General features: G+C 40.9%; 55 protein-coding genes (2 of these 55 cut by a window edge). 18 read left to right on the top strand and 37 right to left on the bottom strand.

The window, feature by feature from the left end:
- Together A7P55_RS14455 and A7P55_RS14450 are read left to right on the top strand one after the other, a co-directional pair.
- On the top strand, positions 1-159 hold the final stretch of the coding sequence (locus A7P55_RS14455) for an alpha/beta hydrolase-fold protein (protein WP_171552629.1). The gene continues 777 nt to the left of window position 1, outside the view; only the last 159 of its 936 coding nucleotides appear in the window; its start codon lies beyond the left edge, outside the window; its stop codon occupies positions 157-159.
- Positions 160-275: 116 nt separating this feature from the next.
- A complete protein-coding gene (locus tag A7P55_RS14450) occupies positions 276-899 on the top strand; it encodes a hypothetical protein (RefSeq protein WP_171552628.1) in 624 nt (207 codons plus the stop codon).
- 52 nt (positions 900-951) lie between these two features.
- Here A7P55_RS14450 and A7P55_RS14445 read toward each other — a convergent pair whose 3' ends face one another.
- Positions 952-2,097 carry an acyl-CoA dehydrogenase family protein gene (locus A7P55_RS14445; RefSeq protein WP_171552627.1) on the bottom strand — a complete coding sequence of 382 codons (1,146 nt, stop codon included), beginning with the start codon at positions 2,095-2,097 and terminating at the stop codon, positions 952-954.
- Between the two features lie 247 nt (positions 2,098-2,344).
- On the opposite strand from A7P55_RS14445, the gene A7P55_RS14440 reads away from it, so the two are divergent.
- A complete protein-coding gene (locus A7P55_RS14440) occupies positions 2,345-3,340 on the top strand; it encodes a glycosyl transferase family protein (protein ID WP_171552626.1) in 996 nt (331 codons plus the stop codon).
- Between the two features lie 39 nt (positions 3,341-3,379).
- Here A7P55_RS14440 and A7P55_RS14435 read toward each other — a convergent pair whose 3' ends face one another.
- The 3 genes from A7P55_RS14435 to A7P55_RS14425 are packed head-to-tail and all read right to left on the bottom strand — an operon-like array spanning position 3,380 to position 5,031.
- Positions 3,380-3,793: a hypothetical protein gene (locus tag A7P55_RS14435; protein ID WP_171552625.1), complete on the bottom strand. Its 414-nt coding sequence runs from the start codon at positions 3,791-3,793 to the stop codon at positions 3,380-3,382.
- 60 nt (positions 3,794-3,853) lie between these two features.
- Positions 3,854-4,126, bottom strand: coding sequence for a DUF1315 family protein (locus tag A7P55_RS14430; protein ID WP_171552624.1), 273 nt, complete (start codon positions 4,124-4,126; stop codon positions 3,854-3,856).
- Positions 4,123-5,031, bottom strand: coding sequence for an NAD(+) kinase (locus tag A7P55_RS14425; RefSeq protein WP_171552623.1), 909 nt, complete (start codon positions 5,029-5,031; stop codon positions 4,123-4,125). Before A7P55_RS14425 ends, A7P55_RS14430 begins: the two co-directional genes overlap by 4 nt.
- Positions 5,032-5,265: 234 nt before the next feature.
- On the opposite strand from A7P55_RS14425, the gene mrcB reads away from it, so the two are divergent.
- Complete coding sequence (mrcB, locus tag A7P55_RS14420; protein ID WP_171552622.1) at positions 5,266-7,677, top strand: penicillin-binding protein 1B; 2,412 nt, start codon at positions 5,266-5,268, stop codon at positions 7,675-7,677.
- Between the two features lie 20 nt (positions 7,678-7,697).
- Entirely contained in the window at positions 7,698-8,255 is a 558-nt protein-coding gene (locus A7P55_RS14415; protein ID WP_005204291.1) for a tetratricopeptide repeat protein, read from the top strand.
- A gap of 2 nt (positions 8,256-8,257) precedes the next feature.
- Here A7P55_RS14415 and A7P55_RS14410 read toward each other — a convergent pair whose 3' ends face one another.
- Positions 8,258-9,169 carry a thiamine phosphate synthase gene (locus tag A7P55_RS14410; RefSeq protein WP_171552621.1) on the bottom strand — a complete coding sequence of 304 codons (912 nt, stop codon included), beginning with the start codon at positions 9,167-9,169 and terminating at the stop codon, positions 8,258-8,260.
- Positions 9,170-9,346: 177 nt separating this feature from the next.
- Here A7P55_RS14410 and A7P55_RS14405 point away from each other — a divergent pair, with 177 nt between their 5' ends.
- Positions 9,347-9,517 carry a hemin uptake protein HemP gene (locus A7P55_RS14405; RefSeq protein WP_004653932.1) on the top strand — a complete coding sequence of 57 codons (171 nt, stop codon included), beginning with the start codon at positions 9,347-9,349 and terminating at the stop codon, positions 9,515-9,517.
- A 94-nt stretch (positions 9,518-9,611) separates the two neighbouring features.
- Here the strand turns inward: A7P55_RS14405 and A7P55_RS14400 are convergent, their stop codons facing one another.
- The 5 genes from A7P55_RS14400 to tsaA all read right to left on the bottom strand — a co-directional run bounded on the left by A7P55_RS14400 (position 9,612) and on the right by tsaA (position 14,704).
- Complete coding sequence (locus tag A7P55_RS14400; RefSeq protein WP_171552620.1) at positions 9,612-10,946, bottom strand: ATP-binding protein; 1,335 nt, start codon at positions 10,944-10,946, stop codon at positions 9,612-9,614.
- Positions 10,947-10,951: 5 nt separating this feature from the next.
- Positions 10,952-11,611 carry a response regulator transcription factor gene (locus A7P55_RS14395; RefSeq protein ID WP_171552619.1) on the bottom strand — a complete coding sequence of 220 codons (660 nt, stop codon included), beginning with the start codon at positions 11,609-11,611 and terminating at the stop codon, positions 10,952-10,954.
- A 99-nt stretch (positions 11,612-11,710) separates the two neighbouring features.
- The gene (locus A7P55_RS14390) at positions 11,711-12,076 is read right to left on the bottom strand and encodes a NirD/YgiW/YdeI family stress tolerance protein (RefSeq protein ID WP_171552618.1); all 366 of its coding nucleotides are present in this window, start codon (positions 12,074-12,076) and stop codon (positions 11,711-11,713) included.
- 87 nt (positions 12,077-12,163) lie between these two features.
- Positions 12,164-13,942, bottom strand: coding sequence for an ATPase, T2SS/T4P/T4SS family (locus A7P55_RS14385; protein WP_171553254.1), 1,779 nt, complete (start codon positions 13,940-13,942; stop codon positions 12,164-12,166).
- Between the two features lie 48 nt (positions 13,943-13,990).
- Positions 13,991-14,704 carry a tRNA (N6-threonylcarbamoyladenosine(37)-N6)-methyltransferase TrmO gene (gene tsaA / locus A7P55_RS14380; RefSeq protein ID WP_171553253.1) on the bottom strand — a complete coding sequence of 238 codons (714 nt, stop codon included), beginning with the start codon at positions 14,702-14,704 and terminating at the stop codon, positions 13,991-13,993.
- Positions 14,705-14,822: 118 nt separating this feature from the next.
- On the opposite strand from tsaA, the gene A7P55_RS14375 reads away from it, so the two are divergent.
- The gene (locus A7P55_RS14375) at positions 14,823-15,602 is read left to right on the top strand and encodes a ferredoxin--NADP reductase (RefSeq protein WP_004806522.1); all 780 of its coding nucleotides are present in this window, start codon (positions 14,823-14,825) and stop codon (positions 15,600-15,602) included.
- 65 nt (positions 15,603-15,667) lie between these two features.
- Positions 15,668-16,585: a hypothetical protein gene (locus tag A7P55_RS14370; RefSeq protein ID WP_171552617.1), complete on the top strand. Its 918-nt coding sequence runs from the start codon at positions 15,668-15,670 to the stop codon at positions 16,583-16,585.
- A 50-nt stretch (positions 16,586-16,635) separates the two neighbouring features.
- Here A7P55_RS14370 and A7P55_RS14365 read toward each other — a convergent pair whose 3' ends face one another.
- The gene (locus A7P55_RS14365; RefSeq protein WP_171552616.1) at positions 16,636-17,196 is read right to left on the bottom strand and encodes a TetR/AcrR family transcriptional regulator; all 561 of its coding nucleotides are present in this window, start codon (positions 17,194-17,196) and stop codon (positions 16,636-16,638) included.
- A gap of 448 nt (positions 17,197-17,644) precedes the next feature.
- Here A7P55_RS14365 and A7P55_RS14360 point away from each other — a divergent pair, with 448 nt between their 5' ends.
- Both A7P55_RS14360 and A7P55_RS14355 read left to right on the top strand, forming a co-directional pair.
- The gene (locus A7P55_RS14360; RefSeq protein WP_171552615.1) at positions 17,645-18,499 is read left to right on the top strand and encodes a hypothetical protein; all 855 of its coding nucleotides are present in this window, start codon (positions 17,645-17,647) and stop codon (positions 18,497-18,499) included.
- A gap of 182 nt (positions 18,500-18,681) precedes the next feature.
- The gene (locus A7P55_RS14355; protein WP_004653942.1) at positions 18,682-19,137 is read left to right on the top strand and encodes a DUF441 domain-containing protein; all 456 of its coding nucleotides are present in this window, start codon (positions 18,682-18,684) and stop codon (positions 19,135-19,137) included.
- A gap of 86 nt (positions 19,138-19,223) precedes the next feature.
- Here the strand turns inward: A7P55_RS14355 and A7P55_RS14350 are convergent, their stop codons facing one another.
- Positions 19,224-20,144 (bottom strand): LysR substrate-binding domain-containing protein, encoded by a 921-nt coding sequence (locus A7P55_RS14350; RefSeq protein ID WP_171552614.1) that lies wholly within the window; start codon positions 20,142-20,144, stop codon positions 19,224-19,226.
- A 241-nt stretch (positions 20,145-20,385) separates the two neighbouring features.
- Here A7P55_RS14350 and A7P55_RS14345 point away from each other — a divergent pair, with 241 nt between their 5' ends.
- A complete protein-coding gene (locus A7P55_RS14345; RefSeq protein ID WP_171552613.1) occupies positions 20,386-21,081 on the top strand; it encodes an epoxyqueuosine reductase QueH in 696 nt (231 codons plus the stop codon).
- A 51-nt stretch (positions 21,082-21,132) separates the two neighbouring features.
- On the opposite strand, the gene A7P55_RS14340 is transcribed toward A7P55_RS14345, so the two are convergent.
- Positions 21,133-21,924: a DUF4198 domain-containing protein gene (locus A7P55_RS14340; RefSeq protein WP_171552612.1), complete on the bottom strand. Its 792-nt coding sequence runs from the start codon at positions 21,922-21,924 to the stop codon at positions 21,133-21,135.
- 193 nt (positions 21,925-22,117) lie between these two features.
- On the opposite strand from A7P55_RS14340, the gene A7P55_RS14335 reads away from it, so the two are divergent.
- Positions 22,118-23,338 (top strand): MFS transporter, encoded by a 1,221-nt coding sequence (locus A7P55_RS14335; RefSeq protein ID WP_171552611.1) that lies wholly within the window; start codon positions 22,118-22,120, stop codon positions 23,336-23,338.
- Positions 23,339-23,364: 26 nt separating this feature from the next.
- On the opposite strand, the gene A7P55_RS14330 is transcribed toward A7P55_RS14335, so the two are convergent.
- The 6 genes from A7P55_RS14330 to A7P55_RS14305 all read right to left on the bottom strand — a co-directional run bounded on the left by A7P55_RS14330 (position 23,365) and on the right by A7P55_RS14305 (position 28,962).
- Positions 23,365-23,970, bottom strand: coding sequence for a DUF2238 domain-containing protein (locus tag A7P55_RS14330; RefSeq protein ID WP_171552610.1), 606 nt, complete (start codon positions 23,968-23,970; stop codon positions 23,365-23,367).
- Between the two features lie 95 nt (positions 23,971-24,065).
- Positions 24,066-25,019, bottom strand: a complete 954-nt coding sequence (locus tag A7P55_RS14325) for an ABC transporter substrate-binding protein (RefSeq protein WP_171552609.1) — start codon at positions 25,017-25,019, stop codon at positions 24,066-24,068.
- 9 nt (positions 25,020-25,028) lie between these two features.
- A complete protein-coding gene (locus tag A7P55_RS14320; RefSeq protein WP_171552608.1) occupies positions 25,029-25,793 on the bottom strand; it encodes an ATP-binding cassette domain-containing protein in 765 nt (254 codons plus the stop codon).
- Positions 25,784-26,740: an iron chelate uptake ABC transporter family permease subunit gene (locus A7P55_RS14315; RefSeq protein ID WP_171552607.1), complete on the bottom strand. Its 957-nt coding sequence runs from the start codon at positions 26,738-26,740 to the stop codon at positions 25,784-25,786. The genes A7P55_RS14320 and A7P55_RS14315 overlap by 10 nt, the downstream gene beginning before the upstream one ends.
- Positions 26,730-27,686, bottom strand: a complete 957-nt coding sequence (locus tag A7P55_RS14310; protein ID WP_171552606.1) for an iron chelate uptake ABC transporter family permease subunit — start codon at positions 27,684-27,686, stop codon at positions 26,730-26,732. Before A7P55_RS14310 ends, A7P55_RS14315 begins: the two co-directional genes overlap by 11 nt.
- A gap of 292 nt (positions 27,687-27,978) precedes the next feature.
- Positions 27,979-28,962 carry an ion transporter gene (locus A7P55_RS14305; RefSeq protein ID WP_171553252.1) on the bottom strand — a complete coding sequence of 328 codons (984 nt, stop codon included), beginning with the start codon at positions 28,960-28,962 and terminating at the stop codon, positions 27,979-27,981.
- Positions 28,963-29,229: 267 nt separating this feature from the next.
- Here A7P55_RS14305 and A7P55_RS14300 point away from each other — a divergent pair, with 267 nt between their 5' ends.
- Positions 29,230-30,687, top strand: a complete 1,458-nt coding sequence (locus tag A7P55_RS14300; RefSeq protein WP_171552605.1) for a DASS family sodium-coupled anion symporter — start codon at positions 29,230-29,232, stop codon at positions 30,685-30,687.
- Positions 30,688-30,796: 109 nt separating this feature from the next.
- Here the strand turns inward: A7P55_RS14300 and A7P55_RS14295 are convergent, their stop codons facing one another.
- The 7 genes from A7P55_RS14295 to A7P55_RS14265 form a co-directional block, all read right to left on the bottom strand.
- Positions 30,797-31,018, bottom strand: a complete 222-nt coding sequence (locus tag A7P55_RS14295; protein ID WP_004806481.1) for a hypothetical protein — start codon at positions 31,016-31,018, stop codon at positions 30,797-30,799.
- Between the two features lie 132 nt (positions 31,019-31,150).
- Entirely contained in the window at positions 31,151-32,578 is a 1,428-nt protein-coding gene (locus A7P55_RS14290) for a formylglycine-generating enzyme family protein (protein WP_171553251.1), read from the bottom strand.
- Between the two features lie 322 nt (positions 32,579-32,900).
- On the bottom strand, positions 32,901-35,540 hold the full coding sequence (locus tag A7P55_RS14285) for a bifunctional aconitate hydratase 2/2-methylisocitrate dehydratase (RefSeq protein ID WP_171552604.1): 2,640 nt from the start codon (positions 35,538-35,540) through the stop codon (positions 32,901-32,903).
- Between the two features lie 259 nt (positions 35,541-35,799).
- A complete protein-coding gene (locus A7P55_RS14280) occupies positions 35,800-36,159 on the bottom strand; it encodes a hypothetical protein (protein WP_005204329.1) in 360 nt (119 codons plus the stop codon).
- Between the two features lie 102 nt (positions 36,160-36,261).
- Positions 36,262-36,741, bottom strand: a complete 480-nt coding sequence (locus A7P55_RS14275; RefSeq protein WP_171552603.1) for a DUF4124 domain-containing protein — start codon at positions 36,739-36,741, stop codon at positions 36,262-36,264.
- 257 nt (positions 36,742-36,998) lie between these two features.
- Positions 36,999-41,504 carry a translocation/assembly module TamB domain-containing protein gene (locus A7P55_RS14270; RefSeq protein ID WP_171552602.1) on the bottom strand — a complete coding sequence of 1,502 codons (4,506 nt, stop codon included), beginning with the start codon at positions 41,502-41,504 and terminating at the stop codon, positions 36,999-37,001.
- A gap of 51 nt (positions 41,505-41,555) precedes the next feature.
- Complete coding sequence (locus A7P55_RS14265) at positions 41,556-44,270, bottom strand: autotransporter assembly complex family protein (RefSeq protein WP_171552601.1); 2,715 nt, start codon at positions 44,268-44,270, stop codon at positions 41,556-41,558.
- A 162-nt stretch (positions 44,271-44,432) separates the two neighbouring features.
- On the opposite strand from A7P55_RS14265, the gene A7P55_RS14260 reads away from it, so the two are divergent.
- Both A7P55_RS14260 and coq7 read left to right on the top strand, forming a co-directional pair.
- Positions 44,433-45,752 (top strand): MFS transporter, encoded by a 1,320-nt coding sequence (locus A7P55_RS14260; protein WP_171552600.1) that lies wholly within the window; start codon positions 44,433-44,435, stop codon positions 45,750-45,752.
- A gap of 3 nt (positions 45,753-45,755) precedes the next feature.
- Entirely contained in the window at positions 45,756-46,391 is a 636-nt protein-coding gene (gene coq7 / locus A7P55_RS14255) for a 2-polyprenyl-3-methyl-6-methoxy-1,4-benzoquinone monooxygenase (RefSeq protein ID WP_171552599.1), read from the top strand.
- A 59-nt stretch (positions 46,392-46,450) separates the two neighbouring features.
- Here coq7 and A7P55_RS14250 read toward each other — a convergent pair whose 3' ends face one another.
- The 9 genes from A7P55_RS14250 to A7P55_RS14210 form a co-directional block, all read right to left on the bottom strand.
- On the bottom strand, positions 46,451-46,909 hold the full coding sequence (locus tag A7P55_RS14250) for a hypothetical protein (protein ID WP_171552598.1): 459 nt from the start codon (positions 46,907-46,909) through the stop codon (positions 46,451-46,453).
- Between the two features lie 143 nt (positions 46,910-47,052).
- Positions 47,053-47,604 carry a DUF2799 domain-containing protein gene (locus tag A7P55_RS14245; protein WP_171552597.1) on the bottom strand — a complete coding sequence of 184 codons (552 nt, stop codon included), beginning with the start codon at positions 47,602-47,604 and terminating at the stop codon, positions 47,053-47,055.
- Between the two features lie 40 nt (positions 47,605-47,644).
- The gene (locus tag A7P55_RS14240; protein WP_171552596.1) at positions 47,645-48,079 is read right to left on the bottom strand and encodes a 2-amino-4-hydroxy-6-hydroxymethyldihydropteridine diphosphokinase; all 435 of its coding nucleotides are present in this window, start codon (positions 48,077-48,079) and stop codon (positions 47,645-47,647) included.
- Positions 48,036-48,416 (bottom strand): dihydroneopterin aldolase, encoded by a 381-nt coding sequence (folB, locus tag A7P55_RS14235; RefSeq protein ID WP_171552595.1) that lies wholly within the window; start codon positions 48,414-48,416, stop codon positions 48,036-48,038. The genes A7P55_RS14240 and folB overlap by 44 nt, the downstream gene beginning before the upstream one ends.
- A gap of 26 nt (positions 48,417-48,442) precedes the next feature.
- Entirely contained in the window at positions 48,443-49,741 is a 1,299-nt protein-coding gene (locus tag A7P55_RS14230) for an AarF/UbiB family protein (protein WP_171552594.1), read from the bottom strand.
- A gap of 56 nt (positions 49,742-49,797) precedes the next feature.
- Positions 49,798-50,571 carry a ThiF family adenylyltransferase gene (locus A7P55_RS14225; RefSeq protein ID WP_171552593.1) on the bottom strand — a complete coding sequence of 258 codons (774 nt, stop codon included), beginning with the start codon at positions 50,569-50,571 and terminating at the stop codon, positions 49,798-49,800.
- Positions 50,572-50,904: 333 nt separating this feature from the next.
- On the bottom strand, positions 50,905-51,348 hold the full coding sequence (locus A7P55_RS14220) for a hypothetical protein (RefSeq protein ID WP_171552592.1): 444 nt from the start codon (positions 51,346-51,348) through the stop codon (positions 50,905-50,907).
- A gap of 57 nt (positions 51,349-51,405) precedes the next feature.
- Complete coding sequence (locus tag A7P55_RS14215) at positions 51,406-52,437, bottom strand: lipase secretion chaperone (protein ID WP_171553250.1); 1,032 nt, start codon at positions 52,435-52,437, stop codon at positions 51,406-51,408.
- A gap of 83 nt (positions 52,438-52,520) precedes the next feature.
- On the bottom strand, positions 52,521-53,537 hold the full coding sequence (locus A7P55_RS14210; protein WP_171552591.1) for an alpha/beta fold hydrolase: 1,017 nt from the start codon (positions 53,535-53,537) through the stop codon (positions 52,521-52,523).
- 278 nt (positions 53,538-53,815) lie between these two features.
- Here A7P55_RS14210 and A7P55_RS14205 point away from each other — a divergent pair, with 278 nt between their 5' ends.
- Both A7P55_RS14205 and A7P55_RS14200 read left to right on the top strand, forming a co-directional pair.
- A complete protein-coding gene (locus A7P55_RS14205) occupies positions 53,816-54,835 on the top strand; it encodes an AraC family transcriptional regulator (protein WP_171552590.1) in 1,020 nt (339 codons plus the stop codon).
- Between the two features lie 56 nt (positions 54,836-54,891).
- Complete coding sequence (locus A7P55_RS14200; RefSeq protein WP_171552589.1) at positions 54,892-55,467, top strand: flavin reductase family protein; 576 nt, start codon at positions 54,892-54,894, stop codon at positions 55,465-55,467.
- Positions 55,468-55,509: 42 nt separating this feature from the next.
- Here A7P55_RS14200 and A7P55_RS14195 read toward each other — a convergent pair whose 3' ends face one another.
- Both A7P55_RS14195 and A7P55_RS14190 read right to left on the bottom strand, forming a co-directional pair.
- Complete coding sequence (locus A7P55_RS14195) at positions 55,510-56,079, bottom strand: hypothetical protein (protein ID WP_171552588.1); 570 nt, start codon at positions 56,077-56,079, stop codon at positions 55,510-55,512.
- Between the two features lie 151 nt (positions 56,080-56,230).
- On the bottom strand, positions 56,231-57,001 hold the full coding sequence (locus tag A7P55_RS14190) for an SDR family NAD(P)-dependent oxidoreductase (protein ID WP_171552587.1): 771 nt from the start codon (positions 56,999-57,001) through the stop codon (positions 56,231-56,233).
- A gap of 143 nt (positions 57,002-57,144) precedes the next feature.
- Between A7P55_RS14190 and A7P55_RS14185 the strand changes: the two genes are divergently transcribed.
- Positions 57,145-57,671, top strand: the 5' portion of a protein-coding gene (locus tag A7P55_RS14185; RefSeq protein WP_171552586.1) for an AraC family transcriptional regulator. 523 nt of this gene lie beyond the right edge of the window; 527 of the gene's 1,050 nt are visible here — the first part of the coding sequence; the start codon lies at positions 57,145-57,147; its stop codon lies beyond the right edge, outside the window.

Raw genomic sequence — 57,671 nt, 5'->3', positions numbered from 1 at the left:
TTTAATCAGCAACGTTCACCGCATTTCTTGTTCTGGAATTATCGACATCCTGCTGAGCAGCATCTTACCAATATGTATGCTAGCTTACCGAAAGCGATTATGTTGGCAGGTTGTCAGCCGCAAAGTTGTTCAAATCTCTTTGATGAACCAACACCATAAAATCCTGAATAAACACCGCTACATTTAAGCGGACGATTCGATTCGCTTAAATTTGGACCTTTCAGTAGCATAGATTGGTTATACTGTCTGAAGATGTCATAACAACAGTAAATAGAATGAATAAGATTTTCGGCTTAGCTTTATTAAGCTTGATCAGTATCGGTTTAAGCGCATGTAGCGGTTGCCCCATGATTGCGGGTTGCAATGGTACTGATCGCTCACCTTACTTTATCAGCCCAGTGAGCAGTCAAGCTCGGGGAATTCCGATCCCCCCTCAAACCAAGCTCACCTATCAATCACAACACTTTAGACAGACCCATCAGCAAACTCATACTTTAAAAGAACAAAACCTAACAGGCATCGCCCTTCCTGAAAATACCGCCATCCTTTGGGGCGGTATGCCCGTTGAGCAATTTATTCAATATATCGATCCCGCAATGAAGGGTTTTTTTGTCTATCCAGCAAGAGGCTTTAAATCAGAACAATCGAATGCATTTCTAAATTTATGGAAAAGTTGTGAAAGCGATTTAAGCATTTACTTAAAAAACACCAATGACTGGTCATTTAATCCATCTAATATGCAAATACGAGGCTGTGGCCGCTTTCAACAACGCAGTGCATATACGGAAGACAGTTTTCGGCAAGATGAAGCCGATGAGTTTCTACGCAAGATCAATCAAGCCTTGCAACAATTACCTAAACAACAGAGCTACCCTGTCATCCGGCAACCGAGTAAATAGTGAAAACAAAACAGCCTGCTCAAAAGTAGGCTGTTTTGTTAGATAATACCAATTAAGCCTTACCGATAATGCCACGTGCCACAATTTCTTTCATGATTTCGTTGGTACCGCCGTAAATACGCTGAATACGTGCATCAACAAAGAAACGTGAAATTGGATATTCAGTCATATAACCGTAGCCACCAAATAATTGCAGCAAGTTATCAGCAACTTTCATTTGCATATCACTACTAAAGCTCTTCAATGCCGCAGCAGTTTCAACATCCAATTTGCCTTCATTGTATAAAGCTACGTTTTGATTATAGAAAGCGGCTGTTGCTAATTCATCAATCTTCGCTTGTGCCAATACAAAGCGTGTATTTTGGAATTGAGAAATTGCCTGTCCAAAGGCTTGACGCTCTTTTACATATTGCGTCGTAATATCAATCGCACCACGAATCGCGCCTAAAGCGGTTGATGCAATCGCGGTACGTTCACGTGGAAGTTCTTGCATTAAATAAGCAAAACCTTGCCCTGCTTGACCCAACAATTGATCCTTAGGCACTTTGACATTATCAAAGAACAATTCTGAGGTATCTTGTGAATGTAAGCCAATTTTGTCGAGGTTGGTGCCCTTTTTAAAGCCTTCTAAGTGCGTATCCACCAACATGAGTGACACACCTTTAGCGCGTGCTTGCGGATCTGTTTTAACGGCAAGAACCACGAGATCAGCATGCTGACCATTTGAAATAAAGGTCTTTGAACCATTTAACAGATAATGGTCATCTTGCAAGATGGCACTGGTCCGCATTGCTTGTAAATCTGAACCAGCACCTGGTTCAGTCATACCAATTGCACCGACCACTTCACCCGATACCATTTTGGGTAACCAGTACTGTTTTTGTTCTTCTGTGGCAATGTGCTGGATATACGGCGCTGCGATTTCTGAGTGGCATGAAATCGCGGTGGATAATGCACAGTAGCCTGCACGTGCAGACTCTTCAACCAGCATCAAGGAATAATGGGTTGGTACACCATAACCACCATATTCTTCTGGTACATCGACACATAAGAATCCATTTTCGCCCAATGCGTTCCAGACTGAACGCGGCATGATGCCTTCACGTTCCCATTGCTCATAATGCGGTGCAATCTGCTCGCTCATAAAGCGTTTAAAGTTATCGCGGAAGAGTTCCAAATCTGAATCATAAGCTAACATCATTATTTCCTTTCGCTTTCATTGTTTTTAAAAATTTGTTCGCAGTCATGCTAATAACTTTTAGATGGGATGTCATGTCCCGTTTACATCAAATCACTAGACTGATTCGGTCAATAATTTTGTTTGCATCGCCAATATCTAAACCACAATTGCTTATTGATTAAACAGCGTGTTGGTTTTTTTATGCTACGCAGCCCAGTTTTATGTCATATTCATTTTATTCTTTGTGACAATCTTCAATACGACCATGAACACAAAACGTAATATCTATAAAACCGCAGAACATCCCTTTGCTCAGTATGTTCGTATTTTAGGTAAGGGCAAAACAGGTTCTCGTTCGCTCAGTTATGAAGAAGCCTATCAAGCTTTTAGCATGATTTTAAAAGATGAAGTACTCGATGTGCAGTTGGGTGCATTCTTGATGCTGTTACGTGTTAAAGAAGAATCTGTCGATGAACTGGCTGGATTTGTTCAAGCCACGCGTGATCAACTCAATTTTCAGCCACTTGAAGTTGATCTTGATTGGTCCTCGTATGCCGGCAAGCGTAAGCACTATCCGTGGTTCTTATTGGCAGCGCTGACTTTAGCCCATCATGGTTACAAAATTGTGATGCATGGTGCATCGGGGCATACCATTAATCGTGTCTATACCGAACAAGTTTTACAATTCTTAGGCTATTCAATTTGTCAAAATGAACAAGATGTCCGAGAGCAACTTGAACAGCACAATTTTGCCTACTTGCCACTTGAAGTAATTTCACCGATTTTAAGTGAGTTAATCTCACTACGGAATGTGATGGGGCTTCGCTCGCCAATCCACACCTTGGCACGCTTGATTAATCCGTTTAATGCCAAAGCGACCCTACAAGCAATTTTTCATCCAGCTTATCGTACTTCACATCAACAGACTGCGTTCCGTTTGGGTTATCAAAACAGTGCAGTGATTAAAGGTGAAGGTGGTGAGTTTGAACGTAATCCTGATGCCAAAACTTTGATTTGTGGGATTAAAAATGGTGAGTTGTACGAACACGAATTACCGAAGTTAACACCTGACCGTAGCCCGATTGAAGAAGAGCTTGATTTAGCCGTGTTTAAAGCAGTGTGGTTGGGTGAACAATCTCATGAATATGGAGAGTTGGCAGTCGTTGAAACCATGGGAATCGCGTTGTATACCATGGGCGTAGTCAATAGCTATGATGATGCAATGGATAAAGCCAAAACGTTGTGGAAGAGCCGTTTCTAATTATACCAATGACCAAGGTTATATCGGATAGCCTTGGTTTTAAGGTTCAATATAATAAAAATCTGGCCAAAACGGATATTCCTGACCTGAAGAATGAATATTTCTTAAGCTCAATTGATCACCTATTTTGATTGTAATCTTATTTGAATCGTAAGCACCTGAAAGATAAGCATCTCGTTTTTGACCAATAAGCGTCTTACAGTATAAATGATGTGCTTTGATCTTTTGCGAGCTTGGCATTGTTTGAGCACCCATCACCTGAATCCCAATCAATAACATAGGATAACCATCGTTCTTTATCCTTGTATATTCGGCTTGGGGAGAAGTGTATTTCTGACTCGCAACAACCTTTACCTTGAGTAAACATTCAATAGGCTGTTTAGCCAATGCAGCACCACTAAACAAAAGGTATATGAGAGATGATAGTGCGTAAACAGGTTTTAAACGTTTCATAAGATTCTTTATTATATTTTGATCAACATAAAAAGCCCAGTAATCACTGAGCTTCTTAAATTAGACAAAACGAATTGGCTTAAATTCAGGTTCGTGTTTGTGATGATCATCATCACATTCCTCGCCTTCCTCTTTGGTAGCACGATCAATATAGCCACTGCGTTGTTCTTTTGGCAAATGTTCCATTTCCCATGCATACACCGCTTGCATACAAATTTCACGCTGTTCTTTGGTTAATGCAATACCATTTGGCCATTTGCCAATTTCAACAGCAGTACGAAGACGCTCAACAATTTCAGGATTTAAAATAGCGAGCATTTGTTCAATATTCATGAGTCATCCTGTTGAAAAGATTCAAAATCTTGATTCCACCCCAATTTGGTACGACATGCCATATAGAAGTCATAACCGGGTGGATGTAATAAGCTTAGTTTAAACGGATGTTTGCGAATATGCACAGTGTCACCGACATTTAATGCAACACTATGTTGTCCATCGGCACTGACCATCGGCAAAACACGGTTTTCCCGAATGGTAATCTTTACCTCACTTTGCCCACCAACCACGATGGGTCGTGATGACAAAGTATGCGGATGCATCGGCACCAAGGCTATCGCATCCATACTCGGATGTAAGATTGGCCCGCCACCTGAAAGTGAATATGCGGTTGAACCTGTGGGGGTTGAAACAATCAAGCCATCACTGTGCTGACGATAGACATATTGCCCATCAATATTCAGTTCAAAATCGATCATATGAACCGATTTCCCAGAGTGTAAAACCACATCATTCAATGCAATTGCATCATAAATCGTTTCACCATTGGTTCTGACTTCCATTTCCAACAAGAAACGGCGATCCAGTTGAAACTGACCTTGCAAGACCTGATCAAGCTTAAAAATAGCTTCTGCTGGCTTAATATCGGTTAAGAAGCCCAGTCGACCACGGTTAATTCCAATTACAGGCGTATTATGTCGAACCAATGCACGTGCAGCATGTAAAAGTGAACCATCACCACCTACAACTACAACTAAATCAACCACTTCCCCAAGTAAATTTCGGCTCACTGTCTGCCCATAACTATAAGGCACCAGTTTGGCTGTTTCCTGATCAAAAACGGGGTTTAAACCTAAAGTGATCAAATGATCATGAATTAAACATAACGTTTCTACTACAGAATACTTGTCTGGCCGTCCAATTAGACCAATATTTCGAAAGGATTTATGTGAAATTTGCACGAATAATTTAGCTCCGTCGCGATTACTGACTATCATATCATTAACAACCAATGTTGCGTTGATGATTGATTAAAAAGTATAAAAATGTCTATCCGTTGTTTTTTTATACGTTTAATGTCAACGCATTCTTAAAGTTTTTATTGCATGTTGCTATTTATTCACAGTTTTATGATTGCAAAATGACAATAAGCTATCGCATCATTACCGACATTGTTTTGGTTTTAACGCAAATCTATGAAGTTTGAACGTGGTATTGGTTTTCTAGCACTCATTTTCTCAATGTTAGTGATAGGTGTCTTTGTTGCTTTTAGTATCTATCTGATCCGCTTGGATAATATTATTCGTGACAAGTTTGAAGGTCAGCGTTGGGACATCCCTGCCAAGGTGTTTGCTCGCCCATTAGAAATCTATTCTAGTGCACCGATTACTCAAGAGAATTTTACCCAAGAGTTAAAATTGCTGGGTTACAAAAACACAGCGAACTATGACAAGTCTGGTAGCTATGTAGTACAAGGCAACCAGATGTATGTACATACCCGCGGTTTTGACTATGGCGATAGTAATGAACCTGAGCAAGTGCTAGAACTTGCTTTTGCTGATGGTCAGGTCAGTGAAATCCGTTCAACCAAGCCTTCGAATACAGGCGTTGCTCGTTTAGAGCCTTTATTGATTGGCGGTATTTACCCGCAACATAATGAAGATCGTGTCCTCATTAAACTGAATAAAGTGCCAAAAACGCTGATTGAAGCATTGATTTCGACAGAAGATCGTAACTTCTATCATCATCATGGTATTTCGATCCGTGGTACCGCACGTGCTTTGGTTAGTAACGCCACCGGTGGTCGACGTCAAGGTGGTTCAACCCTAACGCAACAGCTGGTTAAAAACTTCTATCTCTCTCCAGAGAAAACGTTAAAACGTAAAGTCAATGAAGCCTTAATGGCTCTACTGATTGAATTGCATTACAGCAAAGATGAAATTCTGGAAGCGTATTTAAATGAAGTAAACTTGGGACAAAACGGCAGCTATTCAATCAATGGCTATGGTTTGGCATCGCAATTTTACTTTGGCCTACCTCTACGTGAACTGAATATCTCACAGCAAGCCTACTTGGTTGGTCTGGTTCAAGGCCCATCTTTATATAACCCTTGGCGTAATCCTGAATCTGCGAAAAAACGCCGTGATGTTGTTTTAAACAACATGAAAGTGATGGGCTATTTAACAGAAGCAGAATATCAAGACGAGATCGCACGTCCATTAAACGTGGTGAGTAAACCAACTTTAGGCCCTGCAAAATTCCCAGATTTCTTAGATATTGTGCGTCGTCAACTCCGCACTGAGTATCAAGAAAGTGATATTACCAATCAAGGCTTAAGAATCTTTACCACACTTGATCCAATTGCACAGACCCAAGTCCAAAATGCATTTAAGAGCACTGTCGATCGTTTAGCTAAAGCTAACCCTGCCCGTTTGAAAAACTTACAAGGTGCAGTATTGGTTGCTCATCCTGAAAATGGTGAATTGGTTGCAGCTGTGGGTTCCACTCAAGACTTTACCGGCTTTAACCGTGCCTTAGATGCTAAACGTCAAGTGGGTTCATTACTCAAACCAATTATTTATTTAAATGCAATCGAATCTGGGCGTTATACATGGGCAAGCCCGATTGAAGATAGTGCAGTCAATATTCCAATTGATGGCGACAAGAGCTGGACACCAAAAAACTACAGTGGTGGTGAACATGGTGTTGTGCCAATGCAACAAGCATTAGCGAATTCATACAACCTTTCTACTGTACGCTTAGCAAATGAATTTGGTTTATCTGCATTCAGCAATAAGCTCAAACAATTCGGGGTAAGTTCTGATATCCCTGCTTACCCTTCGATTTACCTTGGTGCTGTAAATATGTCACCAATGGAAGTATTGAGTATTTACGGTAATTTTGCGACAGGCGGCTTTAAATACCCACCACGTTCAATTCGTACCGTAGTCGATGCCAAAGGTCATTTACTGGAACGTTATGGCTTGAATGTACAACAAACCATCGACCCAGCAGCTGCATACATTATTAACTATGGTTTACAGCAAGTGATGCGTTCTGGTACGGGTCGTTCTGCATATAACAGCCTACCAGAATCACTGAATTTAGCAGGTAAATCTGGAACTACAAATGACACCAGAGACTCATGGTTTGCAGGTTATTCTGGCAATCATGTTGCAGTTGTCTGGTTAGGTCTGGATGATAATAAAGTGACAGGCTTAACCGGTTCGTCAGGTGCGTTGCCTGTGTGGACCAATGTAATGAAACAGCTCCGTCAAGAACCTGTCAATCTGTGCCAAACCGATAATGTTCAATGGCAATGGATTGATAGTGCCAGCGGTGATTTATCTGCTCAAGGCTGTGATGGTGCGATGTATATTCCTTTACTGCGTCAGACTGTACCACGTCGTGCAACCCTATGCGGTCAATCTCACTACGAAGTAGAACCAACTTATATTCCGAACAATGAAACACCTGCAGATGATCATAATGACGGTATAAGCAACTATATTCGTGAAAGTGAAACTCAAATGGATACAGATTTATCCAATCACACTCCAACACGCGTTATTTCTAGCGGCAGCTATAACGGTAACAGTGACAATTAAGTTTACAAGGATGATTGGACATGATGAATAAAACCACGGTTCTACTTGGTGTGCTACTACTCGCGGGTTGTACAACTGCACCAGAGAAAACCACCAAACCAGCAAATCAGCCACCAACGAGTAGCTCGCAAAAGAAGAAGGTCACCCAACCTTCTTCTGGTGTAAAAATTACACCTTATGAACAGAAAGAAATTAAACGTCAAAGTGTTCCCGTTGTTGTTCCGCAACAGAAGGTTCAGCAAAAGTTTAATGATGGCAGTCAGTTGCCTGCATTTAAAACCTTAATGCAAAAAACACAGGTCGCTTATAAGCAGCAACAACTGGCAGAAGCTGAACGTTATGCCCTTCAAGCACAACGGATTGCACCACAAGCCACAGAAACTTATTTGTATTTGGCAATGATCGCTGATCAGCGCAAAGAATATGCCAATGCCGAAGCATTGGCACGTCGTGGCTTAAGTTATGCGCAAAGCAACGCTATGAAGAAACAGCTCTGGTTTATCATCCTGAAAGCCAGTGAAGCACGCGGTCATACCATTAAGGCCCAAGAAGCACGTAGAACCATTCAGACACTTTAAGCTTAATCAATTGAACTAAACTGACGGATTCCAGCAAGCCCATAAGCATGATGTTTTTGGGCTTGTTCTAAATCTGCCGGTGCAACCCCACCTAAAGCAAATACAGGAATATCACTATTCTGTGCCAATTCCTGAAAACGATCCCAACCTAATACTTTCGTATCTGGATGCGTCTCAGTGGCATGTACAGGACTCAAAAACACGGCATCACAGCCAATATGCTGAGCGTGTTGTAACGACACAGCATCGTGACAGGCAGCGATAAAGCGTTTCCCCACGGCCAAGCCACCTTTACTTAAACTCATCAGCTGCGATTGCTTTAAATGAATGGTCTGTATCTTGTTTTGCAGTTCTACACTTAGTTTTTGCCACAGATCGAGATTAACAATGAGTTTTCCCAATTGATCGACCTTTAAAGCGTCCAGCTGCTGCCCAATTTGCTTAATACCATCCATTTGTGTACGCCAATACAATAGCGCCTCTTGTTGAGGCAAAGCATCAATCTGATCGCTAATTTTAATCAGATGTGGCCAACTTAAACGTTGCAGAATCGCGGCATTGGCTTTCGGGAAATTAAGATCAATCAATTGATCACGGTTATACCAAGCCCATGGTTGATGAATAAGGTCAAGTAACTCATCAGGAACATAGGCATGGAATAAGTGTAGATTGACAATGATGTCTTCATATTCATGTCGAATCACATCAAAAGCATGCCATTCTTTTAAACCAATACCAACTTCCTCATAAATTTCTCGACGACAAGCCTGTTCAGGTGTTTCACCCTCCTCAACTTTTCCGCCAGGAAATTCATGTTTATTGCCTTGATGTTGGTTTGCTTGTCGCCAACCCACTAAAACTTTAGTTTTATGTAATAAAATTGCGATCGCAACATCAACTGTAGCCTTTGTCATAACCGTTTAAAATCTCTCAGCTTTTCATATTCATTCTAAGGAATTCCACTCGGTATTCCCATGTCAAAAAATAAAATTAATAGATGATTTTGTAAATTCTTAAAATTTCCGTTGACAGGCCTATTCGATAATGATTATCATTTAAAACATTAAAAAACACACCACGGAGCATAACAAATGAACGCACCATTCAGCCTATTTACTCGTAGTACCGATGCAGCTCAATCATTGCCAATGTTGCATTCGAACAACCTTTTTGCCTTAGGTCGCGAAATCCGCATCATGCATGCTGGTGAGGAATATCGCTTACGTTTAACCCGTAATAATCGCCTGATTTTAACGAAGTAATATAATAATAATCGGACAATAACAAGAAACGTGGGAATAGCAGTATGTCAGCGCATACTGCTTTTTTAGTTTGTTTGCATAATAAAAAATAAGATCAAATTTTGAAGCTTATCGTGACTTTTAGACCACCGTACTCAGATTGGTCAAACTCCATTTTTCCATGATGCAGCTCAATAATTTTTTTACAAATGGAAAGCCCTAAACCAGAACCTTGTGTTTTGCTTCCTAAAGCACGATAGAAACGTTCGCCCAAACGTGCCAAACTTTCTGTACCCATCCCTTGCCCTTCATTTTCTACAATCAAAGCCAAATATTGCTGCTGTTGCTGTAAAGTGATATAGACTTGTCCATGTTCTGGCGTATATCGAATCGCATTATCTACAAGGTTTCGAACACAGGTAAAAATCAACTGCTGATTCGCAAGAATCTGACCCTGCACATCTGATGCAACCTGCCAATGCAATTGGATATGCTTTTCCTTGGCAAATAAGTTAAGTGCCTGTATTGCCTCTTGAACATTCTCCTGCATCGAAAAATAAGTCTTGGGCAAGTTTTCCGCGTGCTCAGGATCTAATCGAGCCAACAACAATAGATTTTCTAAAGTTTGAATTCCACGATTCACATCTTGCTGCATTTGTGAAAAATCTGCCGTACGTTCTGGATATTTACGCTGCAATAACTGCAAACGCATCTGGATTGCGGACAATGGTGAACGTAACTCATGCGATGCATCTGCAGTAAAGCGCTGCTCTGCCTGCAACGCATGATCTAGGCGCTGTAATAGCCGATTTAACTGACTCAGCATAGGCTGTAATTCTTTTAACTCCACCTCACCCGCTTGAACGGGAGTAAGATCATCCGCATTCTTGGCCGAGATTTGTTTTGATAATTGATGAATCACGCTAAATTGTCGCTTAATCAGAAAATGCAGCATGATCCATTGCATTAACCACAGCAAAATTAAGACCAGTGCATATCCCATAAAGCTATGCAGCAAATCTTGAAACCGTTCTTCTAAAGGTTGCAATATCAACACTTGCATATGCGAATTTTCATCTTCACCAGCATAACTTCGCCATAACTGACCTTTCTGCCAAATCAAACCGTAGTCGCCATGTGCTGCATCAATCAAACTGTAATGTTGTTGATCGAGTTGAAAGTCTTCTGACTGGGTGAGTACTTGCTGCTGATTGCTCAAACGATATTGAATATCAAACTGATCACTGAGTTCATCAATTTGCTGCCCAGAGGGGCTGGTTAAATCCGCGATAAGTAGCATATCTGAAATCTCATCCATGATTTCATCTTGTACTTGCATGGTTTGGTACACAGAAATGACCGCGAATAAAAGCAATGCCACACAGCCAGCGACAATTGAACTGATCAAGGATGTTTTAACCAGTTTCGTTTGTAAGGACACCTCTTTCATTGCTGTTATTCCTGATACATGCGATAACCTAAACCACGAATGGTTTTGATATATTGCCCACCAATTTTTTTACGAATTTGATAGATAAATACTTCAATGGCATTACTTTCAATTTCATCGCCCCATGCATATAAAGATTCTTCTAGTTGTTCCCGTGTCAAAATATGATCGGGCTTTTGCATGAGTTTATGCAAAATCTGAAATTCTTTGGCGGTCAGATTAATGGCCTGTCCAGCTTTGCTCAGTGTTTTGGCTTGTGGGTCTAGCTGTAAATCAGAAAAATGTAGATACTGCCCTGTTTGGGCTTGATGCTGGCGTAATTGTGAACGAACCCGAGCCGAGAGTTCCTCTAAATTAAATGGCTTCACCAAATAATCATTAGCACCAAGGTCTAAGCCTTCAACCCGATCATGAATATGATCTTTGGCTGTAATAAAAATAACCGGAGTTTTACTGTCCTGACGGCGAATTGCTTTCAGAATGTCATCACCTGTAGCCCGTGGTAAGCCCCGATCCAATAAGATGCAATCATATTGATGCTGCTCGATCGCTAGAATAGCGTGATCGCCACGTTCGACCCAATCGACGCTATAACCATCCATCTCAAGCCAGTCCTTAACACTCTCTGCCTGAGAGGCATCATCTTCAGCCAATAAAATTCGCATAAAATAATCCTCTCTCTTGATCTATAACATTTTCTGAGAATGAAGCATAAGCAAAAAACCACATGATTGTCATGTGGTCTTTTGGGATCATCAGCTTACTTAGAATTGAACTTGATCTACATCAACCTCAACACGTTTGGTTGGTTTATAGTCAATATCAATTTCACCAATCAAGGTCACAGGTGTTTTTGCCGATACAGCTTTACCTTGCCATAAGTCATCATCAATATCGACGGTGATTGAACCAGTTTGATCGCTAAACTGATATTTCTCATCGCCAGTAGCCTTCACCACATAACCTTTTAATTGCACTGGCGTATCATCTTTCATCGTCAATGCTTGTTTAACTGTAGTCGTTTGAGTGGGTGCTATCGCCTGTTGATTCACAGCATTTGTATTTGCAACTGCAAAGGTTGTCACACCAACCAAACCAGCAATTACTGCAACTTTAGAAAAAATGTTCATCTTTATACCCTCATCGTGGTTCATCATTTCGATGTAGTCATTAAAACAAATGAAGATGAGGTGAATCTGAAGATTAAAATTTTCTGTTTAACTCAAAGGCACCACACGTAAAACTTCTTCCAATGTGGTTACCCCTTCAAGGACTTTACGTGCCCCTGCAATACGTAAGGGCTCAATCCCTTCTTTTTTGGCTTGCGCCCTTAAATCATTAAGTGTGCAATTTGCAGTGATCAGCGACTTTGACTCCAAACTCACTGGCATGAATTCATAAATGCCAACACGGCCTTTATAACCGGTATGACGACACGCTTCACACCCCACCGCTTTATACATCGTTGTCGGCATGTCCATCATATAGTCAAAAGTAAGATGTTCCCATTCTTGTTCATTGATGGCGGTTTCCTGTTTGCAATGCGGACAAAGACGACGCACCAAACGTTGTGCCAATACCCCTAAAATTGTTGCTGCGGTAAGGAATGGCTGGATTCCAAGATCATGTAAACGAGTCAAACTCGACGGCGCATCGTTAGTGTGTAACGTAGAAAGCACCAAATGTCCTGTTAATGCCGCTTGAATCGCCATATTTGCGGTATCGTGATCACGAATCTCCCCCACCATAATAATATCGGGATCTTGACGCATCAGCGCGCGTACACCATCAGCAAAACCTAATTCAATATTTGGATTGACCTGCATTTGGTTAAAGCTAGGCTCTAACATTTCAATCGGGTCTTCAATGGTACAGACATTAACCTGTTCCGTTGCCAACTGCTTTAACGATGAATACAGCGTTGTGGTTTTACCCGAGCCTGTTGGACCTGTGACCAAGATAATGCCATGACTATGCTGAGTGAGTTGCTGCCAACTCTGTAATAAATGCCCTTCAAAACCCAATTGCTGGAAACTACGGACCAACACTTCTGGATCAAAGATACGCATCACCAATTTTTCACCAAAGGCAGTAGGTAAGGTAGAAAGACGCAATTCTGTTTCTTGCCCTTTCGGTGTTCGCGTTTTTAAGCGCCCATCTTGCGGTTTTCGCTTTTCTGCCACATTCATACGACCAAGAATCTTTATACGTGAAATCACCGCGGTGAGCGTATTGGCAGGCATGTTATAGATCGTGTGTAAGACACCATCTATACGGAAACGCACCTTACCTTTGTCTTTTCGTGGCTCCAAGTGAATATCACTGGCACCTTGCTCGAAGGCGAATTGCAGCACCCAATCTACCAACTTTACAATATGTTGATCATTGGCATCTGGGTTTTGGGTATCGCCTAACTGCAATAAAGCTTCAACACCTTTATTTTCCCGATCGTAAAGATTAGAGTTCTGAGATGAACTGACCGCCCGACTGACTTGATAATATTCAACTAGATAACGTTGTAGTTGTTCGGGATTGAGCAGCACTTTCTCAATTTTCTTTGGTGCTAAGCTCCGCTCCAAGTTATTGAGCCATTCAGTGGTAAACGGTTGATCGGTTCCAATCAGAATCCGATCCGCATGTACTTCAACTGCCAGAATATGGTTTCTGGCCGCAAATTCTTGTGACATTACACTGGTTAAAGCAGCCACATCTGCTTTGAGCGGATCAATCACAAATAAAGGAATATCTGCTTTTTCAGCCAACCACTGACACAAGCGATTCATCGCTAGTGTGGAGCCCAGATTGAGTTGATCTTTTAAATTAAAATTGGCAATCCACTGCAAAGGATGCCATTTCAGTTGATCCTTCTGACGATGTGTGGTTTGGATGAGTAACTTATCTCGTTCAGTAATACGACCATCTTTCAGTAGTTGCTCTAAACACCACGTCACATCAATCGTAAACGAAAAGTTTGCAAATTTTGCCTGCGCTTGTATCACCGTCAGTTCCCCAAATGTATGACTCAATTATTTTTTTAAAGTTTTTTAGCTTTGCTCTACAGCTACAACTGTGACACTCCGATCATCCACTGTAAAACGAATATTCAATTCTGAAAAACACATGCCATAGACTCGCGCAGCATCATCTTGATACGCAGGTCTTGGATCTAAAGATAACACTTGTTCCAGTTCATCGAATATCTTTTTATCTAAAATCCTGTGCTTTAATAACTGTTGCTGTTGTGACTGTGCAGTTTCCGTCCAAAGTACTATTTTGCGGATTGGTTGTTCTTGCGCATAACCACTGACCGAATCCACAATTGCATCCGAATATTGGATATACGGTTTGATGTCTAAAATCGGTGTGCCATGCAGTAAATCACTGCCCATAACATAAAGGCGAACTGCTTTACCCTGCTTTTCAACACGTAAAAAACGTACTACAGACAAGCCGATGGGTGATGGTCGATACATGCTACGTGTCGCAAAAACACCGATTTTTTGATTACCACCGAGTCGTGGCGGACGCACCTGTGGACGAAATTTAGACATTTGATTCAAAGAGTTATCTTGATTTTTGTTTTCATGAAACTGCCATAGCAGCCACAAATGACTAAAATCTTCGATACCTTCAAAAGCCAGAATATCATTATAGGGTTCCGCCATCTCTATATAGGACTCGACTTGAACGAGATTTGGCTGTCGCGGAATACCAAACTTCTCACGATAAGGTGAATGCATATGGCCAATGATCGGCATGACTACTGAGTTGCTCATCACTTTTTCTTATAAACACAATTAAATATATTCAGTTTATCGAGAATGATTTTAGATTAGAATAGCCATCTGTTTCTTTTAACTGTGATCGAGACCTTTAATGGCTGCTTTTAACGTTGAACGCATTACTCATGTTCACCACTGGAATGACACGCTTTTCAGTTTTAAAACTACACGCGACACCAGCTTACGTTTTAAAAATGGTCAGTTTGTGATGATCGGCCTTGAAGTGAATGGTAAGCCTTTAATGCGTGCTTATTCGATCGCGAGTGCGAATTATGAAGAAGAACTCGAATTCTTCTCTATTAAAGTACAAGACGGTCCATTAACTTCTATCTTACAAAAAGTACAAGTGGGCGACGAGATCCTGATTTCTAAAAAGCCTACAGGCACTTTAGTACACGACGATTTATTACCAGGTAAAAATTTATACCTTTTATCTTCTGGTACTGGCCTTGCTCCATTCCTTTCTCTACTTCGTGATCCTGAAACTTACGAAAAGTTTGAAAAAGTAATTATGGTTCACGGTACACGTTATGTATCAGAACTTGCTTACCAAGATCTAATCTTAAATGAACTTCCGAACCACGAGTTCTTTGAAGAATTAGGGATTAAAGACAAATTGGTATATTACCCAACGGTGACACGTGAACCGTTCCACACTCAAGGTCGTGTAACGACTGCAATTGAATCTGGCGAACTGTTTGAAAAAATTGGTTTACCACGTTTTAACCGTGAAACTGACCGTGCCATGCTTTGTGGTAGCCCTGCCTTCCTTAAAGATGTTGCAGCACTGCTTGATGAACATGGCCTGGTTGAATCACCGCGTATGGGCGTGATGGGTGACTATGTGATTGAACGTGCATTTGTTGAAAAATAAATTTTTTTATTAAAAAGGTGCTTTAAGCACCTTTTTTTTATAATTAAAAAAAGGAAAATCCATTGATGACAACTCAAGATTCAACGATAAATATTGAAGACTATAAAAATATCATGCAGTTTTTTTATGACTTTAATGATGAAAACACCGAAAAACGTAGTCAGGCGCTGATTTGGTTTTATGAGAACTTTGAATTGGTCTTATCATTTCCCCTCTATTTATCCATACAGTCAGTAGGAGGTATCAACGAAAGTCAGATTAGCCCTCAAATTAATATTTTAGAGCTACAAGATGATCAGGGTATCTCCCATCCAACCTATGTGATTGCGACTTATGCCTTTCAGCCCACTATTGAAATGCAAGAACCGCTCTCAGAATTTAAATTTATCAATCTTGAACTTGGCAAAATTCTTTTCAACATTTTTCCAGCGATACAACAAAAATATGAAAATACCGTCATCTCTATTTCATTTCCGAATGATATTCATCAACAGTTCTTTTTAGACCGACAAGAGAGTGCATTTATTAGTTTATTTAATGATGATATTGAGATTTTAAAAAAAATAGCATTTACCGCATTATCAAGCCAAGATTCCAATTTAAGCGAAGAACTCTGGTCACGCCACTTAAATCACCGCCAATTTAGACGATTCATTTATAGTTTTGGCTTAGAACATCCTGAAATTGAAAAAATTTGGTGTTGGGGGCTTGGGAACATACTTTACATCACACTTGATTGCCCATCTTCGTGTTTTACTCAATATAAACAACTATTAACACTTGAGTTATCAGCTGTTATACAAGATTCTGAACTTTCGTTACAAGTTTTAGATTTAACTCAATTAGAAAAAAATGAAATACAAGAAAATATATTAGCCGAAGGATTTAGTTTATTTTTCCAAAAAACATGGAGTCATTTTTTCTTATTTCGCTGGTGGCGTAATTTTCGAAAAATACCTCTTATCGTCGTCAATAATCAATGATAAAGTAGTGTCATCCTTTTGTAAATTAAAGGATGACACTGTTATTTAAGCTAAGCTGCTTCTAAATGAATCAAACGTTCAATATAATACCAACACTCTTCGATTTGGGCACGATCCTTATTTACTTTCGCATAAGCTGTCATACCATCTAAAATATTAATATACATGGCTGTGAGCACATGAGGTTGAAATACTTTAGCCTTTTCAAATAGGTCTTCAATTAATCCCATGATCCACTCACGATATTCGACAATTGGCCCAATAATAGAGGGATATTGTTGTAGAATTTCTAAAGAAGCTTTTTGAAACATACAACCATGGAAATCATCTGAGTTGAACCAAGACAAATGCCAAAAATAGACTGCCTTTATTTTCCCCAAATAATCATCTGCTGCGATTAAACTGATTTCATATTCAATTGCTTGTTGAATACTTTTATTCCTTCGAGACAAGCACTCTTCGATCAGATTTTCTTTGGAAGGAAAATACTTATAGAAAGTCATTTTGGCAACCCCTGACTCACTAATAATTCGATCCACACCCACAGTGCTATAGTTATGACGGTTAAAAAGATCTAGAGCCGTTGCAATAATATCCTCTTTTTTTGACATTTTATTATCCTTGTAGAATTCTATCAAAAAACTTAATGCATTATTTAGACATAGTTTACATGCTGGAAAATTCTGGCCACTATGTATCATTTATCTTATTGTAAGAGCATTATAGAAAAATTATATTTTCTTTATTGTCCCATCTATAGAGTAAGTAAAAATCACTCCTCATACAAGATCATTTGTAAAAAAAGTTTACTATTTAAAAAAAATATTAAATATAGCGTGAAGCTATTCACCTTTTATTGACAGTTAAGTTAATTCATAAACTTTCTTACTATTTTTTAGCCTTTTTAATAAATTGATTTCACAAAAAAATCATTTTATATTTAAACCATCCAATAAAAAGATATTTGGTTGAACCAATAGTTATTCATAAGCAACCAAAGACAATCTAACTAAATAATTGGAAAAGCAATAATATTATTAATTCATCGAGTACAAGACTATGCCAAAAACTTTTGAAAACTTTAACAACCCAAGACAAAATGCTATTGAAGGAATGAAGAATAGTATTTCTACTGAACAATGGAACAAGAATCTGAACTTTCTGAAACAATTACGTGCAGAAATTTCAAATCATCCTGTTTCACGTCATCCTGCCATTCAACTTTTAAATGATGGTGTTATTGATAAAGAAACCTTAAAACACATTCATTTAGAATATCGCCATGCCATTGTACAAGTATTTACGGATGCTTTGTTGATGGCGCAATTTCAAAGCAAACAATTGGAACCACGTTTATTATCCGGTTCTAAAATGTTCCCGCGCTTTTTACTTAATCTTAATATTCTGGATGAATTTGGTTTCCGCCCAGGGCTTGATCAAGATGGTTACTATTCGGGTAACCCTGAATATGCACACTACCCTTTATTTGAAGATGTGCTAAATGACTTTGAACTAAGCCAATCAGAGCGTAATGACTATCAACCCTCTTTAATCGCTCAACGTGTCCGTAACTACCTAGAAAACTCATTTGATAGTTACCAAGCTGTTTCTGCTTTATTGGCAGTCGCAGAAGAAGAAGTAATTTTATTTAGTCCTGCATTACGTCAGGCGACCAATGCTGTTGGTTTTGATGTGGATAGCGGCTATTACTATGTGCATGGTGTTTCACATGATGCAACCGCCGAAGCAGCGGATGACGACCATGAAGACGATTTATGGTTCGTATTGGCACAGGCCTGTGTCGAATCTGAATATGCATCGATTCGCCAAATTTGCCTTGAATATTGCGATTTATGGGAACAGTTCTGGGATGAACAAATTGCCTATTATGGAGCATTCAAAAAACTGGCTTAATCTCTTTCGCACAAGGAAGCCATCTTTCAACTTTTAGTTGAAAGATGGCTTTTTTAATGTCTTGGAGAATCTACAAAAGCCTGAGTATAAAAGCCTTCTCCTCTGTTATTAAGATGAATTTAACCAAAGTTAGCGACTATTTACGATATAATTCAACTTTCTTTCCCGCAAATGTTTCGCGCATGTTTTCACAATTTGATGTCAACTTATTGGTTCTGCTTGTTTTATTGGGCTGCGGTATCTTTAGTCAAAATACGGCTGTCACAATCGCAGCTGCTTGTCTAATCTTGGTTAAACTCACTCCCTTGAATCAGTTTTTCCCCTATATTCAAAATCATGGTTTGAATATTGGCATTATTATCCTGACCATTGGTGTACTTGCACCGATCGCAAGCGGCAAAATCAGCGGTGAAAGCATTCTCAAATCATTTATCAGTATTAAGTCATTAGCTGCAATTGCGGTTGGATTATTAGTGGCTTGGCTGGGTGGTCGTGGCGTTAAACTGATGAGTAATCAGCCAGATGTGGTTGCAGGGCTTTTGATTGGAACCGTGGCAGGCGTTGCGCTATTACGTGGGGTACCTGTTGGCCCACTGATTGCCGCAGGGATATTATCCTTGCTGATTGGTAAATCATGAACGGACTAAACCAAAAAATAGAGGCGTATCGCGCTTTAATAAATAGGTAGTGGTACTGCCACTACCTGATAACCAACAATCGCTGATTACTGTTCATAATATACGGTGCGTAACTTGGAAAACTTTTCTAGCTGCTTAATAAAGCCTTCAAAATAATTCTTTTCCTTATCTTCACTCCGATAACCCGCGTAAAGCTTCCGTCTTAAACCTTGTGGGGAAACACAATCTAAACGCCGACTCACCACCCAGCCTTTTTGCTCATACTCATTCACCACCCAATCAGGCAATGCGGCAATACCACGCCCACTGGCAACCAATTGGATCAACATTTGAGTTAAATCGGTGGTACGAATATGTTTGGGTTGAATATTGGCAGGGATAAACAAGTGCGCCATGATATCAAGACGATGCTTATCGACTGGATAGGTAATTAAGGTCTCTTCTGCTAGATCCTGTACCGTCACCTGCTCTGCACGCACCAAGGGATGGGTGTTGGAAAGCACTAAACGAGATTCATATTCAAAGATCGGAAAGTACTCAATGCCTTTTAATGCAATGGGATCAGCCGTAATCAATAAGTCAAATTCCGCATTTTGCAATAACTCGTGCGGATTCGATTCAAAACCTGCTGCAAAGTCTAGGTCCACATCTGGATATTGCAGACGATATTGATTGAGTAATGGCATGAGCCAATCAAAACAGCTATGGCATTCCGATGAGAAAATAATTCGTCCAGTTTGCCCATGCACAATACGGGTAATATCGGTTTGTGCAATTTGCACCTGTGGCAGTACATCATCTGCAAGTTTCAGTAAACGTTCACCCACATTGGAAAAACTCACAGGACGGCTACGACGGTTAACCACTTCAACTCCATACCAGTGATCCAATTCTTTTAATTGATGTGAGATTGCCGATGGCGTAAGACATAAATCGGTTGCTGCAGATACCAATGAACCGTGCTCTCTTAAAGCAATTAACGTTTTTAAATGACGGAGTTCTAACACGACCACTACCATTATTGAATTTAATTCATCTTAGCATGATATTAATTAGTTTGTCTCAACATGGCTTTTATTTCATTATTTACCGTTCACGGTCGTTTAAAAACTCAGCACACCTATTGCAATTGATACGCTGATGCTTTTGGTATTAAAAAATTTTCAGCTTGAGCTGAGAACATTTCATGGAATTAGAGCGCCACAGACGTTTAAAGCTTTTACAATAAACAATTCACTTTTGCAGACCATGCCGACGATGCCTCATCCAAGTCAAAAGACGCTTGAACGCCAAACACTCAGCCTACCTGAAGGACACGACAAACTGTTGCTGCATTCATGCTGCGCACCGTGTTCAGGTGAAGTGATGGAAACCTTGATTGAGTCTGGCATCGACTTTTCAATTTTTTTCTATAATCCGAATATTCATCCTGTGAAAGAATATCTAATCCGTAAAGAGGAAAATATTCGCTTTGCCGAAAAGCATAATATTCCTTTTATCGATTGTGACTACGACACTGACAACTGGTTTGCCCGTGCCAAAGGCATGGAAAATGAGCCTGAAAAAGGCATTCGCTGCACCATGTGCTTTGATATGCGTTTTGAAAGAACAGCGCTGTATGCCTATGAACATGGCTTTAGTCTGATCAGTAGTTCACTGGGCATTTCTCGCTGGAAGAATATGCAGCAAATTAATGATTGTGGTCTACGTGCAGCGGCGCATTATCCAGATATCCAATATTGGGACTACAACTGGCGTAAACACGGCGGTGCGGTCCGCATGCTGGAAATCAGCAAACGCGAAGAGTTTTATCAACAGGAATATTGCGGTTGTGTTTATTCGCTCAGAGATAGTAATCGCTGGCGTATGAGCAATGGTCGTGATCGTATTCAATTGGGCGTTAAATTTTATAGTAATGCAATGGATGACGAGTCAAATCAATAAAATTGACCTCAAAATAAAAGGCTAATTCAGATGAATTAGCCTTTTTGCTTGTTAATTTACGGCAACACTGATGATGCTATAGAACTGATTGTTTGGCTTTTGCTTCGCATCGACTGCTTCGCTGACTTCAATTAGATATTCGCCTGCTTTAGCAAAGACTAAATCAGCACTGCCATCTGCGGCGGTCTTCAAGCTAATCCCTTGTTTATCGGTTGCACCTTTAGCACGAATGACCACATTAGCATTAGTCAACGCTTGATTGGCTTTCGATACTTTAATTTTCACGGTTTGATTGGCCTTTAGCTCACTTGGATGGGTTAAAAACTCAACTTGAATCGGTGCTGTACTTGCCTGCACTGGCGTATTCTTCTCTTTAGATACATAAGTCAAAAATGTCCATTCACGGGTAATTTCAACAGGTGTAAATTTTTTCGCTTTTAAATCTGAAGGAATCACAAAATCACGCTCAGCTTTAGCAGGTGCTTTGTCTGCTGGCATATCAAAGAACATTTTCCATTCTTTTTGATCTTGCACATATTTCAATGGATAACTGGCACTGGTTTTGACCGTATAAGTTCCTGCTTCAGGCAATTTCAAGTCAAATACAGTTGCCGAACTGAGCTTAGAATCTGGCTCAATCGTGGTTTTAGTTTTATTCGGTGCGGTAATCTCAAACTTCGCATCTTTTAATGCATATTCACTCTGTAAAGCCTCTTCTGCATAGCCCGAGATAATTGCAACTTGGGTTTGTTCCGTTGTATATGCAAGTGGCGCAACATAGGGTTCATGAGCAAAGCTATAAGCTGAAGCAAGCAACAATGAACTGATCAATAATTTTTTCACTCTTTTCCCACCCTTATAAAAATTTAGCTTGAAACATCTGCTTTGCATTATACATAAATGAAAATAATTATCATTCAATTAATCAATTTTTATGATGTATCTCCAAATCAATTGAGATAAAAATTGTGTTCTATTTCACTTTTCTTAAAGCGAGTCGAATATAATACAGCGGTACTTTTAGACTCAAAATATTATGTCCTCGCCAAACTCTCCCTTAGATTCCACACCCTTACACAATTATTCCTTATTCCTGGTTATTTTCTCCCTTGCTGTTGGTAGTTTCTGTATCGGCACTACCGAATTTGTGGCAATGGGATTGATTCAAGAAATTGCCACCGATTTAAATGTCAGTGTGCCACATGCAGGCTATTTCATCAGCGCCTATGCACTCGGTGTCATGGTCGGTGCTCCGATTATTGCGATTTTAGGGGCAAAAGTACCCCGTAAGACGCTATTGCTTAGCTTGATGCTTTTTTATGGCCTGGCCAATGCAGCAACCGCTTTTGCCACTACACCTGAAGCCATGTTGCTGTCTCGCTTTATTGCAGGTTTTCCACATGGTGCCTACTTCGGCGTAGCGGCCTTAGTTGCGGCTGAACTGGCGGGCAAACAGCGCCGTGCAACTGCGATTGCACAGGTGATGATGGGGCTCACCATTGCCAATGTCATTGGCGTGCCGATTGCCACTTGGCTGGGTCAACAATTTGGCTGGAAATCAGGTTTTGAGTTTTCTGCGGTGATTGCGTTTATTACCCTGATCGGTGTCAGTCTATTTGTTCCCAATATCCCATTGCAGAAAACCGCCAGTATCAAAGCGGAGTTGGCAGGTTTAAAAAATATCAATATGTGGCTGACTCTTGCCGTTGGTGCAATTGGCTTTGGTGGCATGTTCTCGGTGTATAGTTATGTTTCACCGATTCTAACCGAATATACCCATGCCGATATTCGAGTGGTGCCTGTGGCCCTTGCAATTTGGGGTGTAGGTATGGTGATTGGTGGTCTGGTTGCTGGCTGGTTGGCAGATAAAAATCTATTTAAAACCATTATTGGCATCTTGATTAGTTCGGCACTGGCATTTGTTGCCGCCAGTTTTATGATGTCCAATCTTTATACAGCAATTGCGGCCCTATTCTTGATTGGTTTTACCGTGATCGGTCTAGGCGGTGCCTTACAAACCCATTTGATGGATATTGCAGGTGATGCGCAAACTTTGGCGGCCTCACTGAATCATTCAGCTTTCAACTTGGCCAATGCGCTCGGTGCTTTCTTGGGTGGTTGGGTCCTCAGTCATAATATGGGCTGGTTAGCACCGATTTGGGTGGGTTTTGTATTAAGTTTAGGTGGTCTGGCGATTCTATTGATTGCGCTAGCGTACGCCAAATATTCACCAAAAAATGAATCTGCCGTGTCTTAATGGCAGATTCATTGCTTTGGCAGTGACTAGATTAACTCTGCTATTTGTCGATCATGCCATCGAGAGAATAACAATAAGGCTGTGATCGACCCAATCAAGGCAAAAAACATATCTGATTGGGTATCCCACTCATCCCCTTGTGTCCCCAAAAACTCTTCTGCCCCTTGCCCCAAAGACAATGCTGCCGCCCATTCAATCAATTCATAGCTGGCACTGATGGCCAATACAATACAGATCACAATAAAGCTCAGCATTTTGCCTTTGCTTAAAATATGGTTGCGAATCAGAATTTCACGTGCAGCTATGGCAGGGACAAAGCCCTGCATAAAATGTCCAATTTTGTCATAAGGATTACGTTCTAAACCAAACCATTGTGCCATCTCAAAACCCAACGGCACACGCGCATAGCTATACGCCCCGCCCACAATCAGCACAATGGCATGCAAGAAAATCAGTCCATATAACAGAGGGCTGAGCGGAAAAGCTTTGTAAGTGGCAAATAATAACGGGACCACAATCAATATGGGTATGACCTCAAGCCACCACGTGGTTCGATCGAAAGGCTGAATTCCAGAAATCAGCAGCAAAATGGCTAAAATCGCCGTGCCCAAATACAATAAAGAAATACGCATGATGTTATAAAAGTAGTGATTTATTTCATTACATCATATAAAAAACCCAAAGCAAGTCCTTCGGGTTTTTGTTATAAAATCAGCAGATTGAATTTTTATTTCACGGCATCTGCCACTTCTTTCAGCATGTCCTTCATACCATCTAGACCATTGTTCATCAGATACCAGTTACTTGAATCCAGATAAACAATATTGCCATTTTGCGCGGCTTTAGTTTGGTTGATAATCTTATTATTCAACACTTGTTTTGCACCTTGCTGATTTTCAGTAATTGCAGCACCGCGGTCAATCACGAATAGATAATCTGGATTTTTCTGAGCGATAAATTCATGCGACACCGCCATACCATGCAAGCCCACTTTGATTGAAGGGTCTGCAGGAGTAAAACCATATAGATCATGGATATTACCGAAACGTGAACCTGGCCCATAAGCCGCAATTTTGCTGTTATTGACCAGAACCACTAAAGCAGTTTTAGCTTTAGTTTTAGCTTTTAATGCGGCTATATCTTTTTCCAAAGTTTGTAATTGCTGCTCCGCTTCTGGCTTTTTACCCACCATTTCAGCAATATTTAGGGTTTGCTGCTTAAATGAGTTGAACTGATCGTTATAGTCCACATCGACAAAATAAGTTGGTGCAATCTGTTTGATCTGCGCCACCAGATTCTCCATTCGTCCGCTCATCAAAATCAATTCAGGTTGGCTGGCTGCAATTTTTTCCAGATTCGGTTCTTTGACTGTACCGACATCCAGATATTTACCCTCATTAAAGTCTTGCAGCACTTTTGGCAACGGCGTACCTTTCGGTAATGCCACCACTTTGTCATCCGCGCCTAAAGCATGAATAGTATTCAAAGCACTGGTATCCAATACCGCAATGCGAGATAAGTCTGCAGGAATCGTGATCTGACCAGCCTTACTATTAAAGCTCAAACTATCCTGTGTCGCAGTAGCATTTACATCCTGTTTTGCAGAAGGTGCTTCGGAATTACCACATGCAGCCAAGACCACACTCAGCATCATGACTGGCAATGTTTTTTTGAAAAGCATAACGAACTCCTAACTAATAAAATACAAACCTAATTTGTGTTGTTCAACCTGTTGAATCGGGATATGAAAATCAAAAATATCGTTGAGAATGCGTTCATCCATCATCTGCTGTGGATGACCTTGGTAGACCAATTGCCCTTCTTTCATGGCAATGATGTGATCGGCATAGACCGAGGCAAAATTAATGTCATGAATTACCACAATGATGGATTTTCCATGATTTTCAGCCAGATCTTTTAACACCTTCATAATCTGTGAAGAGTGCTTCATATCCAGATTATTCAAAGGTTCGTCCAGCAAAATATAATCGGTGTCTTGTGCCAGAATCATGGCGATATAAGCACGCTGACGTTGACCACCTGACAGCTCACTCAATTGGCGATGGCGTAATGCTTCTAAATCCATATAGGCAATGGAACGGTCAATCACCTCACGATCTTCTGCGGTCAAGCGTCCTTGTGAATATGGGAAGCGACCAAATACCACCAAATCTTCAATACTTAGTCGTAACTCGGTATGATTGGACTGTTTTAAGATGGCCAGTTTTTTTGCAATCTCGGCACTTTTCATTTGGCGTAGATCCTGTCCATCCAGCAACACTTGTCCCTGATCTGCCTCGATTAGACGGCTCATGATCGCCAGCACGGTACTTTTCCCCGCGCCATTCGGGCCAATAAAAGCCGTAAACTGCCCTTTGGCAATACTCAGGGAAAGCTCTTGTACCACCTGCTGTTGCTGATAGCTTTTGCTTAAATTCTTTAGCTCTATTGCCATTTTTTATTTTCCTTCAGTAATATCCAGAAGAAATAAATTCCACCGACAAAATTAATGATCACACTCAATGTGGTTTTTAAGTTCAATACATGCAGCACCATGAATTGCCCAACCATCAGACACAGGATACTGACCAGAATAATGCCGACTAATAAGATGTGATGTTGATGGGTCTTGAACAGCTCAAGGCTAATGTTGAGAACCAGCAAGCCAAGGAACATCATCGGGCCTGCCAAGGCTGTCGCAGAAGCCAACGCCAATACCACCAGAATCAATAACAAGCGGCTGGTCTTGTCATAATCCAGACCCAAATTCAGAGCATGATCGCGTCCCAACGCCATCACATCCAACTTGTGATAATGCTTTAAGCTGTAAAACAGAATCGGCACAATGGTCAGTAAAGACAGTCCAACGGTTTCCATTTTCACCACATTAAAACTGGCAAAACCGGCATAGGCTGCAATCTGAAACTCATCAGGATCGAGCAAGACTTGAAAAAAGGTGGTCATGTTGTCGAATAAAGTCGAACAGATCAGCCCGACCAACAGCAGAAAGTAAATATTTTGCTGTGCAACTTTCTTGAAAATAAAGCGATACAACAATAAGGCAAAGCTCAGCATTAACACCAAGCTGATCAAATAATCCAAGACAAAGTTAAATGACAGCAAGGTACTGGCACCAAAGAAATAAATAATCTTGGTCTTGGAGAGTTCATATAACTTATCCAATCCTAATGCCTGCGGTGTCACGACCCGATTATTGACAATGGTATGAAATACCATTGTCGACACACCTACAGCAACGCCTGCGACAATGATTGCGGCAACAGTTTTTAAACGCAGACCGAGTGCATATTGCCATGTCACACCTAAGCCCCAACCTAAGTACAAGGCAATGCTGAGGATAGTTAAAAAGGCTAAAACAATGAGCTTGGTTTTATGTGGCATAGCGGTATCTCCTGAGCAATAACCACAGGAAAATCACACTACCAACGATGCCCATAATTAGACTCACCGACACCTCATAGGGATAGATCACTACCCTACCAAAAACATCACAAAGCAATACCAGCAAAGCACCGAGGAGCGCCGTATGTGATAAGGTTCGGCGGATATTGTCACCTAGATATAAGCTGACCAAATTCGGTACGATCAGCCCAAGAAACGGAATCGCACCCACGGTCACAATCACCACACCGGTAATCACCGAGACCAGAAGCAAACCCAGAAATAAGGTCTGTTTATAATTCAGTCCAAGATTGGTGGCAAAATCCTGTCCCAAGCCTGCCAAGACAAACCGATTGGCAAAGATATAAATCAGAATCAAAACAGGAACACTGAGATAGATCAGTTCATATTGGCCATTTAAAATGGTAGAAAAATCACCTTGCAACCACCCAGCCAAGTTCTGCAATAAATCCATTTGCAAGGCGATAAAGGTGGTAAAGGCTGAGATAATACTACCGAAAATCATCCCCACCAGTGGAACAAAGACGGTATCCCGATGCTTGAGGGTTGCCAGAATGCTCATAAAGGCCATTGCCCCGATCAGTGTCACAGTTATGGCAAAACCAGTTTTTACAAAGATTGAAGCACTCGGCAGCAAGATAATCGAAACCAGTACACCTAAACGGGCACAGTCATATAAACCTGCGGTGGTTGGAGAAACGAAACGGTTGCGACTGAGTGACTGCATAATCAAGCCACAGACGCTCAGGCCCGCACCAGCCACAACAATTGCCATGAGACGCGGCAAACGACTGGTCCAGAACAATTGCCAGTCCTGTGGATTGCCTGCCCACAAACCGACAAGACTCATCTCGCCTACACCGACAAATAGGGAAATCAATGCCAGTGGAAGCAATAATAAAATTAGATAACGCCGCTTAATCATGTTGGGAGAAATTCATCAGTTGCGTAAACTTAAAATAAGCTTAAAAATTACAAAACATTAAACAAGAAACTATCACAAATGATAAAGATTATTGTTAACTTTTTTAAATGAAATAGCTTTTGTGTGAAGTAGCACTTAATGAACTGAACTTTTAATTTTTAATAAAAAAGCCCTAAGTCTCAGTGTTACCGAGCTTTAGAGCCGAATTGAGTGTCGCCACATCCGAATAAATGGCTAAGCATTACCAATTTATACTGAAGCCTTAGGCTACATTTTTATAATAAATTTCAAATTATTCAGGAAGCTTTTCACCACAGTGTGGGCAGTAACGGCACAGTTTCTTTTCCTGCTCCTGATCTTCTAGCAACTTTTCTCTGACCAGTTGCATAATAATTTCATGGGTCTGCTCTTTGGGTAAACCGACTTTTTTGCGAATCCGTTCAATTTCCACTTGATCATGCAGCAAGTCCAAACCTTTGGCCTGGAGTACTTCCCTAAACTCTTGCTCCAGTCGCTGATTACGCATATTTAATTCATTGGCAAGGCCAGAAGCCAAAATACCCGCTGGTAATGCAGCAATACCGACACCAAGAATGGTAATGAATGCACCGAGTATCCGCCCCAAGTTGGTCACAGGGGTCACATCGCCATAACCAACAGTGGTTAAGGTAACTACTGCCCACCACATCGATTGTGGTATTGAACTAAACGCCTCAGGCTGGGCTTTATTTTCCACCACATAAATCGCTGATGCCGTCATCACGATCATAATCACCAAGATAAAAATGACCGCTTGGAATGAGCCTTTTTCGCGTTGAATCACGCGCAATAGAATTTGCAGGGAAACAAAATATCGGGTCAGCTTGAGTAAGCGAACCAAGCGTAAGACCCGTAAGAAACGCAAATCGATCGGAACAATGAAATTGAGATAAGCAGGTAAAATCGCCAATAAGTCGATAATTGCCCCACCACTTTTCATCCAGCGAATCCGCTGTTTCCAAGCCGCTTGTTGTGGTTCTTCCTCAACAATACTCCACAGCCGCAGCAAGTATTCCCCACTAAAAATCATGATCGATAAATTTTCAAAGATATCGAAATAAGGCCTGTACAGTTGATAAAATTCATTGACGGATTCAAGCAAAACCGCTGCCACGTTGCCAATAATCAAGGCAATCAGCAGATAGTTTAGGCAGGTACTGACCTTACTTTTATAGTCATCATTATGCAGATTGTCATAAACAAAACGTCTTAACTGTTGCCATGAAAATTGAGTCATACCGTATTTTTTGTTCGATTCAGCAAGCTCAAAATGTAGCATGTTGCTTTCATATTGAATAAGAAATTTTAACCCTAAACTCCATTTCCCTCACAAAACGAAGCCATTTGCCAATTCATTGCCCTCTATCACGCTGTTTCAACAAAACTTTCTTTGCAGTTTGACACTCGCTTCAACGATAATAAAAGCTTAGTGGTTATTTTCTTTAACGATTCATTCATAAAGAACTATAAATTTTATTAAACCCGTACAACAAGGGGAAATTACATGGGATTTAAAGCTCTCCCGACGCTGATCTCTTTATTTATTGCATTATTGATCTGGTTCGTGATTCCAGTGCCTACAGGCGTTGATCCTGATGCATGGCATTTACTGGCGATGTTTGTCGGTGTGATTGCCGCCATTATTGGTAAAGCCATGCCAATTGGTGCGATTGCGATTATTGCCATTACTTTAGTCGCCGTAACAGGTGTTACCAACGACAGTCCAAGTGGTGCCATTCAAGATGCGCTCAGCAGTTTTGCCAACCCGCTGATCTGGTTGATCGGTATTTCGATCATGATTTCTAAAGGTTTGCAAAAAACTGGATTAGGTGCACGCTTAGGCTATTTATTTATCGCCGTTTGGGGCAAGAAAACCATTGGTATCGGTTATAGCATGGTGCTGTCTGAACTGATTCTTGCACCTGTTACCCCAAGTAATACCGCACGTGGCGGCGGGATTATTCACCCGATTGTCCGTGCCATTTCCACCAGTTATGACTCTGACCCTGCTAAAGGTACCGAAGGTCGTATGGGGAAGTATTTAGCTTTGGTCAACTACCAAGCCAACCCGATTACTTCTGCCATGTTTATTACCGCAACCGCCCCTAACCCGTTGGTGGTTGATCTGGTAGCGAAAGCAACCAATAGTGAAATTTCATTGAGTTGGAGCACATGGGCGCTGGCGATGTTATTACCAGGCTTGATTGCCTTGATCATCATGCCGTTGATCATGTACTGGATATATCCACCTGAAGTGAAAGAAACCCCGAATGCAGCTCAGTTTGCCAAAACCAAGTTAAAAGAAATGGGGCCTGTCAGTAAAAATGAAATCATTATGCTCGGCGTATTTGGGATCTTACTGCTGTTATGGGCAGGCATCCCTGCCATGATTTTCGGTACGGCTTGGGCGGTTGATCCAACCACAACAGCCTTTATTGGTTTGGGCTTGCTACTGATTACGGGTGTACTGACTTGGGAAGATATCCTGACGCAAAAAAGCGCGTGGGATACCATTACTTGGTTTGCAGCCTTGGTGATGATGGCGACTTATTTAAATAAGCTCGGTTTAATCACGTGGTTCTCAGGTGTGTTAGAAACAGGGATTGGTCATTTGGGTCTCAGTTGGATGCCTGCCTGTTTATTGCTAATGCTCGCCTATCTGTATGCACATTATATGTTTGCCAGTACTACAGCACATATCACTGCCATGTTTGCAGCCTTTTATACGGCTGGACTGGCATTGGGTGCACCACCGATGTTGTTTGCCTTAATGATGGCAGCAGCATCAAGCATCATGATGACCTTAACCCATTATGCAACGGGCACATCGCCTGTGGTATTCGGTTCAGGTTACACCACACTGGGTGAATGGTGGAAAGCGGGCTTTGTCATGAGTGTCGTCAATATCATCATCTTTGTGGTGATTGGCGGACTTTGGTGGAAAGTGTTGGGTTATTGGTAGGATGATTTAGTTTAAAAAAAGCCCCTTACGAAGGGGCTTTTTCATGTAACTAATTTGAAGGGTACTAGAATTATAAACCTATACAGCGAATAAAATGATATCAGCGTCATTAATCAGGCTTGATATCATAAACCCAGTTTCGTGCTTGTTGATCCGTCGTCGTTTCGCAGACGTAGTAATCTTGATGCCACGAGTCTTGATGGAAGATTTCCTTTTTGTGGTAGCTGACTTGTTTGCCATTTTCGACACAGATAAAACTGTCACCTTGATCTTTCACAGCTGAACCGTTAAGGAATCCACCAATACATAAGAAGCGGGATTGTTTCGCCATTTAATTGAATCAACTTTTTAAATCACTCATTTTCGAATGATTAAACGATGGATTATTTAAACTGTAAAGACAAAATTACGAGACCATATCAATTAAAACTATGAGATCGGCATCGTGGCATAATCTATAAGCTTAAATTTCTCTAACCACACGGAAACCCCACATGGTTGAACGTGCCTGAGACGAATAATAGGCATTACGGTAAGCCGTTCGCACATTGTGTACGTTATAAATCCATGCGCCACCACGTAATACAGGGAAATTACACAAACCATTATTCTCTGCACCCCAACGTACTTGTGTCGTTGGTGCACCTTGATAATTGGCATGCCAACAATCATCTACCCATTCACGCGCATTGGCGAGTACATCATATAAACCAAAAGCATTCGGTAAAAATGAGCCCACAGGTGCGGTATATGCATAACCATCGTTACAGTTAAATGCCCGCCATGTGGCTGTATTGGTTTCTGTAGTCGTCGTGCTGACATCTAAAACATTGGCATACTTGCAGGCTTGATCACGCTCAGGGTCATTGCCCCAATAGAATGTAGTTGATGTCCCCGCCCGTGCTGCATATTCCCATTCAGCCTCAGTAGGCAAACGATAGGTTTTTCCTGTTTTTTCAGATAACCATGCTGCAAAAGCCTGACCATCTTCACGACGTACACACACGACGGGATCTTGAGCCGTTTGTGCAAACCCTGGATTACTCGGAGTTAAGTCATTGCGATACCACATATTGAACTCACCATCTCGTGTTTCCCAACTTCGACATCCTTGCACTTCCCAGCCTGTTTCTTTCTGGAATTGCTGAAATTGAGCGACCGTGGTTTCATGCGAGGCCATTGCAAATGGTTGTGTAACATTGACTTGATGTTGAGGTAGTTCATAGGGTCTTGCCTGAGCTGGCACGCCCTCTCGCTCCTGCTCTTCCAATGTGCCACCCATTAGATAGCTTCCAGCGGGAATTACCGTCAACTCAGGACAAAAGCCATCTGAACAATCTTTAAATTTGAATGCTGCAACGGTGTCTGTATTAACCTCTACATTGGTTAAACGTGCGGGTTGAATGAATACATTCATTTGTGGCGGTTTACTGAGCTGTTTTGTTAATAAATCAATCGTTCCCTGCCATTCATTCAGCATTTCACGCAACATTGCAGGACGTTCCATACTCACGCCCGTACCTTCATAATCTGGCGCATTACAACGTTCACGGATAAAAGTGGCCTCAGAACCCAACTGAGTGAGCTTAGGCAACATACGCTGATCAATAAAAGCGGCTAAATTGTTCTGCTGCGTGGTTAATGACGCTCTTAAATCTTGTAAAGCGGTTAATGCTTTATGATTTTGTTCTATCGCATCTCGATATACCGCATCACATTGGTCATTTTTCCAAACAAGGCGCTGACTTAAAGCAGTTAAGGCCATTGTTGTTGTTTGCAGCTTAATGTCAGAATTTAATTTCTTCTTATCATCATCGTTGCAGGCTGCCAATAGGCACCCAGCAAGCACAATTCCTGCTGCTTTAGCATAAGCTTTGGCTAAAGTTTCCATCATCAAACTCCTTTTTATATGATTGAATAAAACCCTGTATGTTTACGCCAAACACAGTAAATACTGAGCTTGAGCATAAACAGCAAAGTTTATTGTTCATGAATAATTAAAATGTATTGATGATTTAATTAGCATAGAAAAGAAGCAAATTTGAAATTGCTCAAGAAAAAACACAGATTAAAGTTATTCTGAAAAGTAAATCTTCATTTTTAATACATTGATTTTGCCTAAATTGTTAAGTCACATCTGGCATCACGATCAGGCACAGCATAAAAAAAATAAGGGCTGATGACTCAGCCCTTATTTTTAGCTAATTAACAGATTAGGTTAATTGAGCAGCAGAAATTTTCTTGGTATCAACTTGATCAGCTTCTTTTGTATATTCGCTCATCTTGTCGAAGTTCAAGTATTTGTAGATGTCAGCAGAAGCGCTGTCGATTTGTGACGCGTACTGTTGATATTCTTCTGGGCTTGGTAATTTACCAAGAACCGCAGCGACAGATGCAAGCTCAGCAGAAGCCAAGTAAACGTTTGCACCTTGACCTAAACGGTTCGGGAAGTTACGAGTAGAAGTCGATACACATGTTGTATTCGGTGCTACACGTGCTTGGTTACCCATACACAATGAACAGCCTGGCATCTCTGTACGCGCACCAGCACGGCCATAAATGTTATACAAGCCTTCTTCCATCAATTGATGCTCGTCCATACGAGTTGGTGGAGCCAACCATAAACGAGTAGACAATGAACCACCAGGTACTTTGTCAAGTAACTGACCCGCTGCACGGAAGTGACCGATGTTAGTCATACAAGAACCGATGAATACTTCATCAATCTTGTCGCCTTGAACATCAGAAAGAAGTTTCGCGTCATCTGGATCGTTCGGGCAGCAAAGAATTGGTTCTTTGATGTCAGCAAGATCGATTTCGTAAACTTTTAAGTATTCTGCATCAGCATCTGCTTTCAACAAGCTTGGGTTATCTAACCACTTCTGCATGTTTTCAGCACGACGCGCCATTGTACGCGCATCGCCATAACCTTCTGCAATCATCCACTTCAACATGGTGATGTTAGAACGTAAGTATTCAGCAACTTTCTCTTCAGAAAGTGTGATTGAACAGCCAGCAGCAGAACGCTCAGCAGATGCATCAGAAAGTTCGAATGCTTGCTCAACGGTCAAGTCATTTTCCATTTCTGATAAATCGATCTCAAGGATACGACCAGAGAAGATGTTTTTCTTACCTTTCTTCTCTACAGTTAAGTCACCCGCTTGAATTGCGTAGTAAGGAATTGCATGTACAAGGTCACGTAAAGTGATACCAGGCTGCATTTTACCTTTGAACTTAACAAGTACAGATTCAGGCATATCAAGTGGCATAACGCCAGTTGCAGCTGCGAACGCAACAAGACCAGAACCCGCTGGGAATGAAATACCGATTGGGAAACGTGTATGTGAGTCACCACCAGTACCAACAGTATCTGGAAGTAACATACGGTTTAACCAAGAGTGGATAATACCGTCACCTGGACGTAAAGATACACCACCACGGTTCATGATGAAGTCAGGCAATGTATGGTGAGTTGTTACGTCAACTGGTTTTGGATACGCAGCAGTGTGACAGAAAGACTGCATCACTAAGTCAGCTGAGAAACCCAAGCATGCCAAGTCTTTTAACTCATCACGCGTCATAGGACCTGTTGTATCTTGAGAGCCAACAGTGGTCATCTTAGGTTCACAGTAAGTACCCGGACGGATACCTTGGCCTTCAGCTAAACCACATGCACGACCAACCATCTTCTGAGCTTGTGTGAAGCCTTTACCAGTGTCAGCAGGTTGTACAGGTGTACGGAACAATGTAGAAGGTGCAAGACCCAATTCTTCACGTGCTTTAGCTGTCAAACCACGACCGATGATCAAGTTAATACGACCACCAGCACGTACTTCATCTAAAAGTACAGGGGTTTTAAGCTCAGCTTCTGCAATTTGTGCACCATCTTTGAATGCAGTTACTTTTGCAGCAGCGTGATCAATTTTCAATACAACTTCGTCGCCCATGTTCATGTTGGCAACGTCGATTTCTACAGGTAATGCACCTGCATCTTCCATTGTGTTGAAGAAAATTGGCGCAATCTTAGTACCTAAGCACACACCACCATCTTTTTTGTTTGGAATGTGTGGAAGTTCGTCACCAAAGAACCAAAGTACAGAGTTAGTTGCAGATTTACGAGAAGAACCTGTACCAACAACATCACCCACGTAAGCAACTTGGTTGCCTTTCGCGATCAATTCTTTGATTTGGTTTAATGGGCCAACTTCACCTGGTTTTTCAGGGTTGATACCGTCACGCTCGTTTTTCAACATTGCGTTTGCGTGTAATGGGATGTCTGGACGGCTCCAAGCGTCTTGAGCTGGAGACAAGTCATCCGTATTGGTCTCACCTGTTACTTTGAACACAGTGATTTTGATTTCTTCTGGAACGTCAGCACGGCTTGTGAACCATTCTGCATCAGCCCAAGATTGTAATACTGCTTTAGCAGCAGCATTGCCTGCTTTGGCTTTGTCAGCTACGTCATGGAACGCATCAAATACAAGAAGTGTTTTCTTTAACGCTTCAGCCGCTAATTCAGCAAGCTCAGCATTGTCTAGAAGTTCAACAAGTGGTGCTACGTTATAACCACCAAGCATTGTACCTAGTAAGTAAACTGCACGTTCTTTAGATACGAGTGGAGAGGTTGCTTCGCCTTTTGCAACAGCAGCTAAGAAAGCAGCTTTTACATATGCAGCTTGGTCAACACCTGCTGGAACACGATTTTCTAGTAAATCTACTAAATAAGCTTCTTCACCTGCTGGTGGATTTTTTAATAAGGCTACGAGTTCAGCAGTTTGAGCATCATCAAGCGGCTTCGGTGGGACTCCGAGTGCGGCACGTTCTTCAACGTGTTGGCGGTAAGCTTCTAGCACAGTGTTATTCCTCTTTTTTAAAAAATTACTTGTAAGTTCCAGCTTGCTACAAGCTTTACAAGTAATGTGGACAGCAAAATTTTACTAGACTTCGCGTTAAATGTTAATGCAACTACCGTATTTCTACGTGATGCCCATTATTTTATAGCGAAATGTTCATCCCTTGGAAATACCGCTTTGGTCTTAGGTTAAAGTCTAATAAAACAATAAATTACATCCATAAAAAAAGACAAACGGTGTTGTCTTTTTTATATACACATTAAAAAAGTTTATAGTTAGGCAGCTTGTCATGTGGAGTAACCAAGCATTCTTCCATAAACTGTTTCTTTAAATTTTCACGTAATGCTTCTGGATCTTTTTTCAGTTGATCGGCAGGAAGTGCATAAACTGTGTCCAAAATTTTAAAGATAAACTTACGCGTGGTCTCATCTTCAATCTTTGCCGCATACTCCGTTGCTTGTTTTTGCTCAATTCCATTTTGACGATCTAGCGTAATCGAACGTGCTGCGTTGCCCACACTGACGCAATAGCCATGCCATTGTTCTTCAGGGGTTAACGGCTTTTTCTCAGCACAACCAGCCAAAACTAAACCTATTGCAATAAACAAAACTTTTTTCATCATCATACTGCGGCTAATTTGATGCACACATCATACTGAAACTTGTTTATTTTGCAAAAGGAAGCCTTTAAAACCATGCTTTCCGTAATAAAAACATACAAATCATTTGCTACATCGCATGTTATTGCCTAACTTTTGACACTTTCCTCCATTGGCAGACAGATACGTCGTTCCTGCGACGAGATTATAGGACTTGCCTTTCATATCCCAACATCTGACCCCATTGCAGTTTTTGACGGCGATAAGCACGTCACTTGTCGCAGTAAGATTGCCTGTGGCTGTTGTGGTCGTCGTTACAGGTTTGGTTGGTGTTGCTGTAGTTGCAGTCACTGTTGTGATTTTTGGCTCTTTCGGTGCCGTTCCAGTTTGAGCAGTCGGCTGTTGTACTGTGGTAGCGCTATTCTTTTTGATTGGATCGAGCTGAGGTTCTTGTCTTTGTACAGGTTGGGGCGTTGCTGAATAAGTGGTAACGCCTTTGGCATCGACCCACTTATAGTATTCCTTGGCATTGACTTGGAGTGTTGAACTGAGGAGCACTAAGCCAAGCACTGCCCAAAGCTGACCAAAAGTGACAGATTTCATTTATTTCCTCCAAAAAATGTCATAAAATCATTAATTTTCAATAACTTATATTGATTCTATCACATTTTTTATTTTCTAAAATCACTTGTTATAAAATCTGTTTAAAAAATCTCCACAGACCATCAATACATTTGTCCTCATTAATTTTTATGTGAATGCTTTTTGGGGATTCAAGTAATGTTACAACCATAAAAAAAGAGGAACTATTTCATCGAAATAACTCCTCTTTCTGATGCTAAACCAAGCTTAGAGTCGGCTTAGAATCTCCAATTGTAGAATACGTCAATTGCACGTTCTAAGGACTGACTCGCTTCCAGATATAAACGACGGTTCATCTGATAACGCAAGGTCAACTTATTCACTGGAGTAAATACACCAATACCATAACGGATAAACAGATCTGGCGTGATATAGCCTGTCAGACTCACCTGTGTATCATCCCCTGTACCCTGTGCATCCAATGCCAAACCACTCAAACCAAAGGTTCGACCAATCTGGTTGGTCAAGGCACGCGTACCGCCCAAGCCCATACTAATACCCGCTGCAGCAATGGTGTTATTCACGTCAGACTTAAAGCCTTCCGTATTACTTAAACCACTGTTACCTTCATTAATACGACCTGTGAGTAAGGCATTCAAGGCTTCTTGTTCAGACAAACCTGCATCGTTATAAATCTGAATATTCGGTACGGTGGCTGTACCTGTGACACGCACGCCGACCATACTACCTTGAACCGGTTTATTGGCATCAATATCCAACGTCGGGTTGGCCAATGGTCCATTGAAACGCGCAATCGCTCGATTCAAATCAAGACTTTGGCCATAGGCTTCAATCTTCACTTTTTGACTGACACCAATCGCACCATTGGCACGCATGGCAGTTTCTAAACCACGTTGCGATAAGTGCAAACGACCAACCAATGGAATGGTACTTTCAAAACCTTGGAAAATGACTTGGTTGCCTAAAGTTACGGTCATATCAGCACGGATATCCCACGGTTTAGCCGCTTTTAAGGTCGCCAGCAAGTCTTGGCCTTGTTGCACCACACGCACATCAGGCGACAAATTCACGACGGTTGCAGAACTTTCAGGCATTGAAATACGTGCACGTGGTACATCAATTTTCCCTTTCAGGCTTAAACGTTGGTCAAAAGGATAAACATCCAAGCTTAAATCAGGCTCTACAATTGCCGTGATCATTGGTGCTTGGCGTACCAATAAGTTTTCACCTTTCAGGGTCAGATTTAAATGTGGATCATTTTTCCAATCAAAATTACCCTTTAAACGTCCAACACCCTGACCACTATTGAATGCGCCATCAATACTGGCAGATTGCTGACGTATTGAGGAATAAAGCTGGATATTGCTTAAATTCACCGGCAGAGAGATCATCGAAATTGCGCCATTTTTCAAACGCATCTCACCGACAAACTCAGGTTGAGTTAAAGTTCCATTCATTTTACCTGCCAAGGCCAAAGTCCCTGACATTGAACGTACATCTTTAATAAACGGCTTAAACACTTTCAACTGCACATCATTAAATGCAACTTCACCACGCATTGGCATATTGGCTTGATATGGATTAACAATCACATTGGCATAACCTGTCCCAATGTCTGGTGTTTTCATATCGACACGTAATAACAAACCTTCGCTGATACTTTTCGCAATCAGACTCAATTCATCATAAGTGACCGTTGTAGCTGGATCTTGTGGATCATCTGCCGCCAATCCGATTTCGCCTTTCTGGGTAACTAAACGAGCATCCAACTTCGGATGACTACCCTGAGCCCAAGATGCTTTGGCATAACCATTGAGTTGACCTGTAACCGCCAAACCTTCTGGCATGAAAGCGGTAAAGTCTTTTAAATCCAGATTTTTGGTAATGAAAGAAAAACTGCCTTTGGTTTTGCTCAAACGTGCAGGCTGATCCAGACATAACTGGCTGCTCGAACTCTGCCAGCAATGCTGACCGACATACAATTCCTGTTGCGCCGTGGTATAAATAATCGGTGCACTTTGGTTTTGTACCAAACTGATATTACGCGAAGTAAAGTTACCTTTTTGCAATTGGCCTAACCAGTCGTTCTTCGGATTGAAACCACCAGCCAGTTGCAGATAGAAATTCGATTGACGGTTTTTACTCTCCACCTTCAACACATGTGCCTTACGTGTTCCTGCCAAGTTTATCGTCGCATTTTCAATTTCACGATTGCCATTACGCAAACGATCTACAGTTGCAGTCAATTGTGTTGGTGTGGTCTCAGAGGTTGGTAATTCACCCTGTACTCGTAATGAGCGAATCGTCACCAGATCATTAAAGGCAAAATTATCAACCATCATATTCGCGGTTGCTTTTAAGCGTGGCTGCGACTGTACATTTAAACTACCATAGGCACGACCACGTAAGCCCGGATAAAGCTCATATAAAGCAGGTGCATTCAACTTAATACGTAGGTTTTGTGCATTGCCTGTGGCTTGCAACTGGTTCTGTGCATAGGCAAAGAATAAGTCATTGGCTTCGAATTGCTGTGGCAAGAAACCTGCTTGGTTCGAATCAAGCAATAAACTCAGATTACCGCGACCACGAATGGGTTTGTTATTCAGGAAACCTGCAATATTGAGCTGACGGATATCAATACGTTTCAGTTTATCCGACCAAACACCAAGTGTTTTAACGCGTCCAGAGACTTCACCTTTGACACTTGATACGAAATATTGAGGTTTAAAACGTACCAGCGAGGCATCAATATCCCAACCCAGTTTATCTTTAAGATTGACTGCACCCGTTGCAAAGATTTTACCTGCCACACCATCATGATTAAGTTCATTGATCTTGATGTAATCAGGTGTACCTGCGACCTTAATCTTTAATACACCATTACCCTGATTCAAAGCATTTAAAGAACCATTATAATCCACGGCAAAACTTTTAAAGCCACCACCTGCTTTTTCATCATTAAAAATCAAGGCAGCTGTACTTTTTCCTTTGAGAGCAATGGTTTCTGTTTTATTGTCTTGTGGCAATTGCCCTGTTAAATCAATCTGTTCAAGCTGAATAATCTGTTGATTCGGTTTGGCAAAACCAGTGGCTTTGATTTCACCATTTAATAAGTTAATCGGTGCAGCTGCGGCAACTGTTTGCGGATTAAAATTCTGTGCTTTGAGCTGGGCTTGCCATGAAAGCTGTTGCTTTTCAGTTGGTAACTTCACTTTGGCCTGTCCCGACAAGCTGCCTTTTTCCGCCTCATAACGGAAGCTTTCCACATCTAATAGATCGCCTTTTACATCTAAACGCGCATCATATTTTCCTGTTGGTAACAAAGCTTGTTCATGTGGACGAATCGTTGTTGTGAGATAGATATCTTGCTGACCTTCTTTTAAGGTCAGGTTAGTATGACCTTCTTCACTACTGAGCCAGCCGATATATGGCATGGCACGATCAATCCCTTTCCATGAAACATCAAGCAACATTGGTTGTGCTTTATTGTCTTTTTCTTCCGCTTGATTCAGCTTAACCGCCCAAGTTTCAAATTTATCAAATGCAAGTTGTGCGTTCAGCACCAAGCCTTTTTCCATTGAACCTGTAGAACTTAAATTCGCATCCAAGTTTGGTGGCAAGAAATCTTGTGCAATTTGCGGTACGGTTTTGTCTTTCGGGTCTAAGCGTTCTAAACGACCTTTCACATCCCAAGACACATGATCATGCCAGTTTACAAACCCCAGTAAGCTGACCACACCACCCATCAACTGGCCATTAAACTCACGGATATTCAATTGATGAGTTAAATCAGTATCCATCAGTGCCGTATATTGCCCCTCCGGCACTTGCTCGCCTTTTAGGTCTGTATCCAGTGTTAAAATCAGTTTTTGGATATCGCCATTGAATTTTGCAATCCCATCTTTTGCAAACAGCTTTTGATCTTTGAGTAATGGCAAGTGATAGTTTTTAAAGAACAACTCACCATTCATCGGCACATGATCACGTACTGGATGGACGACCGCCCAACCCGTGAGTAGATCTGGGGTACGTGTTGCAATCCCTACTTTTAAGGTATCTAAAGAACCTCTGGCAGCAACTTTAATGACATCAATATCTAGGCTTTTGAGTGATGGAATGATCAAGTCTGCTTTGGCATTGATTGGATATTTTCCACTAAAGTCCATCTCTCCCGTTGCATTTTGGACGGCCAAATACTCCATCTTCATGCGAGAGTCTTCGAACTTTAATTTGGTTTCTGACCATAAAGCATCTTTTAAATAAATATCGCTGAAATCGACTTTAGATGTTGTGGTTTGCAGTTGCAAATGGTCTAGGCTGGCTTCATCAACACGCAATACAAAAGGAAGTTTGATTGGATCAAATCCAAATGGTTTGCCTGATGGTGGTTTCTTATCAAGAATTTTTAGATTACGCACATCGGCATGGCTAAGGTGCACTTCTTTCTTAAGAATCGCTCGCCACCCTAAAGACACATCGGCACGGTCTAAAGAAACATCAATTCCTTCCAATCGTACCAACACATTTTTTAAGATAATACCTGAAAGCAGATTACCGCTTTCATATTCGTATTTAATGGTTTTCTGGCTTTGAAGTACACGGTCTAATAGAAAACGGCTACCCTTATCCGTTGACATCATCACAAGCAAAGAGCTGACCAATAATAAAAGAATGATCAGCACAATCAGCACAACATTTCGAGCAATGCGCCGCGGTGGTCTTGGTTTTGTTGGAGGGGTAAGTTGCTGTTCTACTTCCGTCATAATCAACCCGAGATTGTTTTGCCCTGATCAAACACAGGGCTAAAAAAGTTTTTAAAGCTGTGGACCAATAAAGAAATGTAATCGAATTGGATTGTTATCATTAGAAATACCCGATGCGATATCTAATCGAATTGGTCCAATTGGCGATCTCCAGCGGATACCAACACCCACACTATATTCTGTTGGGTTGCTAAATTGTTTGTCATAAGCGTTACCGAAGTCCGAGAACACCGCAGCACGCCAGCCATCTTTAAATTGATAATTATATTCTAAAGAGCCAACCCCTAGGGCTTGACCACCTATCTTATAGCCGTTTTCTTCAGGTGATAAGCTCTTATAGTCGAAACCACGCAAAGACTGATCACCACCGGTAAAGAAGCGCAAGTTATAAGGAACTTTATTAAAGTCATCGGTAAAAATATAACTTGCATCGCCACGACCGACAAATTGATGATTGTCGTTTTCACCCAATGAATAGATGAAGCGCCAACCTGCACTTACAATTGCCATATTGGCATCAGAGAGTAAAGATTCAGTCCCCAATTCCACTTTATAAGTCTGCTTGAATCCACGCGTAGGATTTAAACGAGTATTGCTATTGGTTTTTGATGCCTCATAACCCAAGAGCAAAGATTCTTGCTCAGAATCAATTCCCGAAACTTTAAAAGCATCGGGTAACTCGTCGACATTGACATCACCTTTTTTGGTTAAACGATCTAAACGATAACGTAAGCCAAAAGTATGTTGCCAATCACCCAATGGATTCTTAATAACACGCTCACCACCTAGTACCGCTGATTCAACCAATAGATTGATATCTGGACCAATGTCATCACGGGTTTCACGCTCATAACCACCCACAAGGTTAAAGTAGTCATTCAAGGGATGCTTATATGGGATGCTATAACGACCATCAATCGATTGACGGATTTCTGAAACCTCGACGTTAGCATCAAAAGAATGACCATATTTATTGACGATAGCACGACGATACTGACTACGAATACGTGCACCCGTATCTGTACCATAACCAATACCGGTTTCAAGGCTATTTAAACGATCGGCATTCAGGGTCACAACAACAGGAATTTTGCGTTCTACCCGTGCTTGCTCTTCGAGTTTTTGACGTTCTTCATCATCGTCGTCATGTGCAGGTAACACTGGCATTGAACGCGCCAAAGCAGGTTGCGCTGGTTCTGCACCAGAGAACTGTGATTCATCCACCACGTCCTGCGTCACTTCTTGCGCAGAGGTAATTTTTGCGCGCGCAAGATCTGCTTTCTGTTGACTGCTCATCAATTGTGATTCTTGCACACGTTGCTGATCAACCAAAGCCTGCAAGTCAGGTGGTAAATCAAGAGGTGGTTGAATCGCATCCGGCTTGATTGTATCAACCAAGGTATAGTTAAAATAACGCGAGTTGGTTAAGTTGTTCGCCAAAGCATTGACACGCCAGAAGGCATAATCATCGCCTTCTTTCCATGGTGCCAAACTATCTAAAACCTTCTGAGTGAGTGGCAACGGCTTGCTCGGATCACTCATCCGATATTCAACTTGCTTTAATTTATAGCGCTCACCAGTTTCATAATTTAAATTAATCTCGGCCGTTTTTTCAGGTTGACTAATTTTGACATCATGCAATCGCCAAAAGGCATCAAAATAACCATTGTCCGAAGCCACCGTGGTAATCTTAGTTTTGGTTGCTTCATATGAACCATGATTAAAAATATCGCCGACATCTTGTTCTGGAATTAAGCGGATGACCTGAAATTGCGGTGTATTGGCACCAGCACCTGTAAATTCAATATTTTGTTCTTTAATTTTGACGGGTTCATTTGGAACCACAATCACCTTAACTTTGCTCTCACTCTCTTTCACAAAGGTATAAGTTGCATTGTAATAACCGACTGCCTGTGCTGCCTGATTGGTCAAAGCGCGAAGTTGCGGCAAAGCAACATTAAACTCCTCAAATGATTCTTGGGTAAAACTTGAGAGCTTGGCCTTAATATTGAGCGCAAGAATAGGTGGTGCGCCGCTTACATCTGCTGTAATACGGGGAATTTTATCCGCATTGAGTAAATTATCTGGGCGGAAACGATTCACAATTCGCTTAAAGAATCCAACTTTTTCCTGTGGTTGATCAGACTTAGGCTGCAAATCAGCTAATGTTTTACCTGTTTCATTGGCCTCAACCACGATTTTACTGTCTGCTTGGATCTCACCCATCAACTGGTCAATATTCAGCGGTGCTTGCTTGATTTCAGTCAGTTCCGTCTGTGATGCATCAGCGATGATCGGTTCAGGATTTCTTGCCGTGTTTTCGCGATATGCTTGTGCTTGATTTTTCGCATCTTCAGCAACACGGAAGATTTCATTTGCCATACCTTGATCCACAGGAATTACAGGCAAATTTTCTAAATTGTCATCCAACTGAATCGGTTTCAATTCATTAATATGATTCGTGGATTGTTCTTGTTCTTTTAATGCAGCCAAACTGTCCTGCCCAAGCAATACCCCTTGATCTGCAAGATTGATTGCTGGGGTTGTCGGTGCGGCCGCTGCAACTGCCAATTCGACCGGTTGTTCCGTCTGTTCAACTGCCTGATTTTCAGACACAGTCGAATTTTGTTCCTGAGCATAAGCAACTGATATGCAAGAACTAATTAAGAAACCACTACAAATAAGTTTAGGAAAACCCTGCATTTTAAAAATTAAATGCATAGAATGAACCAGTGTCGACTGTTTAAACTTCGTTTTAGATGGCATGTAAAACTCTAAATTTGTTTTTTAATTTATCGTTTTTGATGGGTGAAATAACTTCAAATCTTTGATTTTTCATCCAATCAGACATAGGTATCATACATGCATTTCATCACATTTTTACAGTTCGTCACATTTTTTTATAAATCACAATGAAGTGAACACACGATGAAACAAGACGAGCACTTAATGACTTCGCGTCGGTTCGCCCCGATGTTTTTCACTCAGTTCTTTGGCGCACTTAATGATAATGTTTATAAGCAATCGCTGCTGTTAGTTATTACCTATGGCTGGATTCAACAACAAAGTGCTCCCGTCAGTACCCTCAATAATCTAGCTGCTTTATTGTTTATTTTGCCCTACTTCTTTTTTTCAGCAACTGCTGGTCAAATTGCAGATAAATACGAACGCTCGCAACTAATTCGCTTCATTAAAATATTAGAAATTGTGATCATGTTGATTGGTACAGCTGGCTTCCTGCTTGGAAATTTGTGGTTACTGCTGTTTGCCTTGTTTTTAATGGGCACACATTCCACCTGTTTTGGCCCAATCAAATATGCCATCTTGCCTGAAATACTCAAGCCACAAGAGTTAATGTCAGGTAATGCTTTATTCCAGTCAGGTACATCGATTGCGATTTTACTGGGTATGATTCTAGGCGGCGCCGTGATTGCCACGTCTGAGGGTAACTTACTTTGGATTAGTATTACCGTCGTTGCAATTGCTTGCTTAGGCTATTTATGTAGCCGTTTTATTCTGCCTCAGAAAGTTGCGGCACCCGATTTAAAAATTGACTGGAACTTCATTCGAACCAGTTTTCAAACCATTAAATATGCCAAAAGTATTCCGGTCGTATTTGTGATTTTGTTGGGTAACTCTTGGTATTGGTTCTATGGCGCAACCTATTTAACCCAGATTCCGCAACTGACGCAACAAAACCTTCATGCTTCGGAAAATGTGGTGAGCCTGTTACTTACCTTTTTCTCGGTTGGTATTGGCGTCGGTTCTTTACTCTGTCGAAAAATTGGTGGGTCAGACATCAATATCAAGATGGTGCCCTATGGTGCAATTGGTTTAACTGTTTTTGCGCTATATCTAGCAGCAAGTCTAGCCTTTGTACCTGAGCGTACGGGTGACTTACTCAGCTTAAAAGATATGTTTACACTCGGCGCAGTCTATTATCATGTGATGGTGGCAGTAACTTTGCTGGGCATTAGCGGTGGGTTCTATATCGTTCCACTCTATGCCATGATGCAGGCCTATTCACCGCGTTCACACCGAGCGCGAGTTGTGGCAGCAAATAATATTTTAAATGCTGTATTTATGGTCTCTTCCGCAGTTTTTTCGATTTTAATCTTAAGCATTTTAAAAATTGATATTAAAATCTTATTTACCATTACCGCTGTTTTAAGTGCAATTTTTTCATTTTGGTTATTAAAACGCCTAAAACCTTTATTGGAAAATGCTCCCAATACTTTAGAGGATTAATCTATGCGTCATTACACAGGTCTCGATAAAATGATTCATTCGTTTGATCAAGCCTTACGTAGTTTGGTACCAGGTGCGACCAGTGCACAACGGACGAATCCTGCCAATGATGAAGCTTCACAACTTTGTGTCAGTGATGCCCGTCATGTTGCAGGCTTGATGCGTGTCAATCATAGTGGTGAAGTCTGTGCTCAAGCGCTTTATCATGGTCAGGCACTCACTGCAAAATTACCGCATGTCCGTGAAGAAATGCAGCAAGCTGCAATCGAAGAACAAGACCATTTGGCTTGGTGTGAAGATCGTTTAAAAGAATTAGATAGTCACACCAGTGTATTAAATCCAATTTGGTATGGCTTGTCCTATGGTATGGGTGCAATTGCAGGGATTGCAGGTGACAAATACAGCTTAGGTTTTGTGGCAGAAACTGAACGTCAAGTTAGCCAACACTTGCAGGAACATATTCAACAACTTCCTGCACATGATGAACGTTCACGTAAAATCCTCGTACAGATGAATGAAGATGAATTGCATCATCGTGATACAGCTTTGGAAGCCGGCGGTGTAGACTTACCCGCGCCTGTACGGATTACCATGACCGCCATTTCAAAACTCATGACCAAAACCAGTTATTATCTTTAGGTTACATGAGGGAATTATTGCGAAGTAATTCCCTTTTCTTTTAACTGACACAATCAAAATTAACGAAATACAATTTTGCCTTTATCCGTTGAATAACGGTCACTCCAAAAGCTTTGTGACTGCTTGTCTAAATCGGTAAAAATGGTGTAGTCGATTTTACCCTGTCTAAAACTCAACTGATCATTCTTCTTTACTGCAATAACACGCGTGTCATTGACCCAAACCCGTTGCTGCTGATCAATTTTAATCAGAGCCAAAGTTGTGCCATCTGATCTTTCTGCAATCCACTGCGGTTGCTGTGTCGATATACTCGGACTTGATACGTCTACCGTTTGCTCAACAAAACCCGCCTTGCTATTTTCCTCTTTGCTTTTCGTTATATCACAGCCCTGTGCTTCACTGACTTGGGTGCAACCTGATTGTTCTAATTGTTGTCGATACTTGGCATCAATTGCATAGGCTGAGTTCATGCTGCCATAGAGAACAATCCCCAAGGCAATAAGTAACTTGGCTCGCATAAATAATTCCTTCATTATTCGCTTGTTATCTATTTAAACATCCCTGTATACAGCCGTATGTAACTCAAATGTGTTTCGTCGCAAACAAAAACCCATGGATGCGACCATGGGTTTTTTTAAATCAGATGCTAAAACTGAACGGTTCAATATAAACCATGTTCTGCTTTAAAACGTTCTAGATCTCTGACAGCTTGATGATAACGTGACTGTACCCAGCTACTATTGATACGCAAATCATATAAACGCTTTTGATAATCATCCCTTACTTTGCTTGAAAGGTCTTTTCGTTCCAGCTCTTTTAAATAACGGTTCATATCATTTTGGGAGCGATTAAACTCTGAATCCGCTTGATAATACTCATAAGCGACTTGATAGTAACTACGCAAGGATTCACGCTTTTCAATTGGACAAACCCGAATATCACCACGGCCTTCGAGCGCTTCACTAAAGATAATTTCTGGTCGGCAGTAATAGCCCAAACCTTTTTGATAGCCTTGTTCATATAGCTTTTGATTGGGCACAATATTGGCTTTTTGACAGGAAGAATAGTATTTATCTAAACGTGATTCATGCCCATCGGAGCCATCTCTTTCGCCCACACTAAACCAATTTGCTGTTTTGCATTGCTCGACACTCATGGCCGCACAACCCGAAAGTAAAACCGTTAAAGTCAATAAAATTAAAATAAGTTTCATAAAAAACTTCCTATTATTATAGTGTTACCTTATTAAAGTATTACATTGTAATGACAGGATAATGCATACTTTGAAGATAGGCTAAATCTGCGTGCTGCCATAAATCATATAAAGGAATTTTTACATCCAAAGCCAATGGTAACTTTTTTGGATTAAATTGCATATGTTCTAATGTTTCACCCCACGCAATCACATCAATATCCAAACTGATATGGTGTGATGGACGAACCCGCCCAGATTGCGCTTCTAGTTTTTTCAGGGTCTCAATCACTTTATCCACATGAAGTTTACTTTTTAATAAGCAGGCTGAATTCCAATAATCAGCCCCGATTCCATCCCGACAAGGAATTTCATAAATTGGAGAAAACTCCACTGTGCCCAAACTTGAGAGCTGTTCATAGGCAAAAGTGAAATTTTGTTGTTGCTGGACATTACTCGCCAGTGCGAGCGCAAAAATTGTTTCTGTTGCGTTCAAGGCGAATTCCTACTGCATTGGCTTGTGCAATGATGGCGGGTTTGCGAATGGTGATACTGATCGATTCGATCGAGGGGAAAGTCGTAAATAGACATTCGAGTACCAATTGTGCTGCATGCTCAATCAGTTTGGGTTGGGCTTGTTGAATCACCTGAGCTGCAAGCTCACAGATTTGCGCATAGTTGAGGGTATCTTCTAGCTCATCTGATTGTGCAGCTTGAGTTAGATCATTATGAATGGTGAGATCTAGCATTAAAGGTTGAATAATTTGGCGTTCCCAGTTGAAACAACCAATGACAGTATCAACCTTCAACCCTTCAATTATAATGGCATCCATAATGACCTAATGAACCGATAAATAAATTAATGCTTTAAAAACGAAGCAGGTTCAATATTGTGAACCATTTTTAAACGTTGGTCAGCATAAATATCGGTATATGGTGCGAGAACACGCATGAAACGATCAAAATATAGCATTTGCTTGAATAACAAGGCGAAGTCACGCGGGAATTTGATACCGTGACGCTCACCTACAGCCACCATATCCATCATGATGTCATTCAAATCTGCAGGATTGGAACTCAGAATTTCTTGCGGATCTGCCAATAACACACCGCTAAATAAACGCTCTAAGTCATCAGCCAAAACTTGAGTATCAATTTTCTGATGAGTCATGCCCATTTTCAGCATATTTTCAGCCATTGCGTTGTAATTGGTATGCTGTAAAGCATCCATAAACGCCATACATGCTGTCCATACCTCAGGGTTTAGCTGCCCAACAATACCGAAATCAATAAAACCAACACGACCATCTTCAAGTAGCATCAGATTGCCTGCATGTAAATCAGCATGGAAACTCTTACATAGCATTAAACTGCCAAACCAAGTATTCATCGCAGTAATCAAGACCTGTGTTGGGTCTTTGGCATATTGTTTTACCACATCAAAGTCAGTCAATGACACACCATATAAACGCTGCATAGTGAGCACACGACGCGTTGAAAACTGGTGATAAACCTTTGGTGCAGTTGCCGCTTGATTGCCTGACACATTCAAATATTGGATAAAGTCATCTAGGTTCTGAGCTTCTTCAATAAAATCAACTTCACGTACCATACGTGTTTTGATCTCATCTACGATTTCAGACAACGAGGCAAACTTGATTTTTGGAACAGCTCTTTCAAGTAGCTTTGTCGCCCAATGCACCACATTTAAGTCGGTATATAAAATGGTTTCAACACCAGGTTTTTGCACCTTTAATACCACATCTTCACCCGTAACCAGTCGAGCGGCATGGACTTGTGCAATTGAGGCTGAAGCCAAAGGTTTTTCGTCAATAAAACTGAAAATTTCATTGAGATTGCGTCCTTCAAACTCTTCAGCCAATACTTTTTGAATATAGCTAAACGGTAAGGTTGGGGTTTGATCTAAACAGCCTTGGAATTCCTGAACGTACTCACGTGGGAATAAAGACGGCGTGCTGGCGATAAATTGACCCAGTTTAATATACGTCGAACCAAGCGATTCAAAGGTCTCACGCATAAGTTTGGCGTTGCTTGGTTTTTCAGTTGCATATTTCACACCTGCTTGTGCTGCAACCACTACTGTTTCACCAATACGTGCAACAGAGCGTAATCCATCGAATAAAATATTTCTTTTCATAATCTTTCTTGCCTCACAGATGGCTTTAGTTTAGCAAATTTTGCTCAATTTACCGATCAAGTTGCCTGACAAACTGGACAATTTACATCTTTTTCAAATTTAAGAATACGTTGCGTTAAATTTAAGCCATTCCAAAGCAATAGTTTTTGCTTGAGTGGAGTTAAACCTAAGCCTAAAAATAGCAATGTGTGATGTGCTTGTAATGACGCTATCATTACAGGTGTGGTGGCCAGTACACCTGAATCCGCACAACGCTGCCCTTCATTGACATGATCCTCTTTCGGAAAAAGGCATTCATAACAGGCTGAATCAGCATCCACCATAAACATCTGCCCTTCAAAACCAATCGCTGAAGCACTGATCAGTGGTACTTGATGTTTTCTACACACTGCATTGACAAGATAACGGGTGGTAAAATTATCACAGCCATCTAAGACTACATCTTGATGCTGTACGAGTTCATCAGCATTCGTTTCATCGAATCGTATATTTTGATAGCTGACCTGTATATGCGGATTGATGTCTTTTAGATGTTTAGCCAATATTTCAGCTTTGTATCGACCTAAATCATTTGCTGTAAATGCGATTTGTCTTTGCAGATTACTCATTTCAATCGTATCGGCATCGACAATGGTAATTTTCCCTACACCTGCACGTGCCAACAGCTCGGCACTGGTACAGCCGATTCCACCTGCACCGATAATCAACACATTTGCGAGTTTTAGTTTTTCTTGTGCTTCGATATCCCAACCATCTAATAAAATCTGACGACTATAGAGATGCATTTCCTCATTGCTTAGCTCAAATTCGTTTTCTAAATGGTCTGACACGTGACTTGCTTCTTTATCATCAAGGGTAATGCTGATTTTAAGTCGATGTAGGGTTTGAGGAAAGTAATAAATTGGAACGAACACTGTTTTCTTTTGACAAAAAGCTATTTTTACCCCAATATTTTTCTTACTCTTTAACAGCTTAATAAAATCAATAAGTTACTATATCAGTTAAAAACTTTGGGTATTTCTGCCTTTTGGGATATAACTTGATGTTTTAGCTTATATTATTTTCATTATTTTATAGTTCATGACGGCATACGTCATTTAGAAATACAAGCATCACGTTAAAAATACACAAGTCCAGTTCATGACTGGCATACGTCACATAAATTAATGTTCTAACTGGAGATAAGATTTAAATCGAAAACCACGATGTATCAAAGCGTTTAAAGAAATAGGAAATCTAATTCTGGCAGTTTGTAATACTTGAAGAACCCATGTTTTTTCGGCTAAAAATTCAAATAAGATTTTATCATCACATATCCTCGGGCCAGTAAAGATATCTGTCTGATAAGCCAGCCCTATCCATAATGACTCCAACAATATATTTTTATCCAAATCGACTAAGACCAAAGTTAAAGTTTCCTCAAAGATACAATCATGGCTAAGGAAAAGAAGATAGCAGTGAGAATATACACAAACCACACCTTCTAACACTTTACCCTCAACCATAACCCCTGTCTTTTTTCCCCTAACCATGACTTCAGACTGCGGGGAACTATTCTCCTCTATGTCTTGGATCAATGCTAAACCAATATAATCAGCCACATACATATTCAACTTTGCCTAATAAAATTATTACCGATTATATTTCCATCCATTACTTTGACTCTACTTCCGATCATGCATCATTTCATAAGACTGAGCTCTTAATAAATCTTCTTTAGTTCCAAAGGATTGATTACGTAACTGATTAATCGATTGCTGTTTACTGGCATCACTCGCATCGCTTTTTAAAATTTGGTCACGTTCAGCCAAATATCCATTCACCTGCGTTTGCCATCCTGCTTCTTCTTGATCGACTTTCTCTAAACGATCCGCCGCTTCAGGCCCTAATAAGCTTTCACGCATATTGCGCAGCTCTTGAGCAGAACCACCCTTTTCTCGCACCTCTTGGGTTAATTGTTGCAATTCAGCAAATTGCATCGAAACCCGAACCCCATCAGCCAATGTTGTTGGAAGTTGATCAATCAATTTCGCCAACTCAGCCGCCTTTTGCTGAGCGGTCAGGGTTTTATTGGCATGAATACGCATTTGATCAATATTAAACTGGTTCAAGTTACGTTCATTGCCAAATAAAGCATTGATCTCGGCCGCATTAAAAAACTGCTGCTGTACTTTGTACATCTGCTCAATCACTTTTTGATAACCCTCAATATCACCTGTTTTAAAGTTACCCGTCGGTTTTATATTTTTTAAGGCATGGGTATAGGCTACATATTGATCTAACAGATAGCTCGCATAACTTGAAGCCGTGTCGGGCAAAGTCGCAGTGAGATACTGTCGAATATCAGCAATCAGTTCCGTTTCAGTTTTTTCACCTAAACTAGAAAAGAAATAATCAAAACAACTGCGAATCCCAACGGTTAAAATCAATTTACCATTGGCATCAACCTGAATCGGACAATCAATTTCTGTGCCTCGCAATGAAGATGCTAATTCAGGCATTTTACCTTTTTGATTATTCTGCGGACTTGCCACTAAACCATTTTCAGAGACCTGTGATCGAGCCTGTTGATTCGGCATATGCTGGGTATTTTGAGGATCTGGTTTAAATATCCAATAGATTAAAGCCAATAAGAGCAATAAACATGCGATTAAAACTATACTGATGGTCTTATTATTCAAAAATTTACCGTTCATCATCCCTTGCTCTATTTATCATTCTTTCTTTGTTTGAACCGTTAAAACCAAAGGAGCAACGGATTACTCCTTTGGCAAATGAATTATAAACCTTGATTTTTTAAACGATTTGCTTGAGTGCGATAAGGTGTTACTGGATTCTGTAAGAATCCAACTAAACCGAGGATTTGATTGACTTCATCCAAATGGTTAAATGCATAATTGTCACGAATCACAGTACCCAAATGGCTCGAACAACGCGGCACTAAGCCATCATTTTCACCAGAAATCAGTAAAGAAGTTGCCGTTAATGCATAGTCCATTGGGTCTAAAGCATTGGTAAATGGACTGGTTCCACTCCATGAATAATAACGTACACCGTTGACCAGTTCTGTTCCTGAACCACATGCTGTGGTTGGTACCCCTGCTGGAAAACGTTGGTTAAAATTGGCGGAACCTTTAGTGGTTAATGAACCTAAGCCCGCCAGTGCATCTTGATCATAATAATGTCCTGAACCAATCCCAACCAACGAGAAGAAGGCGTTGACCCCTGCTGCAATAATAGGTGCAAGTGCTGGGCCAACAGGTGATTTAACCACTGAGTCAACCACATCTGCAACATCTGAACCTTTGGTTGGACCACCTACTGCTGTAACAGAAGCAACTTTGTTAGGTAACAAACTTGCGACATAACGAACCGATTGAGAGCCATGACTATGACCAATTAAGTTAATTTTCTCCGCGCCAGTAATCGCCAACACTTGCTTCGCCTGTAGCAATAACTGCTCGCCGCGTACCTCCGATGAATTAAAAGAAGCTTGCTGTGCAACAAAGACATTCGCACCATTGCCCACCAAGTCCTCGGTAATGCCATTCCAATATTGCAAAGGGCCAACAGCAGAGAAGCCAGCCATCCCGTGCGCGAGTAGAATTGGATACTTGGTTTTTGCATAGCTTGATGTAACACTGGTGCTACCGCCGACTGAACAAGAGTTCACATTACAGTTTTGCCATGATGCCTTTGGTGCAAAAAAATCGAACAAACCTGCATGTACCACAGATCCACTACTCACCACTATGCCCGCCATTAGCGCCATGACATTTAAATATTTTTTCTTCACGTTTTGCTCCTAGCATTTTTCATTTTTATTACAACGATTTAGTCTTTTTCTTCGTATCTGGAATCATTCCGAGCATACAAACGACTGGCAAAAATTATACTCCCTCGAGATATTGTGTGATTTTTAGACTAAAACAAACTGTGCCAAAATCATAACAATTCGTGCCAAAATTACGCTGGATTGAAAAAATTCCGATGAATGCACATTTTCAAATCCATCACTCTGCTTTAATTTCAGAATGAATTGGATCAGCTTTAAAATGGAATTTACTTCGCACTATGAGTATTCCCCGTCTTCATAATCAGCATTTTATTAGTAGCTCTTATGCACACCTACTGAGTGAGGTGGTATCACGATGGAATATTTCAGCTGAAACCTTATTTTGGGGTACGGGTGTTGAAATCGAAAAACTATCTGATCTCAATGATAAGATCAGCCTGAATACCTTTAAAAAAGTGATTGCCCGAACCATTGAGTTAACACAAGAACAAGGCATCGGTTTTTATGCAGGTACGCAGTTAAAAATCAGTTCGCATGGCTTACTCGGTTTTACCGTTGCCATTTCAAAAAATGCTTTAGAAGCGATTGAAACCATTAACCAATTTGTCAGTTTGCAATGTTCATTTGTCGAATTAAATTTTAAAGTTGAAGATGAGCTCGCCTATTACAGCATTGCCTATGATCGTTCCTTACTGAATTTTAATGATGAATCAGATACACAAGCCTACGAATTTAGCTGTATTTTCTTTCTGACTGGTTTTGTCCATTTAGTCCGTTTCTTTATTCCAGACTTTAAACCTAGCATCGACCTACAATGTAAATACCCTAATTATTTTTCTCGTTTTAGTGACATTTTAGCGTCGACTTTTGCAGAAATAAGCTATGAGCAGCCTTATACCCGCTTAATTGCCGCTGCAACTTTTCTAGATGCACCCCTCAGTATGGCTGATCCGCTCACAGCAGAAAAGTTTAAATTACTGTGCCAAAAAGAGCTGGATGAACTGCTTGCGACGCAAGATATTTTACAACGGGTCAAATATCTGATTGATGATAAAACAGAAGGCTTACAGAGTATTGATCAGGTTGCTCAAAAGCTAAACCTCACCAAAAGAACCTTACAACGAATGCTGCAAGAAAAAATGATCAGCTTTCAAACCTTGTATGATGAAGTAAGAAAGGAAAAAGCTAAGAAACTGATGCTGAATCCTTTTATGACCAAAGATCAGCTTGCTAAAAAATTGGGGTATTCCTCTCTCTCAAGTTTTAATCGTGCCTATAAACGTTGGGAAATTGAATAAAATTTTAGGGGAGTTTATGCAACAATGGAGCAATGTCTCAATCTTGTGGATGTTTTATGAGTCAGCCAGAAATTACCGCTGTTGAACTTTCTAAAGCTTATCGCCTGCTCAATCATGGCCCGACAGTTTTGGTTTCTGCTCAGTATGGACAAGAGCGCAATGTCATGGCAGCAGCTTGGGCCTGCGCACTGGAACTTACGCCAGCCAAAGTTACAGTGGTTCTAGATAAAAGTACCAAGACTCGCCAATTGGTTGAGCAAAGTGGTTATTTTGCCTTGCAAGTGCCCTGCTATGCGCAACTTGATATGGTGCATCAACTTGGAAGCATTAGCCAGTTTGATCATCCTAATAAGTTAGAAGAATGCAAAACAGAATTGTTTTACCAAGATGATTTTCCTGTCCCACTGGTGGCAGGTAGTCTAGCTTGGCTGATCTGTAAAGTGATTCCAGAACCACACAATCAACAAGCGCATGATCTATTTATCGGCTCAGTGGTGGGTGCTTGGGCTGATTCACGGGTATTCCGCGATGGGCATTGGCACTTCCAAGAGGCCAGTAAAGAGTTGCGTAGTCTGCATTACATTGCAGGCGGTACATTTTATCTGATTGGTGATGAAGTTAAGGCCAAATAGTCTTCGATATAAGGCAAGGCCAAACCAGCTTTGCCTCTTTTATTAATCATTGATTTTCATCAACTCACTGTACATAAGATCCAAGAATTGCTGCTGTTCTTGGTCATTTTTAAAGTAACGTTGATAAAGACCACTACAGCTTTGTACATCAGCAATATTGGCTTTATTAAATGACCAATCCTTTCGATCTTTGATACTGATACCTAGATCATCATCACAACTCTGCCATAGCTGAGAAAATCTGGTTCGTTTATTTGCATCTAATTTTTTAAAGTCGGCATATACAGAATAGCCGCGCATGGATGAATTAAAAAACTGCGAAATCATGGTAACTGGTACACCACCCCAATCTATGCTTTGACCAATAGGCAATCGAATATCGGTCAGTTTATTTTCTGACATGATCTGAGGCTGTTTGCCTTTTTTGAAATACTGTTCCTCATAGACCAAAGTCGTTCCTGCTGGAACATAAATTTTTTTAACCAGCATCGGTTGCTGTGTTACATAGTAGGGATAATTCGGTCTTGAGTTGCCGCCCGTCGGGTTCATGTTGCCCACGCAACCAGCTAAAGACACAGTCATTGCAGCAGATAAAAAGATCATTGCTTTCATCGTTTTTATTATCATCCACATCAATATTCTGATTCGACCTTAAAACGAAATCGTTTCGGAAACAATATTAAATATCAAAGAAAAAAACCGCTGTGACATCCACAACGGCTTAAAATTAAATCAGAGTTTAATGTCTGAATTAAAATAAAATTTACTTGGCAGCCATACGGATTGCACCATCCAAACGAATCACTTCACCATTGAGATAGGAATTTTCAGCAATATGTGCCACTAAACGCGCAAACTCTTCTGGGCGACCTAAACGTGATGGATAAGGCACCATTTGTCCTAAAGCATCTTGCACATTTTGCGGCAAGCCTTTCAACATTGGGGTTTCCATAATCCCTGGAGCAATGGTCATGACACGAATACCATGCCGCGCTAACTCACGTGCAATCGGTAAAGTCATCGCCACCACAGCACCTTTTGATGCTGAATAAGCCGCTTGTCCAATCTGACCATCAAAGGCCGCCACTGACGCGGTATTCACAATCACGCCTCGATCTTCATCGCCTTCAGCAACCGTGTTTTTACTCATCGCATCTGCTGCAAAACGCAGCATATTGAATGTCCCTGTGACATTGATATGCAAGGTTTTAGAGAACATAGCCAGATCATGTACGCCTTCTTTACCCACCACTTTTGCAGATGGACCAATGCCGGCACAGTTGATCAGACCATAAACACTGCCATGTTTCGCCAATACATCTTTAAAGAACTGTTCTGCTGCCGCTTCATCAGTCACATCTAATTTTACAAATTCTGCTGCTGCACCCAAGGCCTGTGCTTGCTGTTCTCCAGCGTCGATATTCATATCGACCAAAGTGACAGAAGCACCTTTTTCAACTAAATATTCCGCTGTTGCTGCACCTAAACCTGAACCGCCACCTGTAATAACAAAATGTTTTCCCTGAATTTTCATTTACGTTTCCTATCAAATTAAAGATATAAATTTTTATAACTAAGCCTAAAGGCAAGTTTTTTCCGATACAATTTCAAAAAGTAGCAAATTTGCTGCGGCTTTTGAGCATTCGATTTCATTCTTCTCCTGTATTTTATTGATATATGAACAAAAACCTCAACCTCGATCTTAATTCGACTAAGGACACCATTTCAAATGCTTTAATTCGTGAAGCGTTGAGTGTCGCCGCCAGTCGTGGGTTGAATATTGTCAATATCGCCAATCGAGCAGGTATTTCAGCTGAGCTCTTAACCTCCTCCAAGGCACGAGTGCCTGTGACACAATGTGCGCAGTTATGGGTCGAAGTTGCGGAAAGTATGAATGATGAATTTCTTGGTATGGATACTCATCCCATGCGCCGAGGCAGTTATAGCCTATTAGCAAAATTAGCGTTTAATACCGAAACCCTTGAGCAAGCCATCCAAGAAATTTTAAAGTTTTTAAGTCTAGTACTAGATGATATTCGCGGTGAACTGATTCAAAAAGGCAGTAAAGCCTATCTGATCTTGCATGATCGTGAGCACCCCAAACGGATGTTTACCTATTCGACCTACTTAATGCTGGTGCATAGTTTAATGTGCTGGTTGAGTGATCAACGGATTGGCTTTCATAAAATGAGTTTTAGATGCCA

It is taken from the genome of Acinetobacter sp. Ac_5812 (genome assembly GCF_013072695.1).
GTDB lineage: Bacteria > Pseudomonadota > Gammaproteobacteria > Pseudomonadales > Moraxellaceae > Acinetobacter.
Note: the sequence above shows the minus strand (reverse complement) of the source record. Positions and strands in the feature narration are given on the sequence as shown.

Coding starts and splice junctions, on each gene's coding strand:
- A7P55_RS14450 (WP_171552628.1), top strand. CDS start 276: ATGAATAAGATTTTCGGCTTAGCTTTATTAAGCTTGATCAGTATCGGT.
- A7P55_RS14445 (WP_171552627.1), bottom strand. CDS start 2,097: ATGTTAGCTTATGATTCAGATTTGGAACTCTTCCGCGATAACTTTAAA.
- A7P55_RS14440 (WP_171552626.1), top strand. CDS start 2,345: ATGAACACAAAACGTAATATCTATAAAACCGCAGAACATCCCTTTGCT.
- A7P55_RS14435 (WP_171552625.1), bottom strand. CDS start 3,793: ATGAAACGTTTAAAACCTGTTTACGCACTATCATCTCTCATATACCTT.
- A7P55_RS14430 (WP_171552624.1), bottom strand. CDS start 4,126: ATGAATATTGAACAAATGCTCGCTATTTTAAATCCTGAAATTGTTGAG.
- mrcB (WP_171552622.1), top strand. CDS start 5,266: ATGAAGTTTGAACGTGGTATTGGTTTTCTAGCACTCATTTTCTCAATG.
- A7P55_RS14415 (WP_005204291.1), top strand. CDS start 7,698: ATGATGAATAAAACCACGGTTCTACTTGGTGTGCTACTACTCGCGGGT.
- A7P55_RS14410 (WP_171552621.1), bottom strand. CDS start 9,169: ATGACAAAGGCTACAGTTGATGTTGCGATCGCAATTTTATTACATAAA.
- A7P55_RS14405 (WP_004653932.1), top strand. CDS start 9,347: ATGAACGCACCATTCAGCCTATTTACTCGTAGTACCGATGCAGCTCAA.
- A7P55_RS14400 (WP_171552620.1), bottom strand. CDS start 10,946: ATGAAAGAGGTGTCCTTACAAACGAAACTGGTTAAAACATCCTTGATC.
- A7P55_RS14395 (WP_171552619.1), bottom strand. CDS start 11,611: ATGCGAATTTTATTGGCTGAAGATGATGCCTCTCAGGCAGAGAGTGTT.
- A7P55_RS14390 (WP_171552618.1), bottom strand. CDS start 12,076: ATGAACATTTTTTCTAAAGTTGCAGTAATTGCTGGTTTGGTTGGTGTG.
- tsaA (WP_171553253.1), bottom strand. CDS start 14,704: ATGCCGATCATTGGCCATATGCATTCACCTTATCGTGAGAAGTTTGGT.
- A7P55_RS14375 (WP_004806522.1), top strand. CDS start 14,823: ATGGCTGCTTTTAACGTTGAACGCATTACTCATGTTCACCACTGGAAT.
- A7P55_RS14370 (WP_171552617.1), top strand. CDS start 15,668: ATGACAACTCAAGATTCAACGATAAATATTGAAGACTATAAAAATATC.
- A7P55_RS14365 (WP_171552616.1), bottom strand. CDS start 17,196: ATGTCAAAAAAAGAGGATATTATTGCAACGGCTCTAGATCTTTTTAAC.
- A7P55_RS14360 (WP_171552615.1), top strand. CDS start 17,645: ATGCCAAAAACTTTTGAAAACTTTAACAACCCAAGACAAAATGCTATT.
- A7P55_RS14355 (WP_004653942.1), top strand. CDS start 18,682: ATGTTTTCACAATTTGATGTCAACTTATTGGTTCTGCTTGTTTTATTG.
- A7P55_RS14345 (WP_171552613.1), top strand. CDS start 20,386: ATGCCGACGATGCCTCATCCAAGTCAAAAGACGCTTGAACGCCAAACA.
- A7P55_RS14335 (WP_171552611.1), top strand. CDS start 22,118: ATGTCCTCGCCAAACTCTCCCTTAGATTCCACACCCTTACACAATTAT.
- A7P55_RS14330 (WP_171552610.1), bottom strand. CDS start 23,970: ATGCGTATTTCTTTATTGTATTTGGGCACGGCGATTTTAGCCATTTTG.
- A7P55_RS14325 (WP_171552609.1), bottom strand. CDS start 25,019: ATGCTTTTCAAAAAAACATTGCCAGTCATGATGCTGAGTGTGGTCTTG.
- A7P55_RS14320 (WP_171552608.1), bottom strand. CDS start 25,793: ATGGCAATAGAGCTAAAGAATTTAAGCAAAAGCTATCAGCAACAGCAG.
- A7P55_RS14315 (WP_171552607.1), bottom strand. CDS start 26,740: ATGCCACATAAAACCAAGCTCATTGTTTTAGCCTTTTTAACTATCCTC.
- A7P55_RS14310 (WP_171552606.1), bottom strand. CDS start 27,686: ATGATTAAGCGGCGTTATCTAATTTTATTATTGCTTCCACTGGCATTG.
- A7P55_RS14305 (WP_171553252.1), bottom strand. CDS start 28,962: ATGACTCAATTTTCATGGCAACAGTTAAGACGTTTTGTTTATGACAAT.
- A7P55_RS14300 (WP_171552605.1), top strand. CDS start 29,230: ATGGGATTTAAAGCTCTCCCGACGCTGATCTCTTTATTTATTGCATTA.
- A7P55_RS14295 (WP_004806481.1), bottom strand. CDS start 31,018: ATGGCGAAACAATCCCGCTTCTTATGTATTGGTGGATTCCTTAACGGT.
- A7P55_RS14290 (WP_171553251.1), bottom strand. CDS start 32,578: ATGGAAACTTTAGCCAAAGCTTATGCTAAAGCAGCAGGAATTGTGCTT.
- A7P55_RS14280 (WP_005204329.1), bottom strand. CDS start 36,159: ATGAAAAAAGTTTTGTTTATTGCAATAGGTTTAGTTTTGGCTGGTTGT.
- A7P55_RS14275 (WP_171552603.1), bottom strand. CDS start 36,741: ATGAAATCTGTCACTTTTGGTCAGCTTTGGGCAGTGCTTGGCTTAGTG.
- A7P55_RS14270 (WP_171552602.1), bottom strand. CDS start 41,504: ATGACGGAAGTAGAACAGCAACTTACCCCTCCAACAAAACCAAGACCA.
- A7P55_RS14265 (WP_171552601.1), bottom strand. CDS start 44,270: ATGCCATCTAAAACGAAGTTTAAACAGTCGACACTGGTTCATTCTATG.
- A7P55_RS14260 (WP_171552600.1), top strand. CDS start 44,433: ATGAAACAAGACGAGCACTTAATGACTTCGCGTCGGTTCGCCCCGATG.
- coq7 (WP_171552599.1), top strand. CDS start 45,756: ATGCGTCATTACACAGGTCTCGATAAAATGATTCATTCGTTTGATCAA.
- A7P55_RS14250 (WP_171552598.1), bottom strand. CDS start 46,909: ATGCGAGCCAAGTTACTTATTGCCTTGGGGATTGTTCTCTATGGCAGC.
- A7P55_RS14245 (WP_171552597.1), bottom strand. CDS start 47,604: ATGAAACTTATTTTAATTTTATTGACTTTAACGGTTTTACTTTCGGGT.
- folB (WP_171552595.1), bottom strand. CDS start 48,416: ATGGATGCCATTATAATTGAAGGGTTGAAGGTTGATACTGTCATTGGT.
- A7P55_RS14230 (WP_171552594.1), bottom strand. CDS start 49,741: ATGAAAAGAAATATTTTATTCGATGGATTACGCTCTGTTGCACGTATT.
- A7P55_RS14220 (WP_171552592.1), bottom strand. CDS start 51,348: ATGTATGTGGCTGATTATATTGGTTTAGCATTGATCCAAGACATAGAG.
- A7P55_RS14215 (WP_171553250.1), bottom strand. CDS start 52,437: ATGAACGGTAAATTTTTGAATAATAAGACCATCAGTATAGTTTTAATC.
- A7P55_RS14205 (WP_171552590.1), top strand. CDS start 53,816: ATGAGTATTCCCCGTCTTCATAATCAGCATTTTATTAGTAGCTCTTAT.
- A7P55_RS14200 (WP_171552589.1), top strand. CDS start 54,892: ATGAGTCAGCCAGAAATTACCGCTGTTGAACTTTCTAAAGCTTATCGC.
- A7P55_RS14195 (WP_171552588.1), bottom strand. CDS start 56,079: ATGAAAGCAATGATCTTTTTATCTGCTGCAATGACTGTGTCTTTAGCT.
- A7P55_RS14190 (WP_171552587.1), bottom strand. CDS start 57,001: ATGAAAATTCAGGGAAAACATTTTGTTATTACAGGTGGCGGTTCAGGT.